General features: G+C 63.9%; 52 protein-coding genes and 1 pseudogene (3 of these 53 only partly in view). 33 read left to right on the top strand and 20 right to left on the bottom strand.

All coding sequences use genetic code 11. The features are described from left to right. The 10 genes from AADV58_RS05185 to AADV58_RS05230 form a co-directional block, all read right to left on the bottom strand. Positions 1-662, bottom strand: partial view of a ZIP family metal transporter gene (locus tag AADV58_RS05185; protein WP_341744239.1) — the 5' portion only. Its footprint begins 214 nt before the window's first position; only the first 662 of its 876 coding nucleotides appear in the window; it begins with the start codon at positions 660-662; its stop codon lies beyond the left edge, outside the window. Between the two features lie 84 nt (positions 663-746). Further along, positions 747-1,238 carry an aminoacyl-tRNA deacylase gene (locus tag AADV58_RS05190; protein WP_341744240.1) on the bottom strand — a complete coding sequence of 164 codons (492 nt, stop codon included), beginning with the start codon at positions 1,236-1,238 and terminating at the stop codon, positions 747-749. A gap of 9 nt (positions 1,239-1,247) precedes the next feature. Then, positions 1,248-2,168 (bottom strand): site-specific tyrosine recombinase XerD, encoded by a 921-nt coding sequence (gene xerD / locus AADV58_RS05195; RefSeq protein ID WP_341744241.1) that lies wholly within the window; start codon positions 2,166-2,168, stop codon positions 1,248-1,250. Continuing rightward, the gene (locus AADV58_RS05200) at positions 2,134-2,619 is read right to left on the bottom strand and encodes a methylated-DNA--[protein]-cysteine S-methyltransferase (protein WP_028995123.1); all 486 of its coding nucleotides are present in this window, start codon (positions 2,617-2,619) and stop codon (positions 2,134-2,136) included. Before AADV58_RS05200 ends, xerD begins: the two co-directional genes overlap by 35 nt. A 6-nt stretch (positions 2,620-2,625) precedes the next feature. Further along, positions 2,626-3,798: an acyl-CoA dehydrogenase gene (locus AADV58_RS05205; RefSeq protein ID WP_028995122.1), complete on the bottom strand. Its 1,173-nt coding sequence runs from the start codon at positions 3,796-3,798 to the stop codon at positions 2,626-2,628. Further along, the gene (locus tag AADV58_RS05210; RefSeq protein ID WP_028995121.1) at positions 3,791-5,047 is read right to left on the bottom strand and encodes a glutamate-5-semialdehyde dehydrogenase; all 1,257 of its coding nucleotides are present in this window, start codon (positions 5,045-5,047) and stop codon (positions 3,791-3,793) included. Before AADV58_RS05210 ends, AADV58_RS05205 begins: the two co-directional genes overlap by 8 nt. Before the next feature lie 344 nt (positions 5,048-5,391). Next, complete coding sequence (holA, locus tag AADV58_RS05215; protein WP_028995119.1) at positions 5,392-6,408, bottom strand: DNA polymerase III subunit delta; 1,017 nt, start codon at positions 6,406-6,408, stop codon at positions 5,392-5,394. Further along, entirely contained in the window at positions 6,408-6,938 is a 531-nt protein-coding gene (gene lptE / locus AADV58_RS05220) for an LPS assembly lipoprotein LptE (RefSeq protein ID WP_028995118.1), read from the bottom strand. Before lptE ends, holA begins: the two co-directional genes overlap by 1 nt. 10 nt (positions 6,939-6,948) lie before the next feature. Further along, the gene (leuS, locus tag AADV58_RS05225) at positions 6,949-9,558 is read right to left on the bottom strand and encodes a leucine--tRNA ligase (RefSeq protein ID WP_028995117.1); all 2,610 of its coding nucleotides are present in this window, start codon (positions 9,556-9,558) and stop codon (positions 6,949-6,951) included. Between the two features lie 197 nt (positions 9,559-9,755). Next, on the bottom strand, positions 9,756-10,106 hold the full coding sequence (locus AADV58_RS05230; RefSeq protein WP_028995116.1) for a hypothetical protein: 351 nt from the start codon (positions 10,104-10,106) through the stop codon (positions 9,756-9,758). 246 nt (positions 10,107-10,352) lie between these two features. On the opposite strand from AADV58_RS05230, the gene AADV58_RS05235 reads away from it, so the two are divergent. The 7 genes from AADV58_RS05235 to ampD all read left to right on the top strand — a co-directional run bounded on the left by AADV58_RS05235 (position 10,353) and on the right by ampD (position 18,264). Further along, positions 10,353-12,491, top strand: a complete 2,139-nt coding sequence (locus AADV58_RS05235) for a UvrD-helicase domain-containing protein (RefSeq protein WP_028995115.1) — start codon at positions 10,353-10,355, stop codon at positions 12,489-12,491. Between the two features lie 88 nt (positions 12,492-12,579). Further along, the gene (locus AADV58_RS05240) at positions 12,580-13,911 is read left to right on the top strand and encodes a TAXI family TRAP transporter solute-binding subunit (protein WP_028995114.1); all 1,332 of its coding nucleotides are present in this window, start codon (positions 12,580-12,582) and stop codon (positions 13,909-13,911) included. Then, a complete protein-coding gene (locus tag AADV58_RS05245; protein WP_028995113.1) occupies positions 13,908-14,537 on the top strand; it encodes a ParA family protein in 630 nt (209 codons plus the stop codon). Before AADV58_RS05240 ends, AADV58_RS05245 begins: the two co-directional genes overlap by 4 nt. A 10-nt stretch (positions 14,538-14,547) precedes the next feature. Further along, positions 14,548-14,778, top strand: a complete 231-nt coding sequence (locus tag AADV58_RS05250) for a PP0621 family protein (protein WP_051295407.1) — start codon at positions 14,548-14,550, stop codon at positions 14,776-14,778. A gap of 2 nt (positions 14,779-14,780) precedes the next feature. Continuing rightward, positions 14,781-16,385: a two-component system sensor histidine kinase NtrB gene (locus tag AADV58_RS05255; RefSeq protein ID WP_245580543.1), complete on the top strand. Its 1,605-nt coding sequence runs from the start codon at positions 14,781-14,783 to the stop codon at positions 16,383-16,385. Continuing rightward, positions 16,343-17,701, top strand: a complete 1,359-nt coding sequence (locus tag AADV58_RS05260; RefSeq protein WP_028995111.1) for a sigma-54-dependent transcriptional regulator — start codon at positions 16,343-16,345, stop codon at positions 17,699-17,701. Before AADV58_RS05255 ends, AADV58_RS05260 begins: the two co-directional genes overlap by 43 nt. Continuing rightward, positions 17,698-18,264: a 1,6-anhydro-N-acetylmuramyl-L-alanine amidase AmpD gene (gene ampD, locus AADV58_RS05265; protein ID WP_028995110.1), complete on the top strand. Its 567-nt coding sequence runs from the start codon at positions 17,698-17,700 to the stop codon at positions 18,262-18,264. The genes AADV58_RS05260 and ampD overlap by 4 nt, the downstream gene beginning before the upstream one ends. Here the strand turns inward: ampD and AADV58_RS05270 are convergent. Continuing rightward, positions 18,241-19,401: a pyridoxal phosphate-dependent aminotransferase gene (locus AADV58_RS05270; protein WP_341744242.1), complete on the bottom strand. Its 1,161-nt coding sequence runs from the start codon at positions 19,399-19,401 to the stop codon at positions 18,241-18,243. The genes ampD and AADV58_RS05270 overlap by 24 nt on opposite strands. 61 nt (positions 19,402-19,462) lie before the next feature. Then, positions 19,463-21,307, bottom strand: coding sequence for a phosphoenolpyruvate carboxykinase (GTP) (locus tag AADV58_RS05275; RefSeq protein ID WP_028995108.1), 1,845 nt, complete (start codon positions 21,305-21,307; stop codon positions 19,463-19,465). Positions 21,308-21,550: 243 nt separating this feature from the next. Here AADV58_RS05275 and AADV58_RS05280 point away from each other — a divergent pair, with 243 nt between their 5' ends. Then, positions 21,551-23,830: an NADP-dependent malic enzyme gene (locus AADV58_RS05280; protein WP_028995107.1), complete on the top strand. Its 2,280-nt coding sequence runs from the start codon at positions 21,551-21,553 to the stop codon at positions 23,828-23,830. Positions 23,831-23,934: 104 nt separating this feature from the next. Beyond that, the gene (gene pbpG / locus AADV58_RS05285) at positions 23,935-24,915 is read left to right on the top strand and encodes a D-alanyl-D-alanine endopeptidase (RefSeq protein WP_043421361.1); all 981 of its coding nucleotides are present in this window, start codon (positions 23,935-23,937) and stop codon (positions 24,913-24,915) included. 21 nt (positions 24,916-24,936) lie between these two features. Here the strand turns inward: pbpG and AADV58_RS05290 are convergent, their stop codons facing one another. Further along, positions 24,937-25,665 carry an IclR family transcriptional regulator gene (locus AADV58_RS05290; RefSeq protein ID WP_081700195.1) on the bottom strand — a complete coding sequence of 243 codons (729 nt, stop codon included), beginning with the start codon at positions 25,663-25,665 and terminating at the stop codon, positions 24,937-24,939. A 130-nt stretch (positions 25,666-25,795) separates the two neighbouring features. Here AADV58_RS05290 and AADV58_RS05295 point away from each other — a divergent pair, with 130 nt between their 5' ends. Genes AADV58_RS05295 through AADV58_RS05320 form a run of 6 tightly spaced genes read left to right on the top strand, consistent with a single transcriptional unit; the run spans position 25,796 to position 30,485 of the window. Continuing rightward, positions 25,796-26,527, top strand: a complete 732-nt coding sequence (locus tag AADV58_RS05295) for a (Fe-S)-binding protein (RefSeq protein ID WP_281983523.1) — start codon at positions 25,796-25,798, stop codon at positions 26,525-26,527. After that, positions 26,524-27,972, top strand: coding sequence for a lactate utilization protein B (locus AADV58_RS05300; protein WP_341744243.1), 1,449 nt, complete (start codon positions 26,524-26,526; stop codon positions 27,970-27,972). The genes AADV58_RS05295 and AADV58_RS05300 overlap by 4 nt, the downstream gene beginning before the upstream one ends. Positions 27,973-27,974: 2 nt before the next feature. Further along, a complete protein-coding gene (locus AADV58_RS05305) occupies positions 27,975-28,670 on the top strand; it encodes an aldehyde dehydrogenase family protein (RefSeq protein WP_028995102.1) in 696 nt (231 codons plus the stop codon). Beyond that, positions 28,670-29,626 (top strand): D-2-hydroxyacid dehydrogenase, encoded by a 957-nt coding sequence (locus AADV58_RS05310; protein ID WP_341744244.1) that lies wholly within the window; start codon positions 28,670-28,672, stop codon positions 29,624-29,626. The genes AADV58_RS05305 and AADV58_RS05310 overlap by 1 nt, the downstream gene beginning before the upstream one ends. Next, positions 29,623-30,273 (top strand): lactate utilization protein, encoded by a 651-nt coding sequence (locus AADV58_RS05315; protein WP_341744245.1) that lies wholly within the window; start codon positions 29,623-29,625, stop codon positions 30,271-30,273. The genes AADV58_RS05310 and AADV58_RS05315 overlap by 4 nt, the downstream gene beginning before the upstream one ends. Beyond that, positions 30,270-30,485 (top strand): RNA-binding S4 domain-containing protein, encoded by a 216-nt coding sequence (locus tag AADV58_RS05320; protein ID WP_341744246.1) that lies wholly within the window; start codon positions 30,270-30,272, stop codon positions 30,483-30,485. Before AADV58_RS05315 ends, AADV58_RS05320 begins: the two co-directional genes overlap by 4 nt. Before the next feature lie 7 nt (positions 30,486-30,492). Here AADV58_RS05320 and AADV58_RS05325 read toward each other — a convergent pair whose 3' ends face one another. Genes AADV58_RS05325 through AADV58_RS05335 form a run of 3 tightly spaced genes read right to left on the bottom strand, consistent with a single transcriptional unit; the run spans position 30,493 to position 32,742 of the window. Beyond that, positions 30,493-31,050, bottom strand: coding sequence for a 1-acyl-sn-glycerol-3-phosphate acyltransferase (locus AADV58_RS05325; protein WP_341744247.1), 558 nt, complete (start codon positions 31,048-31,050; stop codon positions 30,493-30,495). Between the two features lie 4 nt (positions 31,051-31,054). Beyond that, positions 31,055-31,702 (bottom strand): DUF47 domain-containing protein, encoded by a 648-nt coding sequence (locus tag AADV58_RS05330; protein ID WP_028995097.1) that lies wholly within the window; start codon positions 31,700-31,702, stop codon positions 31,055-31,057. Then, positions 31,699-32,742, bottom strand: coding sequence for an inorganic phosphate transporter (locus tag AADV58_RS05335; RefSeq protein WP_341744248.1), 1,044 nt, complete (start codon positions 32,740-32,742; stop codon positions 31,699-31,701). The genes AADV58_RS05330 and AADV58_RS05335 overlap by 4 nt, the downstream gene beginning before the upstream one ends. A 133-nt stretch (positions 32,743-32,875) precedes the next feature. Here AADV58_RS05335 and AADV58_RS05340 point away from each other — a divergent pair, with 133 nt between their 5' ends. Then, on the top strand, positions 32,876-33,916 hold the full coding sequence (locus tag AADV58_RS05340; protein WP_028995095.1) for a C4-dicarboxylate ABC transporter: 1,041 nt from the start codon (positions 32,876-32,878) through the stop codon (positions 33,914-33,916). Continuing rightward, positions 33,913-34,782, top strand: coding sequence for an alpha/beta hydrolase (locus tag AADV58_RS05345; RefSeq protein ID WP_051295405.1), 870 nt, complete (start codon positions 33,913-33,915; stop codon positions 34,780-34,782). Before AADV58_RS05340 ends, AADV58_RS05345 begins: the two co-directional genes overlap by 4 nt. A gap of 33 nt (positions 34,783-34,815) precedes the next feature. Here AADV58_RS05345 and ccoG read toward each other — a convergent pair whose 3' ends face one another. Continuing rightward, on the bottom strand, positions 34,816-36,222 hold the full coding sequence (gene ccoG, locus AADV58_RS05350) for a cytochrome c oxidase accessory protein CcoG (RefSeq protein ID WP_028995094.1): 1,407 nt from the start codon (positions 36,220-36,222) through the stop codon (positions 34,816-34,818). Positions 36,223-36,391: 169 nt separating this feature from the next. Here ccoG and AADV58_RS05355 point away from each other — a divergent pair, with 169 nt between their 5' ends. After that, the gene (locus AADV58_RS05355; protein WP_424243834.1) at positions 36,392-37,876 is read left to right on the top strand and encodes a sigma-54 interaction domain-containing protein; all 1,485 of its coding nucleotides are present in this window, start codon (positions 36,392-36,394) and stop codon (positions 37,874-37,876) included. Between the two features lie 305 nt (positions 37,877-38,181). Then, complete coding sequence (locus tag AADV58_RS05360) at positions 38,182-39,975, top strand: TolC family outer membrane protein (protein WP_341744249.1); 1,794 nt, start codon at positions 38,182-38,184, stop codon at positions 39,973-39,975. 77 nt (positions 39,976-40,052) lie between these two features. Here AADV58_RS05360 and AADV58_RS05365 read toward each other — a convergent pair whose 3' ends face one another. Continuing rightward, positions 40,053-40,763: a response regulator transcription factor gene (locus tag AADV58_RS05365; protein WP_043420508.1), complete on the bottom strand. Its 711-nt coding sequence runs from the start codon at positions 40,761-40,763 to the stop codon at positions 40,053-40,055. 357 nt (positions 40,764-41,120) lie between these two features. On the opposite strand from AADV58_RS05365, the pseudogene AADV58_RS05370 reads away from it, so the two are divergent. The 9 genes and pseudogenes from AADV58_RS05370 to hflX all read left to right on the top strand — a co-directional run. Beyond that, positions 41,121-41,336 (top strand): annotated as a pseudogene (locus AADV58_RS05370) (Hpt domain-containing protein); the annotation flags it as partial. Then, entirely contained in the window at positions 41,333-43,702 is a 2,370-nt protein-coding gene (locus tag AADV58_RS05375) for an ATP-binding protein (protein ID WP_281984791.1), read from the top strand. The pseudogene AADV58_RS05370 and the gene AADV58_RS05375, both read left to right, overlap by 4 nt. Beyond that, positions 43,699-44,067 (top strand): response regulator, encoded by a 369-nt coding sequence (locus AADV58_RS05380; RefSeq protein WP_081700045.1) that lies wholly within the window; start codon positions 43,699-43,701, stop codon positions 44,065-44,067. The genes AADV58_RS05375 and AADV58_RS05380 overlap by 4 nt, the downstream gene beginning before the upstream one ends. Before the next feature lie 84 nt (positions 44,068-44,151). Further along, on the top strand, positions 44,152-44,451 hold the full coding sequence (locus tag AADV58_RS05385) for a c-type cytochrome (protein ID WP_281984794.1): 300 nt from the start codon (positions 44,152-44,154) through the stop codon (positions 44,449-44,451). Positions 44,452-44,519: 68 nt separating this feature from the next. Then, a complete protein-coding gene (locus AADV58_RS05390; protein ID WP_341744251.1) occupies positions 44,520-45,797 on the top strand; it encodes an MFS transporter in 1,278 nt (425 codons plus the stop codon). 83 nt (positions 45,798-45,880) lie between these two features. Further along, positions 45,881-46,867 carry an efflux RND transporter periplasmic adaptor subunit gene (locus AADV58_RS05395; protein ID WP_341744252.1) on the top strand — a complete coding sequence of 329 codons (987 nt, stop codon included), beginning with the start codon at positions 45,881-45,883 and terminating at the stop codon, positions 46,865-46,867. Between the two features lie 3 nt (positions 46,868-46,870). Continuing rightward, positions 46,871-50,077 (top strand): efflux RND transporter permease subunit, encoded by a 3,207-nt coding sequence (locus AADV58_RS05400; RefSeq protein ID WP_341744253.1) that lies wholly within the window; start codon positions 46,871-46,873, stop codon positions 50,075-50,077. Further along, positions 50,074-50,298: a YgaP family membrane protein gene (locus tag AADV58_RS05405; protein ID WP_028993553.1), complete on the top strand. Its 225-nt coding sequence runs from the start codon at positions 50,074-50,076 to the stop codon at positions 50,296-50,298. The genes AADV58_RS05400 and AADV58_RS05405 overlap by 4 nt, the downstream gene beginning before the upstream one ends. 76 nt (positions 50,299-50,374) lie before the next feature. Continuing rightward, positions 50,375-51,682: a GTPase HflX gene (gene hflX / locus AADV58_RS05410; protein ID WP_341744254.1), complete on the top strand. Its 1,308-nt coding sequence runs from the start codon at positions 50,375-50,377 to the stop codon at positions 51,680-51,682. A 2-nt stretch (positions 51,683-51,684) separates the two neighbouring features. On the opposite strand, the gene fliD is transcribed toward hflX, so the two are convergent. Continuing rightward, the gene (fliD, locus tag AADV58_RS05415) at positions 51,685-52,599 is read right to left on the bottom strand and encodes a flagellar filament capping protein FliD (protein ID WP_341744255.1); all 915 of its coding nucleotides are present in this window, start codon (positions 52,597-52,599) and stop codon (positions 51,685-51,687) included. Between the two features lie 241 nt (positions 52,600-52,840). Between fliD and AADV58_RS05420 the strand changes: the two genes are divergently transcribed. Together AADV58_RS05420 and AADV58_RS05425 are read left to right on the top strand one after the other, a co-directional pair. Beyond that, on the top strand, positions 52,841-53,707 hold the full coding sequence (locus AADV58_RS05420) for an NAD(P)-dependent oxidoreductase (protein ID WP_341744256.1): 867 nt from the start codon (positions 52,841-52,843) through the stop codon (positions 53,705-53,707). Then, positions 53,704-54,585: an NAD(P)-dependent oxidoreductase gene (locus AADV58_RS05425; protein WP_341744257.1), complete on the top strand. Its 882-nt coding sequence runs from the start codon at positions 53,704-53,706 to the stop codon at positions 54,583-54,585. Before AADV58_RS05420 ends, AADV58_RS05425 begins: the two co-directional genes overlap by 4 nt. Here AADV58_RS05425 and AADV58_RS05430 read toward each other — a convergent pair. Continuing rightward, a complete protein-coding gene (locus AADV58_RS05430; protein ID WP_028993548.1) occupies positions 54,551-55,003 on the bottom strand; it encodes a Fur family transcriptional regulator in 453 nt (150 codons plus the stop codon). The two genes, AADV58_RS05425 and AADV58_RS05430, sit on opposite strands and share 35 nt — an antisense overlap. A gap of 81 nt (positions 55,004-55,084) precedes the next feature. Between AADV58_RS05430 and dksA the strand changes: the two genes are divergently transcribed. Further along, positions 55,085-55,507, top strand: coding sequence for an RNA polymerase-binding protein DksA (gene dksA / locus AADV58_RS05435; RefSeq protein WP_028993547.1), 423 nt, complete (start codon positions 55,085-55,087; stop codon positions 55,505-55,507). 4 nt (positions 55,508-55,511) lie between these two features. Beyond that, on the top strand, positions 55,512-56,575 hold the 5' portion of the coding sequence (locus AADV58_RS05440) for a GTP-binding protein (RefSeq protein ID WP_341744258.1). Its footprint extends 4 nt past the window's final position; only the first 1,064 of its 1,068 coding nucleotides appear in the window; the start codon lies at positions 55,512-55,514; the stop codon falls past the right edge of the window. Next, positions 56,573-56,575, top strand: partial view of a 6-pyruvoyl trahydropterin synthase family protein gene (locus AADV58_RS05445; RefSeq protein WP_341744259.1) — the beginning only. It continues 579 nt past the right edge of the window; the window shows 3 of its 582 coding nt (coding positions 1-3); it begins with the start codon at positions 56,573-56,575; the stop codon falls past the right edge of the window. Before AADV58_RS05440 ends, AADV58_RS05445 begins: the two co-directional genes overlap by 7 nt.

Consider the following 56,575-nt stretch of genomic DNA (forward strand, 5'->3'; position numbering starts at 1 on the left):
AGTCCGGTGGCCAAGGCCATCAAGGCGGCGCGCAGCGGGCCGGCACCGAGGGCGATCATGGCGCTGGCGACGATCCAGCCTTCGGGTACGTTCTGGATGGCGATGCCGAGCGTCATTCCGTGATCGACGCCGGAAGCCGCAGCAACACCCACCGCCAAACCTTCCGGGACGTTGTGCAGGGCGATGGCGGCGACCACCAGGCCGACCTGCGGCAGCGCCCGGCGGCTGTCGACCGATTCGACGTGGCTGTGTTCGGTCCGCTGGTCCATCCAGTGCATCATCGCCGCGCCGCCGAGCAGGGCCAGCGCGGTGGCGATGCCGAGGCCGAGCGGGGCGCTGCTGGTGGCGACCGTCTGCACGGCCGGGACGAGCAATGAGAACAGGCTGGCGGCGAGCATCATGCCGCCGGCGAGGCCGAGCATCGGCGCCATCAGGCGTTCGGTCGGGCGGCGCATGAAGAGTACGGGGATGGCGCCAAGACCCGTGGCCAGGCCGGCGAACAGACTGGCCTGGAGGCCGGTGAGGGCCATCGGGTGGGCGGCAAACCATTGTCCGGCCTGGTCAATGCCGAAGGCCAGGGCGACGACGGCCATGGCGATACCGGTCCACAAATGCTTGCGGGCGGCGGGGCGGGCGTAGTGGCGGGCAACGATCTGGGTCATGGCTTTCTCCTCGTGATGGAGGAACTTTATGCCGTAACCGTCGATTGATCTAATCGATTGATTAAATTCTAGTGATAGCTTGTTTTAATTTGGTAGAGCGGCGTCGACCGGTTTCGCCTTGAGCACGCTGCTCAGGATGGCCGGGTCGATACCGACCAGAAAGCCGCGCTTACCGCCGTTGATATAGATCAGCGGCAATTCGAGGATGCTGCGCTCGACGAAAACCGGCATCGCCTTCTTCGTGCCGAACGGACTGGTGCCGCCGACCAGGAAACCGGTGTGGCGATTGGCGACTTCCGGTTTGCACGGCTCGACCTTCTTGCACGGAATCTGCCGCGCCAGTTCCTTGGTCGATACCTTGCAATCGCCGTGCATCAGCACGATCAGCGGCTTGGCGTTCTCGTCTTCGAAGACCAGTGTCTTGACCACGGCATGTTCGTCGACGCCGAGTTCGCGCGCCGAGACGCGGGTGCCGCCGTGTTCTTCATAGGCGTAGAGATGCGGGGTGAAACTGACCTTGTTCGCTTTCAGGAACTTGGTCGCCGGGGTTTCGGGGGCGTGTTCTGGCTTGCTCATGGAGGCATTTTAACCGCGCGGATGATGCATCGCATGCAGCGACTTCAGCCGTTCGCGGGCAACGTGGGTGTAGATCTGCGTGGTTGAGATGTCGGCGTGGCCGAGCAGTAGCTGGACGACGCGCAGGTCGGCGCCGTGGTTGAGCAGATGCGTGGCGAAGGCGTGGCGCAGCACGTGCGGCGACAGCTTGGCCGGGTCGATGCCGGCCACCAGCGCGTAGCGCTTGACCAGGTGCCAGAAGGCATGACGGGTCATGGCGCCGCCGCGGGCAGTGACAAACAGGGCGTCGCTGATCTGGTCGTGCAGGATGGCGGCGCGCGCTGTCTTCAGGTAGTCGGCAATCCAGTCGATGGCCTGCTCGCCCAGCGGCACCAGCCGCTCCTTGCTGCCCTTGCCGAAGGCGCGCAGGACGCCGTCGATCAGGCTGACTTCGTGCAGCTTCAGGTTCACCAGTTCGGAAACGCGCAGTCCGGTGGCGTACAGGGTTTCGAGCATGGCCCGGTCGCGCCGGCCGAGCGGTGTGTCGAGATCGGGGGCGGCGAGCAGGTTGGCGACCTGCTGTTCCGACATGACCTTGGGCAGGCGCGACGGCAGGCTGGGGTTGGAGAGTTTCAGCGTCGGATCGCTGACGATGCGACCGCGCCCGACCTGCCAGCGGAAGAAGCGGCGCAATGTGGACAGATAGCGCGCCTGCGAGCTGGCGCGCGTGCTACGCGACAGGTGGGCGACGAAGGCGGTCAGCGTCGTTTCGCGCAGGTCGAGCAGCGGCTCATGAGCGTGTTCGGCGAGCCAGCCGGCCAGCCGGCCGAGGTCGGAACGGTAGCTGTCGAGCGTTGCCTTGGCCAGGCCGTCTTCCAGCCAGAGTGCGTCGCAGAACTGGTCGATCTCGGCGAGGTCAGTGGGTCTTGATGGCAAGTTCGGCGTTTTCATGCTGCAGCAGCCAGCGCTTGACCTCAAGCAGGAAGCCGCCGCGTTCGCGGGCGAAACCGCCCAGCCCGCCGTGGCTGGCGACCACCCGGTGGCAGGGAACGACCACCGGGTAGGGATTGGCGCCGCAGGCCTGGCCGATAGCACGCGGCGCGTTGTGCAGGGCTTTGGCCAGTTGGCCGTAGGTTTCGGTCCGGCCGCCGGGAATGGCTGCAATCTGTTCCCAGACGCGGCGCTGGAAGCTTGTCCCGGCGGGTTTGAGCGGCAGGCTGAACGGACTGGCCGGGTCGCGCAGGTAGGCCTGCAACTGGCGGGCGGCTTCGGCAGCGAGCGGGGTGGTCGGTGCCAGGGCGGGACGGGGCTCAAGGAAGTCGATGCCGGTGATTTCATCGGCGTCGCAGCAGATGCCGAGGCAGAAACCCGGGGCGACGACGATGGCCTGGTAGTCCGTCATGGTCGTTCAGAAAGCGGAAATGCCGGTTTGTGCCCGGCCGAGGATCAGCGCATGGATGTCGTGCGTGCCCTCGTAGGTATTGACCACTTCCAGATTGACGACATGGCGGATGACGCTGTATTCGTCGGAAATGCCGTTGCCGCCGAGCATGTCGCGTGCCGTACGGGCGATGTCGAGCGCCTTGCCGCAGGAGTTGCGCTTCATCAGCGAAACGATTTCCGGCGTCGCGCTGCCGTCGTCCATCATCCGGCCCAGGCGCAGCGCGCCCTGGATGCCGAGGGTGATTTCGGTCTGCATGTCGGCGAGTTTCTTCTGCACCAATTGGTTCGCTGCCAGCGGCCGGTCGAACTGCTTCCTGTCCAGCGTGTATTGCCGCGCCGTATGCCAGCAGGCTTCGGCGGCACCCAGCGCGCCCCAGGCGATGCCGTAACGGGCGGCATTCAGGCAGGTGAACGGACCTTTCAGGCCGGCGACGTCGAGGCGGTTTTCCGTCGGGACGAAGACCTCGTCCATGACGATCTCGCCGGTGATCGAGGCGCGCAGGCCGACCTTGCCGTGGATCGCCGGCGCACTCAGGCCGGGCATGCCTTTGTCGAGGATGAAGCCGCGAATGACATTTTCGTCGTCCTTGGCCCAGACGACGAAAACGTCGGCCAGCGGTGCATTGGTGATCCACATCTTGCTGCCGGACAATTTCCAGCCGCCGGGCACGGCGCGGGCGCGGGTGGCCAGGCTGCCGGGGTCGGAGCCGGAATCCGGCTCGGTCAGCCCGAAGCAGCCGATCAGCTCGCCGCGACCGAGGCCGGGCAGGTATTTCTGTTTCTGCGCCTCGCTGCCGAAGGCGAAGATCGGCAGCATGACCAGCGAGGACTGCACGCTGAGCATCGAGCGGTAGCCGGAATCGACGTATTCCACCTCGCGGGCAATCAGCCCGTAGGAAACGTAATTCAGCCCGGCGCCGCCGTACTGTGGCGGCAGCGTGGCGCCGAGCAACCCCATTTCGCCCATCTCGCGGAAGATCGCCGGGTCGGTGTGCTCGTTGCGAAAGGCGTCGCGTACCCGAGGTGCCAGCGCCTTCTGCGCGAAGGTCCGCGCCGCGTTGCGCACCTGGCGTTCGTCCGCCGCCAACTGTGAATCCAGTAGCAGCGGGTCTTCCCAGTTGAAGCTGGGCTTAGCCACGGACGTGCCCGTCGCCGAGGACGATCCATTTCTGGCTGGTCAGGCCTTCCAGACCCACCGGGCCACGGGCGTGGATCTTGTCGGTCGAGATGCCGATTTCGGCGCCCAGGCCGTATTCGAAGCCGTCGGCGAAGCGCGTCGAGGCATTGATCATGACCGAGGCCGAATCGACTTCGCGCAGGAAGCGCATGGCCTTCGGGTGGTTGTCGGTGACGATGCTTTCGGTGTGCTTGGACGAATACTGGTTGATGTGGGCGATGGCCTCATCAATGTCGGCCACGACCTTGACCGAGATGATCGGCGCCAGGAATTCGGTGTAGTAGTCCTCTTCCGTGGCCGCGACGGCGTTCGGGACGATGGCGCAGGTCTCCGCACAGCCACGGATCTCGACGCCCTTGGCGGTCAGCATGTGGGCGATCGGCGGCAGCAGCATGGTGGCCACCGCGCGGTCGACGAGCAGCGATTCGGCGGTGTTGCAGGTGCCGTAGCGCTGGGTCTTGGCGTTCTCGACGATCTTCAGCGCCTTGTTCGGGTCGGCTTCCTCTTCGAGGTAGACGTGGCAGTTGCCGTCCAGGTGCTGGATCATCGGCACCCGGGATTCGGCCAGGAGCCGCGCGATCAGGCCCTTGCCGCCGCGCGGCACGATGACGTCGACGAACTCGCGCATGGTGATCAGTTCGCCGACGGCAGCACGGTCGGTGGTGTCGACGACCTGGACGCAGTCGGCCGGTAGGCCGGCGGTGCGCAGGCCTTCCTGGACCAGGGCGGCGATGGCGCGGTTGCAGCGGATCGCTTCCGAGCCGCCGCGCAGTATGGCGGCGTTGCCGGATTTCAGGCACAGGGCGGCGGCGTCGGCGGTGACGTTCGGGCGGGCTTCATAGATGATGCCGATGACACCGAGCGGCACGCGCATCTTGCCGACCTGGATGCCGGACGGGCGGAACTTGAATTCGCCCATTTCGCCGATCGGATCGGGCAGTTTGGCGACTTGTTCGACGCCTTCGGCCATGTTGTCCACGCCCTTGTCGGTCAGCGTCAGGCGGTCGAGCATGGCCGGCTCCAGACCGGCGGCGCGGGCGGCGGCGACATCCTCGGCGTTGGCGGCGAGCAGCGCCGCTTTTTCACGGCGGATGGCGTCGGCAATCGCCTGCAGGGCGGCGTTCTTTTCGGCGGTCGTGGCCGTGGCTAGGCGGCGCGACGCGGCGCGGGCCTGGCGGCCGATCGTCTGCATGTAGTCCTTGATGTCCATGGTGTTCTTTGTTTTGGGCAAAAGAACATTATAGCCAGACAAATTACAGGGAACTTCCGGAAGCAGGTAAACTCTTATCCGCAACGACAACAGGGCTTTCCGTCGAGGACAAGATGGCCGAAAAACTGATATTGCCGACCGAGGTCAAGGTCTGCGCAACCTGCAGCTACTGGGATGGCGACCGCCAGGTGGATGCTGAAATGAAACTGGTCGTGGTTTCCGAGGAGTGCCAAGGCGAGTGCCTGGTGCAGGAAACCAGCAAACCCGGGCTGCACGACGTGCGCCGGGAGTGCGACTGCCTGGGAAGATCTCGATCCGGACGAACCGTCCGCGCCGCCGGCCGCTTAAGCCGGCCGCGAACTCCTGCACAGCGAGATGCCCAGTTGCAGGAACTCATCCCACAGATTGCCGCGGCCGATCCCCTTGATCAAGGCATCGATCCGCCCCGCATGCTTGAGTGCCGCTTCCAGTCGGGGCTGGCTGAGACGCTGCAAGGCCCGTTTGACCTGAACCTGACGAGGCCCCCAGACTTTGGCATCCTTCAACAGCAGGTCGAGCGGGCGACCGCTGTCCAGCCCGCCGCGGATCGTTGCCAGGGCACGGATTTCCTCGCACATGGCCCACAGTACCAGCGGCGGCGCTTCGCCTTCCTGCATCAATCCATCGAGCGTGCGGGCCAGGCGGGCAACGTCGCCGACCAGCAGGGCTTCGCGTAACCCCTCGATATCGTAGCGGGCGACATTGAGCACGGCGTCGCGGATCTGCTCGTGCGACAGCTTGCCGGCTGGGTAAAGCAGGGCCAGTTTCTGGATTTCCTGATGGGCGGCGAGCAGATTGCCTTCAACGCGCTCGGCGATGAACTTCAGGCTTTCCGGATCGGCGCTTTGCTGCTGGCGGCGCAGACGGCCGGCGATCCAGCCGGGCAGTTCGGCCAGTGGCGGTGCATTCAGCTTGATGACGACGCCGGCATTGGCCAGCGTGGTGAACCAGGCTGCCTTTTCCTCGCGCCAGTCGAGTTCGGGCAGGGTGATCAGCAGCAGATTGTCGGACGACAGGTTCTGGCACCACTGCTGCAAGGCTGCGCTGCCTTCCTTGCCCGGTTTGCCGCCGGGAATGCGCAGGTCGATCAGCTTGCGGTCGCCGAACAGCGACAGGTTGCCGCCGGCGGCGAGTAATTGTCCCCAGTCGAATTGCGCCAGCACGGTCAGCACTTCGCGTTCGTTGTAACCGGCGCTACGCGCGCGGGCACGGATCGCATCGGCCGCTTCCAGCACCAGCAACGGCTCGTCGCCGTAGAGTACGTAGAGCGGGCGCAGCTCGCGTTCGAGGTGCGTCGCCAGTTGCTCGGCCTTGAGCAGCATCAGTCTTCGGCCGCCGTCGAGGGATCCTTGGGTTTGATCAGGCTCAGGCGGCGCATGATCTGGTTGACCAGGTCATTGTTCATGTCGCGCCAGAGCAGATTTTCCTCGATGTCCTTGGCCAGTACCTGTGAGTCATTGAAGCTGATGTCACGGGTCATGACGATATCGACTGGACTGACGATTTCCCGGCCTTCGGCATTGACCAGGCGGAAACTGTAGTTCAACTGCAGGCGATATTCACGAACGCGGCCCTGAGCATTGACGCTGAGGATGCTCTTTTGCCTGTTGTCGTCCAGCTGAACGAAAACCGCCTCGGCCGCTTTCGGGTCGGTGAGCAGGCGCGTACTGGCGCTGCTGCCCTGAATGTAGCGTTCCAGCCAGATGCGCACCTCGGATGTCTCAGGCAGAGCGATATGCAGGGTCCGGTAGGGTAGTGTGCTGCTGCCGTTCGCTCCGCGCAACTGGAAGCCGCAGCCGGCGACCAGAAGGGCGAGCAGCAGGGCGAACAGGGCGCGGAGCGGGTAGGGCATGCGAGTTTCCTCAGACGACGATATTGACCAGGCGGCCCGGAACGACGATGACCTTCTTCGCCGGCTTGCCTTCCATGAATTTCTGGGCGTCGGGATTGGCCAGCGCGGCGGCTTCGATGCTCGCCTTGTCGGCTTCGGCGGCGACGCGGATGGCACCGCGCAGTTTGCCGTTGACCTGGACGACCAGCTCGATTTCATCCTGCTTCAAGGCAGCCGGGTCGGCCTTCGGGAAGGCGGCGAGGCCGGCATCCGAGCCCGGCTTCAGCTCGGCGTAGAGCGCCTGGCCGATGTGCGGGACGATGGGGAAGAGCAGCAGCGCGGCGCTTTCCAGAACTTCCTGGGCGAGCGCGCGGCCGGCGGCATCGGCGAGGTCGCACTTGTCGTAGGCGTTGAGCAGCTCCATGACGGCGGCGATGGCGGTGTTGAACTGCTTGCGCCGGCCGTAGTCGTCGGCGACTTTGCCCATGGTCTGGTGCAGCTTGCGGCGCAGGTCGGCCTGGGCCGAGCTCAAACCGTCGTTGCTCGCGCAGGCGGCGACCAGGCCACCCTGAACGTGGTCGTAAGTCGTTTTCCACAGGCGGCGCAGGAAACGGAAAGCGCCTTCGACGCCGGCATCCGACCATTCCAGCGACTGGTCCGGCGGCGAGGCGAACATGATGAACAGACGGGCGGTGTCGGCGCCGTACTGGTCGATCAAGGCTTGCGGGTCGACGCCGTTGTTTTTCGACTTCGACATCTTCTCGGTACCGCCGATGACCACCGGCAGGCCGTCGGCACGCAAGGTGGCGCCGGTCGGGCGACCGCGCTCGTCGGTGACGACGTCCACGTCGGCCGGGTTGATCCACTGCTTCTTGCCGCCGTCGAGTTCGCGGTAGAAAGTCGGCGCAACGACCATGCCCTGGGTCAGCAGGTTGGCGAAGGGCTCGCCCAAATCGCCGATCAGGCCGACATCGCGCATCAGCTTGGTGAAGAAGCGCGAATATAGGAGGTGAAGGATGGCGTGCTCGATGCCGCCGATGTACTGGTCGATGCCGCCTTTACACCAGTACTGGACGCGCTCGTCGACCATGGCCGTGGTGTTGTCCGGGCAGGCGTAGCGCAGGAAGTACCAGGACGACTCGAAGAAGGTGTCCATGGTGTCGGTTTCACGGCGTGCGTCGCCACCGCACTTCGGACACTTGCACTCATAGAACTCGGGCATTTTCGCCAGCGGCGAACCGGCGCCGGTGATCTCGACGTTTTCCGGCAGGACGACCGGCAACTGCTCGTCCGGCACCGGCACGTCGCCGCAGCTGGGGCAGTGGATGATCGGGATCGGGCAGCCCCAGTAACGCTGGCGGCTGATACCCCAGTCGCGCAGGCGGAACTGGGTTTTCTTCTCGCCCAGGCCCTTGGCGGCGAGGTCGGCGGCGATGGCGTCGACGGCGGCTTCATAACCGAGGCCGTCGTACTTGCCGGAATTGACCAGCTTGCCCTTGACCTTGTCAGCGTAGGACTCGGCCCAGGCCTGGTCGCTGAAGGATTCACCGTCGACGGCGACGACCTGCTTGATCGGCAAGTTGTACTTCAGCGCAAAGGCGAAATCGCGTTCGTCGTGCGCCGGCACGGCCATCACGGCGCCGTCGCCGTAGCTCATCAGCACGTAGTTGCCGACCCAGACTTCAACTTTTTCTCCGGTCAGCGGGTGGCTGACGTAGATGCCGGTCGGCATGCCCTTCTTTTCCATCGTCGCAATGTCGGCTTCGGCAACGCCGCCCTTCTTGCATTCCTCGATGAAGGCGGCAAGTTCCGGATTGTTGGCGGCCGCGCGGGTGGCCAGCGGGTGTTCGGCGGCGACAGCGACGAAGGTGACGCCCATGATGGTGTCGGCGCGGGTGGTGAATACCCACAGCTTTTCATCGGCGTTGTCGGCCAGCGGGAAGGCGAAGCGCACGCCGGTGCTCTTGCCGATCCAGTTCTTCTGCATCAGGCGGACCTGCTCGGGCCAGCCCGGCAGGTTGTCGAGCTCGCTCAGCAGTTCCTCGGCGTAAGCGGTGATCTTCATGTAGTACATGGGGATCTCGCGCTTTTCGATCAGCGCGCCGGAACGCCAGCCGCGACCGTCGATGACCTGCTCGTTGGCGAGCACGGTATGGTCGACCGGGTCCCAGTTCACGGTGCCGAGCTTCTTGTACACCAGGCCCTTTTCGTAGAGGCGGGTGAACAGCCACTGCTCCCAGCGGTAGTACTCGGGCGTGCAGGTGGCGAATTCGCGCTGCCAGTCGATGGCGAAACCGAGCGACTTGAGCTGTTGCTTCATGTACTCGATGTTCGAGTAGGTCCAGCCGGCCGGCGCCACGTTGTTGGCCAATGCAGCGTTTTCGGCCGGCATGCCGAAGGCGTCCCAGCCCATCGGCTGCAGCACGTTGTAGCCCTGCATCTTGTGGAAGCGCGAGAGCACGTCGCCGATGGTGTAGTTGCGCACGTGGCCCATGTGCAGCTTGCCCGACGGATACGGGAACATCGACAGGCAGTAGTACTTGGGTTTGCTGGCGTCTTCGACGGCGCGGGCGGCACCGGTTTCGTCCCAGTGTTGCTGGGCGGCGCGTTCGAGGTCGGCCGGGGTGTATTTTTCCTGCATGGGCATGGGGAGCGTTCTTGCTGAAAGGCGTCGATCAAACCGCGAATTATAGCGGTTGCGCGGCCCGGTTTCTCCCCGGTTTTCAGCGCGTCCTGCGCTCGCCGGCAGGAAGGGGGTGTTTGCCCCGGATTTTCATCACGGTTCCCCGGGGCGGCGTCGGTACGCGGCGCCCCGGGCCGGACATCAATGACGCCCGGTCAGGCGGCTTTTTTTTGGCCGACCATGTCGTTCCAGGTGCTCTGCCAGCAACGGTAGGCGTTCTGAGCCGCCATCAGCGACAGCAGCGACATGCGGGTCTGGTGACGCCACATCCAGGTCAATTGCGGGGCCGGGTTGAGCTTGCTGGTGGACAGCGTGCCGGCTTCGTCTTCGACGATGGACAGGAAACGCTCGATGGCCAGGCCGAAGAATTCGGAACCGTCCGATTTTCCGGTCAGGTACTCGGCTTCGCCGACGGCGCGACGCCACAGCTTGAGCGCCAGTTCTTCACTGATGCCGGCCTTCTTGGCGATCCAAGGGAGGATTTTCGGTGACTTCATGCTGTTCATGGTGCTGCTCCTTCTACGATCGTGGCGGTGACCACTTCTGTATCGACTGCCTTGTGGGCAAAAAGTTTTGTGCACTGCAATATTTATTTGTTGCCAGTATACGTTCGCGTGCCCTAAGGGTCATTAGTGGATAACCCTTAAATGATTGCTGCGTTGCACAAATGCAACAAATTGGTCCGACCATTTGTCCTTCATTGGCGGCGGGCATTGTACACTGGCGGACTGTTTATGTGACCAGTCCAAACCATGTCCGACCTGCTCGCCAACCTCAATCCTCCCCAACTGCAGGCCGTGACGCTGCCGCCTGTGCATGCGCTGATCCTCGCCGGCGCCGGCAGCGGCAAGACGCGGGTCCTGACGACACGGATCGCCTGGCTGATCTCGACCGGCCAGGTCGGGCCGCATGGTGTGATGGCGGTGACTTTCACCAATAAGGCGGCCAAGGAGATGACCGCGCGCTTGTCGGCGCTGGTGCCGATCAACGTGCGCGGGATGTGGATCGGTACTTTCCACGGCCTGTGCAACCGGCTGCTGCGCGCGCACTACCGCGAGGCCGGCCTGCCGCAGACCTTCCAGATCCTCGATTCGGCCGACCAGCTGGCGATGGTCAAGCGCCTGCTGAAGAACCTCAACATCGACGACGAGAAGTACCCGCCGCGCGAGCTGTGCCATTTCATCAACGCGCACAAGGAGCAGGGCGTGCGTGCCGGCCAGGCCGAGGTGTACGACCACTACACGCAGAAACGTGTCGAGATTTACGCCGAGTACGAGGCCCAGTGCAACCGCGAGGGCGTCTGCGATTTCGCCGAGCTGCTGTTGCGCTGCTTCGAGCTGCTGCAGCGCAACGAGCCGCTGCGCACGCATTACCAGCAGCGTTTCCGGCACATCCTGGTCGACGAGTTCCAGGATACCAACAAGCTGCAGTACGCCTGGCTGCAACTGCTCGCCGGCGGCGGCGCCAGGCTCTTTGCGGTCGGCGACGACGACCAGTCGATCTACCGCTTCCGCGGCGCCGAGGTCGGCAACATGCGCGACTTCGAGCGCGACTACTGCGCCGACAACATCATCCGCCTCGAGCAGAACTACCGCTCGCACGGCAACATCCTGGCCGCCGCCAACGCCATCATCAAGTACAACCGCGAGCGCCTGGGCAAGAACCTGTGGACCGACGCCGGCGACGGCGAGCCGATCCGCGCTTTCGAAGCCTATTCGGACATCGACGAGGCGCGCTTCATCGTCGACGAGATCCGCGAACTGGTCCGTGACGGCGTGCCGGCGACGCAATGCGCCATCCTCTACCGCTCGAATGCCCAGTCGCGCGTGCTCGAACACGAGCTGTTCACCAAGGGCGTGCCCTACAAGGTCTATGGTGGCCTGCGCTTCTTCGAGCGCCAGGAAGTCAAGCACGCGCTCGCCTATCTGCGCCTGCTGGGCAACCCCGACGACGACACCGCGTTTCTGCGCGTGGTCAATTTCCCGACGCGCGGGATCGGCGCCCGTTCGCTGGAAAACCTGCAGGCCGCCGCGCACCAGATGAATTCCAGCCTCTACAACGCCGCCGCCTCGCTGACCGGCAAGGCTGGCCAGACCGTCGGCGCCTTCATCCGGCTGGTCGAGACGCTGCGTCAGGAGACCGAAAAGCTGCCGCTGCCCGAGATCATCGAGCATGTCGTCGAGAAGTCCGGCCTCGCCCAGCATTACCGGCTGGAAAAGGAAGGTCAGGAACGCCTGGAGAACCTTGACGAACTGATCAACGCCGCCGCCACCTTTGTCGACGACGAAGGCGCGATCGGCGAAGGCGGTGCACTGGCGTCCTTCCTCGCTCACGCCTCGCTCGAATCCGGCGAGCACCAGGCCGGCGAAGGCCAGGAAGCGGTCCAGCTGATGTCGGTGCACGCGGCGAAGGGCCTGGAATTTGACATCGTCTTCATCAGCGGCCTGGAGCAGGGGCTGTTCCCGCACGAGAACGCGGTCAGCGAGGGGCGCGACGGCCTGGAGGAAGAGCGCCGGCTGATGTACGTCGCGGTCACCCGTGCCCGCCAGCGGCTCTACCTGTCCTGCGCGCAGACGCGGATGCTGCACGGGCAGACGCGTTATTGCACGGCCTCGTCCTTCTTCGACGAGATACCGGAGGAGCTGTTGCTCAAGCTCAACAAGAAGGCTGCGGCCCCGGCGCCGACCTGGGGCGGTTACGCCGCCGCCAGCAGCGAGCCGGTGGCTGGCGGGCTGCGCGTCGGTCAGAGCGTTGAGCACGCCAAGTTCGGTCTCGGCGTCATCGTCGCCACCGAGGGGCGCGGCGCCGATGCGCGGGTGCAGGTCAATTTCGGCGGCGGTGCCGGCATGAAATGGCTGGCGCTGGAGTACGCCAAGCTGACGCCGGTGTGATTTCCCGCCGGCTGCGGTAGATTGGCAGGCGGCTCGGTGATACCCTCGGCATTTTGAAGCTGACCGGAACGTTTTCCGCGACCAAGGCATGATGGCGAAAATCAAGGCTGGACTCGTTTCCCTGCGCGACCTCGTGGCGACGGCGTGGTGGATATTCCTGATCGCCGGGCTCGGTTTCGTCGTTGCCTACCAGTTCGTCGAGCCGGCGCCACCGAAGCATGTGGTCATGACTGCCGGCGGCGAGAGTGGCGCGTATTACCAGTTCGCCAAACGCTACGCGGCGATCCTGGCGCGCGACGGGATCACCCTGGAGGTTCTGCCTTCGGAAGGTTCCCTGCAGAACCTGGAACGCCTGAAGAATGGCGAAGCGCAGATCGGCTTCGTCCAGGGGGGCGTCATCGAACCGTCGCCGGAGGCCGAGATCGACCAGGAGCCCGAGAGTCACGGCCTGCTTTCGCTGGGCAGCATGTTCTACGAGCCGGTCTGGGTCTTCTACCGCGGCAAGACCATCGACCGCCTGACCGATCTGCAGGGCAAGCGCATCGCCATCGGTCAGGAAGGTTCCGGCATCCGCCATCTGGCGCAACGTCTGCTCGACGACAACGAGGTCGATTTCCGCAGCAACACGGTACCGATTTCCGGCCTGGATGCCGCCGAGGAATTACAGCAGGGGCGTATCGACGCCGCCTTCATCATCGCCGCCGAGCATGCGCCGGTGGTCCAGGTGCTGCTGCGCTCGCCCGACGTCAAGCTGATGAGTTTCTCGCAGTCCTTTGCCTACGAGCGCCGCTATCCCTTCCTGACCCGGTTGACCATGCCCAAGGGCGTCGCCGACCTGGTCCGCGATTTCCCGCCCGAGGATACGCGAGTGCTGGCGCCGACGGCCAGTCTGGTGGTCAGCGAGGACCTGCATCCGGCACTGCAGAACCTGCTGTTGCAGGCAGCGCGTCAGGTCCATGGCAAACCCGGCTTCTTCCAGACCGCCAACGAGTTTCCGGCCTACATGGACGGCATGCTGCCGCTGTCGTCGGAAGCCGAGCGTTTCTTCAAGTCGGGCCCGCCCTTCCTGCAGCGCTACCTGCCGTTCTGGCTGGCGGTGCTGGTCGATCGCCTGTTCGTCCTGCTATTACCGGTGATCGCCCTGCTGATTCCGCTGATGCGGGTGGCGCCGGCACTGTATAGCTGGCGGGTGCGTTCCAAGGTGTTCCGTTGCTACGGCGAGCTGAAATTTCTCGAGGACGACCTGAAAAACCATTTCGACCGCGAGCGCCTGCCGGAATACCGCAGCCGGCTCGATGCGCTCGACGAAGAGGCGGCCGAGTTGCATGTGCCGCTGGGCTTCACCGATCTGGTCTACACCTTGCGCGAGCACGTCAATCTGGTGCGGCGCATTCTCGACAAGAAGGAGCGCGGTGCATGAAGGGCTTTCTCGTTGCCAATCCCAAGGGCGGTTCCGGCAAGAGCACGCTGGCGACCAATCTGGCCGGTTACTTTGCCAGTCGCGGCCACGAGGTGATGCTGGGCGACATCGACCGCCAGCTTTCGTCGCGCGAATGGCTGGCGACCCGGCCCTTTGAGTTGCCGACCATCGATACCTGGGCGATCGGGCCGGACAACATCGCCCGCCCGCCCAAGGGCACCTCGCACGTCGTGCTCGATACGCCGGCCGGACTGAACGGCAAGCTGCTCGACAAGGTGCTCAAGCTGTCGACCCGGGTCATCGTTCCGGTGCAGCCGTCGATGTTCGACATGCGCGCAACCCGCCATTTCCTCGAGGCCCTGCTCGACGAGAAGGCCGTGCGCAAAGGCCGCGCCGACGTCGCCGTGATCGGCATGCGGGTCGATGCGCGGACGCGTGCGGCAGCCGAACTGGAACGTTTCTTTGCCGGCTTCGATCTGCCGGTGCTCGCCTACCTGCGCGACACCCAGGTCTATGTCCAGGCCGCAGCGGCCGGCATGACCCTGTTCGACCTGCCGCGCTCGCGCGCCGAGCGGGACATCGAGCAGTGGCAGGCGATCATCGAATGGGTCGAGCGCCCACTGTGACGAGACGCACATGCTGAAATATCTCCTCTTGCTGGTCCTGCTGCTGATCGTCTGGTGGGCGTGGAAAAAGCGCACCGGGGATGACAGCGGCGGCAATGACGCGCCACCGCGGACACCGGAACGGATGGTGCGTTGCGCCCATTGCGGCGTGCATCTGCCGGAGAGCGACGCTGTCGTCGACGGTGATGTGCACTTCTGCAACGAGGCGCACCGCCGGGCCGGGCGCCACAGCGGCGACTGATCGTGCAGGGCTGGCTGACCACCACCTGGGAGCCCAACTGGCGCTCCTTCCGCTACTTCGTGCTGTATCGCCTGTTGCTCGGCGGCCTGTGCCTGCTCGGCCTGGTGTTTCCGGGCGAATGGAACGTCCGTCTCAACCTGTTGCCTTCGGTCTTGCTGTATACGCTGGTCGGGGCCTATTTCGCCGCCATGGTTTCCGGGTATTTCCTGGCCCGCTTCTGGCAGCAGCATTTCAATTTCCAGCTATCGTTCCAGGTCCTCGCCGACGTCCTGGTGATCAGCGTCCTGATGTTCATCGCCGGCGGCGTCAGCAGCGGGCTTGGACTGGTCCTGCTGATCTCGCTGGCGGCGGCCAGCCTGGTCGGCCAGGGGCGGCTGGTGCTCTTCTACGCGGCGTTGGCGACCTTGGCGGCGCTGATGTCGCAGAGTTTCGGCATCCTCTATCGCGGCTTCGACCCGGGTAGCATCGTCCAGGCCGGCTTCCTGTCGGCGGGGTACTTCGCGACCGCCATCCTGGCCCGCCTGCTCGGCCAGCGCATCATGATCAACGAGGATCTGGCGCGTCGCCGCGGCATCGCGCTGGACAACCAGATCCGCATCAATCAGCGGGTGGTCGAACGCATGCAGGATGGGGTGCTGATCGTCGCACCCGATGGCCAGGTCGTTCGCTACAACCCGATGGCTGCGCGCCTGCTCGGCTTGCCGTCGGTGGCCGGGCAACTGGTCGACAATGCGCCGACGCTGGCCGCCGGGCTAGCGCACTGGCTGGCCGGCGGTGATGATAGCGTGCTGTTTTTCGGCGCCGGCAACAGCGAGCTGGGGGCGCGCTTCGAGTCCACCGCCAGTTCCGACGGCGATGTCCTGATCTTTGTCGAGGATGTCGGCCGGATCAAGGAGCAGGCCAAACAATTGAAGCTAGCCGCGCTCGGGCGATTGACGGCGAGCATTGCGCACGAAATCCGTAATCCGCTGTCGGCCATCAGCCATGCCTCGGAATTGTTGCAGGAAGAGCGGCGCGGCGAGATTTTCGAGCGGCTGCTGCGCATCATTGGCGACAACACGGCCCGGTTGGACCGGATCGTCAGCGACGTGCTCGAACTTGGCCGGCAGAATCAAGCCCAGGTGGAAATCATCGCCCTGCGCGAGTTTCTCGGCAATTTTGCCGTCGAACTGCTGGCCAACGAGAACCTGCCGGCATCCACCATAGCGCTGGATGTTCCGCCGGGCAAGATGATCTGCTTTGACCGCTCGCATCTGCACCAGGTGCTCTGGAACCTGGTCGGCAATGCCTTGCGGCATGCCTCGCGCGGGCCGGGGTCGGTCCGGATCGTGTTTGCCGGGGAAGACGTGCCGGGGCGGGTAGAATTGCATGTGATCGACGACGGCCCCGGGGTCCCCGAAGCCTTGCGCGACCAGATTTTTGAGCCGTTCTTCACCACCCATACGCTCGGTACCGGGCTCGGCCTGTTCATCGCGCGCGAATTGTGCGTGGCCAACGGCGGTGCGCTGGTCCTCAGGGCGGGGGGCGGGGGTGGCCATTTCATTGTTTCCGGGAGAAGCGATACGTGTCAGTCAGCCGTAGCGAACGACGCCCTCGCGGCGAGTTGAACCGTGTCCTCGTCATTGACGACGAGGCCGACATCCGCGAATTGATCGACCTGACCCTGGCCCGCATGGGGCTGGCGGCGGAATGCGCCGGCTCGGTTGCCGAGGCCAAGGCATTGCTGGCAGCGTCCTCCTTCCAGTTGTGCCTGACCGACATGCGCCTGCCGGACGGCGAGGGGCTGGAGATTGTCCGTTACATCGGCGAGCATCATCCCAGCCTGCCGGTGGCGGTGATCACCGCCTGGGGCAGCGCCGAAAATGCCGTCGCCGCACTCAAGGCCGGTGCCTTCGATTACCTGGCCAAGCCGGTCGGCCTGGAGCAGTTGCGGGCCCTGGTCCGCTCGGCTTTGCGGCTGCCCAGCGAAAGCGGTCAGAGCGACGAATTGCGGGCGCTGACCGGCGATTCGCCGAGCATGCAGCAGGTCCGCGAGATGATCGAGAAAATGGCGCGTAGCCAGGCGCCGATCTATATTTCTGGCGAGTCCGGCTCCGGCAAGGAACTGGCGGCGCGCCTGATCCACGCCCGCAGTGCGCGCAGCAGCGGACCCTTTGTCCCGGTCAACTGCGGGGCGATTCCCGAAAACCTGATGGAGAGCGAGTTCTTCGGTTACCGCAAGGGTGCCTTTACCGGTGCCGACGGCGATCGCGACGGCTTTTTCCAGGCGGCCAACGGCGGCACCCTGTTCCTCGACGAAGTCGCCGACCTGCCGCTGGCGATGCAGGTCAAGCTGCTGCGTGCCATTCAGGAGAAGCGTGTGCGCAAGGTCGGCAACGTCACCGAAGAGCCGGTCGATCTGCGCATCATCTGCGCCACCCATCGCAATCTGCGCGAATGCGTCGACCAGGGCAAGTTCCGCCAGGATCTCTACTACCGGCTCAACGTCATCGAATTGCGCATGCCACCCTTGCGTGAGCGGATGGAAGATATCGCGCCACTGGTCGACAGCATTCTCAACAAGCTGTGCGGCGCAGCGCATCCGCGGCTGTCAGCATCGGCGATCAAGGCGCTGCAGTTGTATTCCTTCCCCGGCAACGTGCGCGAACTGGAGAACATTCTTGAGCGGGCGACGGCGCTCTGCGGCGGCGACGAAATCGGTCCCGAGGACCTGCACCTCGAACCCGAGGAGGTTGGCGGAGGCGGGGGCGATGGTCAGGGACGCGGCAGCGAAAGCCTGGACGAATACCTGAACCGCCTGGAGCGCCACGCCATCCTGGAAGCCCTGCAGCAAACCGAGGGCAACCGCACGGCGGCGGCGCGCTTGCTCGGCGTGACTTTTCGCTCCCTGCGTTATCGGCTGGAACGGCTGGGTATCGAATGAGCTGGTGCGACGGCGGCTGGTGGCTTGCGGCTGAACGGCTGGACTCGCCCAACTTTGGCGAGCGGCCACCGGCCGCTGAAGTCTCGCTGGTCGTCGTCCATAACATCAGCCTGCCGCCCGGCGAATTTGGCGGCAACTGGGTCGAGGATTTCTTCCTCAACCGCCTTGATGCCGGCGCCCATCCTTACTTTGCCGAGATTGCCGGGCTGCAGGTATCGGCGCATTTCTATGTCCGCCGCGACGGTCGTGTCGTCCAGTTCGTCGGCTGCGACCAGCGTGCCTGGCACGCCGGCCGCTCGGCCTGGTGCGGACGGGACAACTGCAACGACTACTCGGTCGGTATCGAACTGGAAGGTTGCGACGAACTGCCGTTCACCGATGCCCAGTACGCCGCCTTGTGGCCCTTGCTCGATGCCTTGCGCCAGCGTTATCCGATTGCCGCCGTCGCCGGTCACAGCGATATCGCGCCGGGACGCAAGAGCGATCCCGGGCCGCATTTCGACTGGGCGGCGCTGGCCGCCCGTCATCCCGACCTCGACTTACCGCCCGAAGTAACGGCGTAGGCGCTCGACCGCCTCGGCCAGTCGGTCAACGCCGGTGGTGTAGGCGAAGCGGATGTGTTTCTCCGGCGCGTTGGCGCCGAAATCCAGCCCCGGTGTGGCGGCGACGCCGGTTTTTTCCAGCAGGTCGCGAGCCAGCGCAAAACTGTCGGCGGCCAGCGCCGAGCTGTCGCAATACAGGTAGAAAGCGCCTTCCGGGCGGGCGGTGATGCGAAAGCCAAGTGCTTCCAGCGCCGGTGCCAGGAAATCGCGGCGACGGCGGAATTCGGCCCGACGTTCTTCCAGGATGGCGATGGTTTCCGGCCGGAAAGCCGCCAGTGCGGCGTGCTGTGCCGGCGTCGACGGGCACAGGACCAGGTTCTGCGCCAGCTTCTCGACGTCGCGCAGGTAGGGCTCGGGAATCACCATCCAGCCCAGGCGCCAGCCGGTCATCTGGAAATACTTGGAGAAGCTGTTGATCACCCAGATGTCGTCGCCGGCGGTGCAGGCGGTCGGCGCGTCGGTCTCGTAGGTGAGGCCGTGGTAGATCTCGTCGACCATGAAGTGGCCCTTGCGGGCGCGGCAGACCTCGGCCAGCGCGGCGATTTCGGGCAGCGTCAGCAGCGTGCCGGTCGGGTTGGCCGGCGAGGCAACGAGTAGACCGGTGGTTTTCTCGCTCCAGGCGGCGCCGACTTGTGCCGGGGTCGGCTGGAAGTTGCTCTGCGGGCCGACAGCAATGGCTTGCGGCCGACCTTCGTAAGTGCGCACGATATGGCGGTTACACGGGTAGCCGGGGTCGGCCAGCAGCCATTCATCGCCGGGGTTGGTCAGGCAGGCGAAGGCCAGGTTGAGCGCGCCGGAGGCGCCGTTGGTCACGGCGATGCGGCGGGCCGGTACGTCGACGCCGTAACGTTGGCGGTAGAAATCGCTGATTGCCTGGCGCAGCTCGGGTAGGCCGAAGGCTTGCGTGTACATCGTCTTGCCGCTGGCGATGGCAGCCATGGCTGCATGGGCGATCGGTTCCGGCGTCGGAAAATCGGGCTCGCCAACTTCCATGTGAATGATGTCGCGGCCCTCGGCCTGCAGTTGATGGGCGCGGGTGAACAGTTCGACGACGTGGAAGGGTTCGATATCGGCGAGACGGGCGGCAGGACGGTACATGGGCTCTCCAAAGAAAAACGGCCACCCGCGGGTGGCCGTTCGATTATCGCTCAGACGATATTCAAGCAGCGTCCTTGAAGATGCCCATTTCGAACAGTTCGCGCTTGAGCACGAGTTCGCGCGGCATCTTCTCGCCCATCTTGTCGAACCACTCCTTGTGGCCGGCCAGTTCCGCCTTCCAGGCGTCGGCGTCGATGGTGGTCAGGGCCTCGAAATCATCCTTGTTGATGTCCAGGCCGGTCCAGTCGATGTCTTCGAACTTCGGCATCCAGCCGAGCACGGTTTCCTTGGCGGCAACCTTGCCCTTGCAGCGGTCGACGATCCACTTCAGCACGCGCATGTTGTCGCCGAAGCCCGGCCACATGAACTCGCCCTTCTCGTTCATGCGGAACCAGTTCACGCAGAAGATCTTCGGCGTGGCATCGACGGTCTTGCCCATCTTCAGCCAGTGGTTGAAGTAGTCACCCATGTGGTAACCGCAGAACGGCAGCATGGCGAACGGGTCGCGGCGGACGACACCTTGCTGGCCGAAGGCGGCAGCGGTGGTTTCGGAGCCGAGGGTGGCCGCCATGTAGACGCCGTAGTTCCAGTTGAAAGCCTGGTACACCAGCGGCACGGTGGTGGCGCGGCGGCCGCCGAAGATGAAGGCCGAGATCGGCACCCCGGCGGGGTCTTCCCAGGCGGCGTCGACCGAGGGACACTGGTTGGCCGGTGCAGTGAAGCGCGAGTTGGCGTGGGCTGCCTTGCGGCCGGCCTTGCCGTCTTCCGGCGTCCAGTCCTTGCCCTGCCAGTCGATCAGGTGGGCCGGGGCTTCCTTGGTCAGGCCTTCCCACCACACGTCGCCATCGTCGGTCAGCGCGACGTTGGTGAAAATGATGTTTTCCTTGAGCGTGGCCAGGGCGTTGTAGTTGGTCTTGGCCGAGGTGCCCGGGGCAACGCCGAAGAAGCCGGCTTCCGGGTTGATCGCGTAGAAACGGGTGACGCCATCTGCATCGAGACGCGGCTTGATCCAGGCGATGTCGTCGCCGATGGTGGTGATCTTCCAGCCGTTCATCGGCTCGGGCGGGATCAGCATGGCGAAGTTGGTCTTGCCGCAGGCCGACGGGAAGGCGGCAGCGACGTAGGTCTTTTCACCTTCCGGCGATTCGACGCCGAGGATGAGCATGTGTTCGGCCAGCCAGCCCTGGTCGCGGGCCATGTTGGAGGCGATGCGCAGCGCGAAGCACTTCTTGCCGAGCAGGGCGTTGCCGCCGTAGCCGGAGCCGTAGGACCAGATTTCACGGGTTTCCGGGTAGTGCACGATGTACTTGACGGTCGGGTTGCACGGCCAGGCGACATCCTTCTGACCGGCTTCGAGCGGGGCGCCGACGGTATGCACGCAGGGGACGAATTCGCCGTTGGTGCCGAGCACGTCAAACACCTTGGCGCCCATGCGGGTCATCGTGCGCATGTTGGTGACGACGTAGGCCGAATCGGTGATTTCCACGCCGATGTGGGCGATCGGCGAACCGAGCGGGCCCATCGAGAACGGGATGACGTACATCGTGCGGCCCTTCATGCAGCCCTTGAACAGGCCGTTCAGGGTTTCGCGCATCTTGGCCGGTTCTTCCCAGTTGTTGGTCGGGCCGGCGTCTTCCTTGTTGGCGGAGCAGATGTAGGTGCGGTCTTCGACGCGGGCAACGTCGGACGGGTCGGAGAAGGCCAGGTAGGAGTTCGGGCGCTTTTCCGGGTTCAGCTTGATCAGGGTGCCGGCTTCAACCATTTCCGCACACAGACGGTCATACTCTGCCTGCGAACCATCGGCCCAGTAGATGCTGTCGGGCTGGGTCAGCGCAGCAATCTCGGCGACCCATTGTTTCAGGCCTTCGTGTTTGACGTAATCTGGTGCATTCAGCGGTGCGGTCATGGCGATGTCTCTCTCTAAGTTACTGAAATAGCTAGGTTTCACGCCAGTCGCCGGGAGCTGCCACCAAGACTGCGAGCGGCTGGAGGCCGTCGGCTGGGAAGCCCGTAATTATGCATCAAGTCAGGGTAAATAGCTACTTGACTTTTCGTGTCTAAGTGATGTCCGAAATGAATAAAATTCGTCAAGCTGCTATAATTTATCGCATCACAAAACCGTATTTCACGATATAAAACGGAGGAAGACATGGATCCCAGGCAACTGCGCGAAGCCGCGCTTTACTATCACCGTCATCCTAAGCCGGGCAAGATTGCGGTCACGCCGATCAAGCAGCTGACCAATCAGTACGATCTGTCGATGGCTTATTCGCCGGGCGTCGCCTTCGCCTGCGAAGAAATCGTCGCCGATCCGGCCGAAGCCAGCACCCTGACCGCCCGCGCCAATCTGGTTGGTGTCATCACCAACGGCACCGCCGTCCTCGGCCTCGGCCCGATCGGCCCGCTCGCCGCCAAGCCGGTGATGGAAGGCAAGGGCGTACTGTTCAAGAAATTCGCCAACATCGACGTTTTCGACCTTGAAATCGACGAGCGCGATCCGGACAAGCTGATCGAGACCATTGCCTCGCTGGAGCCGACCTTCGGTGGCATCAACCTTGAGGACATCAAGGCGCCCGAGTGTTTCTATATCGAGAAAAAGCTGCGCGAGCGGATGAAGATTCCGGTCTTTCACGACGACCAGCACGGTACGGCGATCGTCGTCGGCGCGGCCATCCTCAACGGCTTGCACCTGATCGGCAAGGACCTGTCCAAGGTCAAGATCGTCACGTCCGGTGCCGGCGCTGCGGCGCTCGCCTGTCTTGACCTGTTGGTCATGCTGGGGGCGCCGGTCGAGAACATCTGGGTCACCGACATCAAGGGCGTGGTCTACGAAGGTCGCGTCGAGGAAATGGATGAGATCAAGGCGCGCTACGCCAAGAAGACCGACGCCCGGTCGCTGGGTGAGGTGATCGCTGACGCCGACGTCTTCCTCGGTCTGTCGGCCGGCGGCGTGCTCAAGCCGGAAATGGTCGCGAAAATGGCACCCCGGCCGGTGATCATGGCGCTCGCCAACCCGACGCCGGAAATCCTGCCCGAGCAGGTCAAGGCCGTGCGCGACGACGCGATCATGTGTACCGGCCGGTCGGACTACCCGAACCAGGTCAATAACGTCCTCTGCTTCCCGTTCATTTTCCGCGGTGCGCTCGACGTCGGTGCGACGACGATCACCGAGGAAATGAAGATGGCGGCGGTCAAGGCCATCGCCGAACTGGCCCGTGCCGAGCAGTCGGATGTGGTCGCTTCGGCCTACGGCGAGAAGATTTCCGGCTTCGGCCCGGAATACCTGATTCCCAAGCCCTTCGACCCGCGTCTGATCGTCAAGATCGCGCCGGCCGTGGCTCAGGCCGGCATGGACTCGGGCGTGGCGACGCGGCCGATCCAGGATTGGGACGCTTACCTGCAGGGCTTGAACGAATTCGTCTATCACTCCGGTCTGATCATGAAGCCGGTGTTCGCCCAGGCCCGCCTGGCGCCCAAGCGCATCGTCTTTGCCGAGGGCGAGGACGAGCGCGTGCTGCGCGCGATCCAGGTCATCCGTGACGAGGGAATCGCCCGTCCGGTGCTGATCGGCCGTCCGGCCGAAATCCTGCGGCGGATCGAGGCTGCCGGCCTGCGCATCCGCGAAGGCGAGGATTTCGAGATCATCCACTCGGAGAACAATGCCTTCTTCGACGCCCACTTCGACGAGTTCTGGCAGACCTACTACGGCATCATGCAGCGCAAGGGCGTCTCGCCCGACTACGCGCGCCGGGAAGTGCGCCGCCGCAACACGCTCTACGGCGCCTTGATGGTCCGCCTTGGTTACGCCGATGGCCTGATCTGCGGTACTTTCGGTCGTCACGACACGCATCGCGAATATGTCGAGAATGTCATCGGCACCCGCGCCGAGCACGATCGCTACTACACGATGAACCTGCTGCTGCTGCCCGGTCGTACCGTGTTCATTGCCGATACCTATGTGAATTACGATCCGAATGCCGAGCAACTGGTCGATATGACCTTGATGGCGGCCGAGGAAATCCGCAATTTCGGTATCGTTCCCAAGGTGGCACTGTTGTCGCATTCCTCTTTCGGTACCGAGAACACGCCGACTGCGGTGAAGATGCGCGAAGTGCTGGGCGAGCTCAATCGTCGGGCGCCGGAACTCGAAGTCGAAGGCGAAATGCACGGCGATGCTGCACTCGACGAGCAGATCCGTCAGGTGACCTTCCCCAATTCGCGCCTCAAGGGGCAGGCCAATCTGCTGGTGATGCCGACGCTGGACGCGGCGAACATCTCGTTCAACCTGCTCAAGGTGGCGGCCGGCGACAACCTGACCGTCGGGCCCATCCTGCTCGGGGCAGCACGGCCGGTAAACATCCTGACGCCGACGGCCACCGTCCGCCGCATCGTCAACATGACGGCGTTGACCGTGGTTGACGCCTCCTGAGTAAGTGCCTCAGTTTTCGCCGCTATCTCGATGGTTTGATTGAAATTTTGTTCCGTGCGCTTAAACTCGGATAAAATCGCAGCCAAATCTTGGAGAGTTTTTACATGCGGCGAAAACTGTGGCTTCTGCTGACATCCCTGGCGCTGGTTCTGGCGCCATTGCCGGTTATCGTGGGCAAAGCTGAAGCTCAGACGAACAAGCCCAAGCAGTCGGCTGCCAAGAAAGCACCGGCGGCCGCCAAGCAAGCCAAGAAAACGAACAAGAAAACCGTCGCCAAGCATCAAGGTGCGGTGCGCCACGTTGCGGTCAGCGACGATCCGACCCGCCTGGCCATCCAGTCATCGGCTGCCCTGGTTCTGGATCAGAGCAGCGGTCGGGTGCTGGTCGAGAAGCATCCGGATGCGGTGGTGCCCATCGCCTCGATCACCAAGCTGATGACGGCGATGGTCGTGCTCGATGCCGGTCTCGACATGGAAGAAGTGATTTCCATCAGCAATGCCGACATCGACGATCTCAAGGGTACCCGCTCGCGTCTGCCGGTCGGTACGACGATGACGCGCGAAACGGCGATGCTGCTGGCGCTGATGTCGTCGGAAAATCGCGCGGCCAATGCGCTCGGCCGCCACTATCCCGGCGGTTTGCGGGCTTTCGTTGACGCCATGAACCGCAAGTCGCGCTCGCTGGGCATGTTCGACACGCGCTTCGAGGAACCGACCGGCCTCTCCAGCAATAACGTGTCTACCGCTCACGATCTGGCGCGCATGGTGGCCGCCGCCGCGCGCTACCCGCACATCCGCATGTATTCGACCACGGCCGAGGCCAAGCTGGAACTGAGCGGGCGCATCCAGACCTTCGGCAATACCAATGCGCTGGTCCGCAGCGACAATTGGCAGATCGGCCTGTCGAAGACCGGTTACATCTCCGAAGCCGGACGTTGCCTGGTGATGCAGGCCTGGGTCGCCGACAAGCCAGTGGTCATCGTGCTGCTCGATTCGCAGGGCAAGATGACCCGCGTTGGCGACGCCAACCGGATCAAGCGCTGGATGGAAAGTGCCGGCCTGAAGCCGGTCGCCACGCCGGCCTGACCCGCCTGCCGGTGGCAGGCATCAATTGCGGTGGTGTACGTAGCCCAGGGCTTGTGAGACGGCGTTGGCCGTTTCCTGAACCTGGCGCGCCCATTCCGGGTTGTGACGATCGGCAGGGGCCGATACCGACAGCGCGGCAACGACCTGGCCTTCATCGTCGTGGATCGGTGCGGCAACGCACTTGAGGCCCAGTTCGGCCTCTTCGTCGTCGTAGGCGATGCCGTGGCGGCGGACCTTGTCCAGTTCCTTTTCCAGCGCTTCGAGCGTGGTCAGCGAATGCGGCGTCTTGCCCGGCAGGCCGGTGCGGCGGGCGTAGTCACGGACCTTCTGGGTGCCGTCGGCAGCCAGGAAAAGCTTGCCCAGCGAAGTCAGGTGCAGCGGCGCACGACCACCGACCAGATAAACGACACGCACCAGCGAACGTCCCGACGAGGTGCGTTCGAGATAGACGATCTCGTCGTCGTGACGGGCGCCGAGGTTGATTGCCTCGCCGATTTTTTCATGCAGTTCCTGCATGAAGGGCAGGGCGACTTCGCGGACGTTGATCCGCGATTTGACGATGTTACCGAGCTCGAGCAGGCGAATGCCCAGGCGGTAGGTGCCGGCATCCTGGCGTTCGACGAAACGGGCGTTGCACATCGCCGCGAGGATGCGGTGGGCGGTCGACGGATGGAGTTCGGTGGCGGTTGCCAGTTGCTTGAGGCTGGCCGCATCCTGCACCTGGGCAAGCGCGTCGAGCAGCGACATCATGCGCTCGATGACCTGGATAGAACCTGGCGTTCTGGTGGCGCCGTCGGCAACTTCTGACAACTGGATTCCTTTATTCGCGGGGTTTGAGTAGCATTAGCCACTTTGCCTTCTTGTGCGGCGCAATATTAGCATGCGGATTGCCTTATACGTTACCTGTCTCGTTGACCTGATGCGCCCCGCAGTGGGCTTTGCCGCCCTGCGTTTGCTGGCGGCGACGGGTAATGACGTGGTTGTGCCGCCAGCGCAGACTTGCTGCGGTCAACCGGCCTGGAGCGCCGGCAACCGGCCGCTGGCCGAAACCCTGGCGCAGAAGGCGATTGCCGAGCTGGAAGATTACGATGCGGTGGTCGTTCCTTCCGGTTCCTGTGCCGAGCAGATTCGCCTGACCTATCCCAAGCTGTTCGCCGACGATGCCGTCTGGGGGCCGCGCGCCCGGGCGCTGGCAGCGCGCACTCAGGAACTGAGCGAGTTTCTCGCCAGCCTGGGCGAGCCGCTTGAGCCGCCCGGCGAATTCGCCGGCAGCGTCACCTACCACGATTCCTGCAAGGGCCTGCGCGGTCTCGGCATCAAGGCGCAGCCGCGTGCCTTGCTCGGCCGCGTACGCGGGCTGAGCCTGAAGGAAATGGCCGACTGCGAGGAATGTTGCGGCTTCGGTGGTGCCTTCGCCGAGAACTATGCCGATGTCTCGGCGCGCATCGTCGACCGCAAGTGCGAGTCGGTTGCCGCTGCCGGGGCTGACGCCGTCGTTGGCGGCGATCTCGGTTGCCTGCTCAACATCGAGGGGCGCTTGCGCCGGCGCGGCGACGGGACGACGCGGGTGCTGCACTTTGCCGAAGTGCTGGCCGGGGAAACCAAGCCATGAACGCCAACGCGCGTCACTCGCAGGCGATGCATTTCACCGCCCGCGCTGCCGACAAGGTGCGCAACCCGGTGCTGCAGCAAGCGCTGCAGAAAGCCAAGCCGCTGTTTTCCGGCAAGCGTGCCAAGGCCATGGCGGCGCTCCCCGACGACGGCCTGGATTTCGAAGCCTTGCGCGAGGCCTGCGCCGGCATCCGCGACCGGGCGCTCAACGACCTCGACGTGTGGCTGGAAATCTTCGAGGAAAACGCCCGCGCGCGCGGTGCCGACGTGCTGTGGGCGCGTGACGGCAGCGAAATCTGCGATCTGGTGATCGACGTCGCCCGCCGTCATGGCGTCAAGAAAGTGACCAAGTCGAAGTCGATGCTGTCCGAAGAGGCGCATCTCAACGACGCGCTGGCCGCTGCCGGCATCGAGCCAGTCGAGACCGACCTCGGCGAATACATCATCCAGCTGGCCGGCGAAGCGCCGTCGCACATCATCGCGCCCGCGGTGCACAAGACCTTGCAGGAAGTCGAGGCGCTGTTCGCCGAGAAGCACGGCCGACCGCAAGCGGCGCGGACTTCCGCCGACATCCCGGCGCTGACTCGCGAGGCGCGTGGTGTCCTGCGCCAGCACTTCCTGTCGGCCGACATGGGGATTTCCGGTGCCAATTTCCTGATCGCCGAGACCGGAACCGCGGCGCTGGTCACCAACGAAGGCAACGGCCGCATGGTGACGACGCTGCCGCGTGTGCATGTGGTGATCACCGGCATCGAAAAGGTGGTGCCGACGCTGCAGGATTTCGCCACGCTGATGCGACTGTTGCCGCGTTCGGCGACCGGCCAGACGATCTCCAACTACGTCTCGCTGCTGACCGGCACCCGCGCTGACGACGAAAGCGAAGGACCGACCAAGACCGTCTTCATCCTGGTCGATAACGGCCGCGCCGACGTCGTCGGGTCGCACTACCAGGACATCCTGCGCTGCATCCGTTGCGGCGCCTGCATGAATCACTGCCCGGTGTATTTCTCGCTCGGCGGTCACGCCTACGGCTGGGTCTATCCCGGGCCGATGGGTTCGGTGCTGACGCCGCTGTACACCGGCATCGAGAACGCACTCGACCTGCCGCATGCGTCGACCGGCTGTCGCCAGTGTTCCAGCGTCTGCCCGGTGCGCATTCCGCTGCCCGAGCTGATGCACGGCCTGCGCCAGGAGCAGCAGCGGCGCGGTCTGCGCCCCTGGGGCGAGCGTTTTGGCCTGCGTGCCTGGGCCTGGATCGCCGGCCGGCCGACGCTGTATCGGGCGCTGACCCGGATCGCCGCCCGCTACCTGAACTGGCTGGCCGACGGAGAGGGTCGCATCCGCCTCTTCGGTTTCGCGCCGGGTTGGACGACGGCGCGCGATCTGCCGGTCGCCGGCGGTGGCAAGACCTTTTTCGAACAATACGCAGCAAGCAAGAGAGACTGACAATGGAATTCGCACCCGAAGGCCCGATGGCCATTCCCCTCTGGATCAACGGCCGCCCCTATCTCACGGTAGGCGACAGTTTCTTCGACGTGATCAATCCGGCGACCGGGCAGGCCCGCCACCGGGTGCCGATGTGCGGTGCCGACGAAGCGGCGCAGGCCGTCGCCGCCGCCCGCGATGCCCAGGGCGCCTGGGCGGACATGGGGCCGTCGGCGCGCCAGCTCTGCCTTGGCCGATTGGCCGATGCCCTGGAGCGCTACGCCGGTCATTTCGCCAAAATGCTCAGTCAGGAAAGCGGTCGTGCCGAAGAAATGGCGAGTGCCGAAGTGACGGCTGCCGTCGCCGGTTTGCGCGCGATGTCGGTGGGTGAGACCGGGGTGGCGGCGTTGGTCGTCGACGACAGCCAGCCGCTCGCCGGTCTGGTCGCCGCCGCCGTGCCGGCCCTGCTGGCTGGTGCGACTCTGGTCGTCAAACCGAGCCCGAAAGCCCCGTCGGCGGCTTTCGCCCTGTGCGAACTGGCGACCCGCAATGACTGGCCGGCCGGCGTGCTCAACCTTGTCCACGGCGACGGCCCGGCCATCGAAGGCTTGTGCGCGGCCGGCGTCGATTACCTGGTGTTCGCCGGCGCCGAGGCGCTGGGCGCCCAGGTCGGCGAACTGGCGGCACAGCACGGAACGGCGTTTGCCACGGTCGGCTGATGGAACGCATCGTCTATCTCGAACAGGAATCGATGATCGCCACTGTCCGGCGACCGGCGTTCGCCCATGCGTGGGTCGAGTACCCGGCGACGACCGCCGATCAGGTGGCCGAGCGCCTGCGCGGGGCGAGTATCGCCATCGTCAACAAGGCGCCGCTGCCGGGCGCAGTGATCGACACCCTGCCCGACCTGAAGATGGTTGCGGTGGCGGCGACCGGTACCAATGTCGTCGATCTCGACGCCTGTCGTCGGCGCGGCATCGTCGTCAGCAACATCCGCGGCTACGCCGAACAGACCGTGCCCGAGCATGTCTTCGCGCTGCTGCTGGGGCTGTCGCGCAATCTGTTCGCCTGGCGCGAAACGGTGCAGGCCGGGCGCTGGCAACAGGCGACGCAATTCTGTCTGTTCGATCACCCGATCCGCGACCTGCACGGGGCGACGCTCGGTGTGGTCGGCGCCGGCAGCCTCGGCAACGGCGTCGTCCGGCTTGGCGAAGCCTTCGGCATGCGCGTGCTGCGCGCCGAACGCAAGGGGGCGGCTAGCGTCCGTCCCGGCTATACCGCTTTCGCCGAGGTGCTGGCTCAGGCCGACGCGCTCAGCCTGCACTGCCCGCTGAGCGAGGCGACCCGCCACCTGATCGGCGAGCCGGAACTGCGCGTGATGAAGCGCTCGGCCCTGTTGGTTAACACCGCGCGCGGTGGCATCGTCGACGAAGCGGCGCTGATCCGGGCGCTGCACGAAGGCTGGATCGCCGGTGCCGGTTTCGACGTGGTCAGCGCCGAACCGCCGCCGGTCGGTCACCCCATGCTCGATCCGGCCTTGCTCGCCTTGCCCAACTTCATCCTCACCCCGCACGTCGCCTGGGCCAGCCGGCCGGCGATGCAGGCGCTGGCCGATCAGTTGATCGATAACATCGAGGCTTTCGTCGCCGGTCAGCCGAGGAACGTGGTCACATGAGCGCGCGCGACGACATCCTCGCCCGCGTTCGCGCCGGCGTCGGCAAGGGCGATGCCGACGCGCGTCGCGCCGCTGCCCTGGCACGCCTGCAGGCCGGACAGTCGGGGCCGCAGCCGACCCTGACCGGCGATCTGGTCGAGCGCTTCTGTGCCAAGGCGGAATCGCTGGCCAGTACGGTTGCCCGCGTCGACGGCTACGCCGCCGTGCCGGCGCATGTCGCCGAGTGGCTGTCCGCCCGGCAACTGCCCCTGCAGGCGGTGACCGCGCTCGATGTCGCCGGGCTCGACTGGGCCGAGGCGGGCCTCTCCTGTCACAGCGGTGTGGCGGTCGATGCCGACCCGGTCGGTATTTCCGGCTGTTTTTGCGCCATCGCCGAAACCGGTACCTTGATGCTGCTGTCCGGCCCAGCGACGCCGGCCTCGGTCAGCCTGCTGCCGGAAACCCATATCGCGCTGGTGCCGGCGGCGCGCGTCGTCGCCACCATGGAAGACGCGTTTGCCCTGCTCAAGGCCGAACGCGGTGCCTTGCCGCGCGCCGTCAACTTCGTTTCCGGGCCGTCGCGCACCGGCGACATCGAACAAACCATCGTCCTCGGCGCCCATGGGCCGTGCCGGGTCCATCTGATCGTGATCGGGGAAAATTCATGAGTATTCAATTTGCCGTGCGCGGCGACCACATCCAGCTCGACCAGCTGCTCAAGGCTACCGGTCTGTGCGAATCCGGCGGTGCCGCGCATGCGGCGATCGCCGATGGTCAGGTGACGGTCGACGGCCAGGTCGACACCCGCAAGCGGGCCAAGCTGCGGCCCGGTCAGCGCGTCGTTTTTACCGGCGAGGAAGTCGAGCTGCTGGCCGAGTAGCCCAGCTTCAATCCAGCCAGCGGATCGGCGAGGCGAGTTCGGGGTGCTTGCCGCAGTGCTCGCGGTAATGCCCGGCTATCGTCGCCATGTCCTGCGCCGGATCGCCACTCAGGGTGATGTAGGCGAGGATGCCGACCCGGCGCCTGGTGTAATCGATGAAACCCAGCCCGACCGGCACCTGCGACGCCAGGGCGATGCGGTAGAAACCGCTCTTCCAGCCGGCGGTCAGGCTGCGTGTACCTTCCGGCGCCAGCACCAGCATGAAGCGCTGGCGGCGGGCGAATTCGGCGGCCATCTGGTCGACAAAACCGGTGCGCTGGCGCCGGTTCACCGCGACCCCGCCGAGGCGGCGCAGCAGGCCACCGAAAGGCCAGCGGAAAAGAACGTCCTTGGCTGCCCAGTGCGCTTCCAGTGCCAGCCCCTGGCGCGCCAGCAGCGCGTAGAGCGCGTCCCAGTTCGAGGTGTGCGGATAGGCAATCAGTACCGTCCGGGGTGGGCGTTCCGGCGGTTCGACCAGAGTCCAGCCGAGACGTTTCACCAGCCAGCGGGCAAGGGTCTGCATCATCGGTTCAGCACATCTTGACCACGATGTCGTGCAGGGTGTTGGCGCAGTGCGCCATGCGGTCGGCAGCGTTGGCCAGGTGGCGGTAGATTTCGCGCTGCTTGAACATGTGGATGTAGTTGTCGCCCTGGAATAGATCGGCGATGGCGCGCCGGTAGGCTTTTTCCACCCGGCGTTCGGCTTTGCGTGCGGCGTCGGCGTCGTTGGCCGCTTCCGCCGGGGCCGTCGCCAGGCGGCTGAAGCCCTGTAACAGCGCGTCGGTGCCGAGTTTGATGTGCATCGCCATCTCCAGGCAGTGCTTGTCGGGCTGCAGGCCGAGCACCTCCATTTCGCTGACCGTCGTCTTGCAGTAATTGACCACCTCGTCGAGGTCCATGATCGCGCGGTAGAGATCCTCGCGATCGATCGGCGTCGAGAAGGCCTCGTTCAGCGTATGCAGGTTGTGGATCTTGACCCGGTCGGCTTCATGCTCATCCTTGCGGATCTGCTTGCCGATGTCGTGATCGGCGTTTTCCATGAACTCGACCAGCAGCCCGGTGGTCTTGCCGACCTGCCGGCATTGCTCGACGAGCATGCCGAAGAAGTCGGGCATTTTCGGGAAAAATCGGCCGAGCAGGCGGGACAGCAGCGAGGGCGAGGCGGTAGCGTTGCTCATGGCTTGGCTCCGAGGAAAAGATTGACCAGCGCATAGGCCAGGATGGCTACCAGGGCGGCGCCGGGAATGGTGATCAGCCAGGTGGTGGCGATGTCCTTGGCCTTGGCCCAGCGTACTGCACGCGGGCGTTCGGAGGCGCCGATACCCATGATCGAGGTGGCGACGATGTGCGTCGTCGAGACCGGTGCGCCACCCAGCGAGGCACTCATGATCACCAGGCCCGAGGTCAGTTGTGAGCCGAGGGCATGGATCGGGCGGACCCGGTAGATGGCGAAACCCAGCGTGCGCACGATGCGCCAGCCGCCGGAGAGGATGCCCAGGGTCATCGCCGTGGCGCAGGCGAGCATGACCCAGAACGGCACGGCAAAGTGCGAGATGAAACCGCCGAGCAGCAGCACCAGGGTCAGGATGCCCATGCTTTTCTGCGCATCGTTGGCGCCGTGGGCGAAGGCCAGTCCGGCGGCGGTGAAGAACTGGGCAAAACGCAGGTGACGGTTGGCTGCCGGCGTGGCTGCCCGGAGCAGGACGCTGAGGATGCGGTGAATGGCGAAACCGACCCAGAAACCGATCAGCGGCGACAGGATCAGGGCCGCCAGTACTTTCACGATGCCGGTCAGCCGGCCGCTGGCCAGTTCGTGAAAGCCCCAGACGACATGATCGACGCCGACACCGACGACGACCGCGCCAATCAGGCCGCCGACCAGGGCGTGCGACGACGACGAGGGTATGCCGAAATACCAGGTGCCGAGATTCCACACGATGGCGCCGATCAGGCCGCACAGCAGCATGGCCAGTGACAGCAGCGGCAGGATGCCGCCGAGTTCGACGAACTTGCCGATGGTGTTGGCCACCGCCGTGCCGCCGAGCAGGGGGCCGAGGAATTCGAAGACGCCGACAACGATGACCGCCTGGACCGGCGTCATCGCCCGTGAGGCAATGACCGTGGCGACGATGTTGGCGGCGTCGTGGAAGCCGTTGGTGTAGTCGAACACCAGGACGACGATGACGGTCGCCAGCGCGAGCAGGAACAGGGTGTCCATGCGTGTTGCCCGGTATCGGGTCCCCCTCCGGATTGGTATATGTTGTTTTGGCCAGTATAGCGCGCGCTCTTGCTGGTGTGTGTCGGGTTAAAATAAGTGAACTCTAATAATCTGGCGCATGCCGGGAACAGCCATGTCCTACCCCCATTTTTCCTCGATTTCCCGCAGTTTTGCCCCCGGCTGGTTCGCCGCCGTCATGGGCACCGGTGTGCTGTCCATGAGCACCCTGGCCCTGTCGGCCAGGTGGCCGCTGCTGGCCGGTCCGGCGGAAGTGCTGCACTGGTTCAACGTGCTCCTTTTCGCGCTGCTCGCCGTGCCCTGGCTGACCCGCTGGCTGCGTTTCCCGCAGGCGGCGATGCAGACCCTGCAGCATCCGGTGCAGGCCAATTTCTATCCGACCTTTTCGATTGCCCTGCTGGTACTGGCAGCGCAGTGGGTGCAGTTCGGTCCCTATGTCGGTGCGGCGCTCTTCTTCTGGTGGGCAGGAGTCATTCTGCATTTCGTGTTCAGCTTTGCCGTGCTCTTCTTCATGTTTCGCGGCGAGCATGTGGCGCTCGATCACGTGACGCCGGCCAAATTCATCCCGGCGGTCGGTCTGGTGGTCATGCCGCTGGCCGGTGGTCCGTTGCTCGCGCACATGGACGGGGCGCTACGCGAATGGGCCTTGACGGCCAATATTGTCGGGCTCGGCGCGGGCAGCATGATGTACCTCGGTCTGCTCGGCCTGACCCTGCAGCGCAAGTACCTGCACAAGCCGGCGCAGGGCATCCTGACGCCAACGGTGTGGATTCATCTGGCGCCGATTGGCGTCATCCCGGTCAGTTTCATGAATTTGGCCGAACATTTTCCCTTCCCGGTTGTGCGCGAGATCGCGGCGGTGCTGATGGCGCTGGTCTGGGGCTTTGGTGTCTGGTGGCTGGTGATGGCCAGCCTGTTGACCTGGTCGGCCAAGGCTGCGGGGCAATTGCCGTTTGCGCTTTCCTGGTGGGGGTTCACCTTCCCGCTGGGCGCGTTTGCCGTGGAGAGCCTGCGGTTGTACAAGATTTTCGGCTGGAACAGCATGCTGGTGATCGGCGTGCTGGCCTGGCTGATGTTGTGTGGTTTCTGGTCGCTGACTCTGTGGCGAACCGCGCGCGGGGTGCTGAGCGGCGGTATCTTTCAGCCGCACCCGTGACGGCCTGGGGCTGGCTGGCGCTGCCGCCAGTGCTGATCTGGCTGCTCAATCGCGGCATCCGGCATGGCTTGCGGGCGCCGCGTCTGCCCCGCCAGGAAACGCCCGAAGGTCTGCCCTGGCAGGCCGTTGCCATCGCCAGCCAGAATGGCAAGATGCTGCGCGCCTGGTATATCCCGGGCGGCAGACGGGCGCTGTTGCTGATGCACGGCTGGGGCGGCAACGCAGCCACCCTGCTGCCACTGGCCAAGCATCTGCACCTGGCCGGCTACAGCCTGCTGCTGCCCGATGCGCGCTGTCATGGCGAGAGTGACGATGACAGTTTCGCCTCGCTGCCGCGTTTTGCCGAAGATATCGAATCCTGTCTGGACTGGTTGGCGAAGCAAACCGAGGTCGATCCCCAAGCCATCGGTCTGGTCGGCCACTCGGTCGGCGCCGGCGCGGCCCTGCTGGTCGCCAGTCGGCGTTGCGATATCCGGGGGGTGCTGAGTATTTCCGCATTCGCTCACCCGGCGGCAATGATGCGTCGCTGGCTGAGCACCATGCACATTCCCTACTGGCCGCTGGGGGCCTACATCCTGTGGTACGTGCAGCGGGTGATTGGGCATCGGTTCGACGATATCGCGCCTTGCCGGACGATTGCGCAGATTGCGTGTCCGGTCTTGCTGGTGCACGGCTGCGCCGACCTTACCGTGCCGCTTGAGGAGGCCCGCCAGATAGCGGCGGCCTCGTCTGCCGCACAGTTGCTTGAGGTGCCTGGGTGCCACGAGGACTTTGGCGATATCGAGGCGCATTTGCCCAAGGTGCTCGACTTCCTCGATGGCGCCTTTGGCTCCCGACATCAAGACGAAAAAAAGGCGGGCGACTAGCGCCCGCCCAAGCGGAGTCTGCCCTGTTTGGCGTCAGGGCAGGAGGAAAGAGGCTTTCTCCCGCAGGGTGATGTCGGCATTGCCCTCGGCGGTGATGGTGAAGTGGATCGGGTTGGAGCCGCGCTTGCCGGATTCCGGCGGCGCCGCAACCACGACGTTGAACGAAGTCAGGCCGGCAGCCTTGGCGTCGACCGTGTCTTCGCCGCTGATCTTGAGACCGTCGAGGCCATCGACCGCCAGTTTGTAGCGCTGCGGCAATTCGGTGGTGTTCATGATCTGCAGCATGAAGACGTTCTCGATGCTGCCATCGTCGGCCTCGCGGGCCAGGGTCGAGCGGTCGCGGATGATGTCCATCTTCAGCGGAATGCGGTTGACCAGGAAGTAGCCGGCGATGATCGTGATCAGGATCAGGATGGCGGTATAGACCAGTACCCGGGGACGAACCATGTGGCTGAGGATATCGGCGCTCGATTCCTGCTTGGCCATGGCGTTTTCGGTCGAGTAACGGACCAGACCGCGCGGCAGGCCGACCTTGTCCATGACCTGATCGCAGACGTCGACGCAGGCAGCGCAACCGATGCATTCATATTGCAGACCGTTGCGGATGTCGATGCCGGTCGGACAGACCACTACGCACTGGCCGCAATCCACACAGTCGCCCAGCTTGCTGATGTCGGCGCCTTTCTTGCGGATGCCGCGCGGCTCGCCACGAGCCGGATCGTAGGTGATGATCAACGTATCCGGGTCGAACATCACGCTCTGGAAACGGGCATACGGGCACATGTACTTGCATACCTGTTCGCGCATGAAGCCGGCGAACAGGAAGGTGAAGCCGCCGTAAAGGAAGATCCACAGGGTTTCCCAGGGGCCGAGACTGTTGGTCACGACATTGTTGATCAACTCGTCCATCGGGGTGAAATAACCGACCAGCGTGAACCCGGTCCATAGCGACAGGATGCCCCAGAGCAGGAACTTGGTGCCCTTGATGCGTAGCTTGCGTGCATCAAGTGGTGCCTTGTCCAGTTTCATCCGGGCATTGCGGTCACCCTCGACCCAGTTTTCGATCCACATGAACAGCTGGGTATAGACGGTCTGTGGGCAGGCGTAGCCACAGAACAGCCGCCCGGCGACGGCGGTGACCAGGAACAGCGCGTAGGCCGAAATGATCAGCAGGACGGCGAGATAGATGACGTCCTGCGGCCAGAAGACGAGGCCAAACAGATAGAACTTGCGCTCGACCAGATGGAACAGGATCGCCTGTCGGTCATTCCAGACCAGCCAGGGCGTACCGTAGAAAATGACCTGGGTCAGCAGAACCAGGATGATGCGCCAGTTATCGAAGAAACCGCGTACCCGCTTGGCGTAGATTTTCTTGCGTTTTTCGTAGAGTGAAACTTCGGCTACCGGTTCCTGCTTGTTCTGATTGTCCGCTTGAGTCATTTTTTTTGTGTGCCCGTTGATTGTTATGGTCGGAAACCGGGGGAATGGCATGTCTGCCGACTAATCGCATGAAGCAAGCCTGCGGGGCGAACTAAGGGGGATATGCGACCAGCCGACCGGCACACCAGAAGCTCTAGAACTCCAAGGAAAGCGCATTGAGCAGTGGGAGGTGTCCCCGGTTTCCGGAGCAACTAATATCAAGTTGCGTGCCAGCTTTGTGTTGTTGTTTGGTTTCTTTAAAATCAATGACTTGCTTTTTATTTTGCGTGGCTTGCCTCTGTTTTTTCGAATGCTGTGTCAGAATCGACAGCATCGATTGACCGAGGTGCCAGTTTTGACATCGCATTTTCTGAGTGAGCTGATTTCCTTTCTTGATGGCCTGCCCGAGCCGCGTATCGTAATGAGCGCCGATTACCGGATCATTGCCGCCAATGCCGCCTATACGCGCGAATTTGGCGGTGGGCGCGAGTTGGCCGGTCGGGCCTGCTACGAGGTCTCGCATCGCTTCAATGTGCCGTGCGACCAGGCCGGCGAATCCTGTCCGCTCAAGCTCAGTCTGGAAGCGGGCGAGCCGCAACGGGTCCTGCATCTGCATCACACGCCCCGGGGCGAAGAGCATGTGCTGGTCGAAACCTCGCCGATCCGCGATGAGACCGGCGAAATTGCCTATTTCGTCGAAACCATGCGCTTGGTGCGCCAGGCCAGCAGTCGTGTCGCCACGAGTGGGCTGGTCGGTCGCTCGGCGGCGTTCAGCAGCATGCTGGAAAAGATGATGCGGGTCGCCCCTTCCGATGCGGCCGTGCTGTTGCTGGGCGAGACGGGGACCGGTAAGGAACTGGTGGCGCATGCCATTCACGAGGCCAGCGCCCGGGAAGAAGGGCCGTTTGTTGCGGTCGACTGCGCGGGAATGACGGAAACCCTGTTCGAGGCCGAATTGTTCGGTTACGAAAAAGGGGCCTTTACCGGCGCCACCCACCGCAAGCAGGGCCTGGTCGAAGCGGCTTCGGGCGGCACCCTGTTTCTGGATGAAATCGGCGAACTGCCGCTCTCGCTACAGGTCAAGCTGCTGCGCCTGCTGGAAACCGGGACCTATCGCCGGGTCGGTGGTCTTGACTGGTTGCCGGCCGATTTCCGGCTGATCACCGCGACGCACCGCGATCTTGCGGCCATGGTGGCGGCTGAAAGCTTTCGTCGTGACCTGTATTTCCGCATCAATACCTTTCCCATCCGGACGCCGGCATTGCACGAGCGTAGTTCAGACATTCCCCTGCTGGCTGAATCGCTACTGGCCCGGGTTGACCGCAAGCCTGGTCGACACTTCACGGCGGCTGCGCTCGGCTGGCTTGCCGCCCAGCGTTTCAGCGGCAACATCCGCGAATTGCGCAATCTGATCGAGCGCGCCTCCCTGCTTGCAGACGGCGATGCCATCGATGTGACGCATCTTCTCGAGATGACCGATCCGCCGCTTTATCTTCCTGTTGAGCCGGGCGGGGCGGCTGGCTTTCAGGTGGATGCCCTGATCGATCTGGAAACACTGGAAAGGCGCTATCTCAAGTGGTCCAGGCAGATACACGGTGGCGATATGGAGGCGTTGGCCAGGCAACTTGGTATCAGTACCCGGACGCTGTATCGAAAACTGGAGCGAGTGAATTGAAAACCAAATTCACGATTGCGATCCGGTTATGACAATGATATATTCCGTCAGGTTTTTGGTATGGCTGATTCCCTGTCTTTACCAAGTCTTACATTCCCGAATGATTGTTAAACTAGAATCGAGAAAAGCGGTTTTATTTCCAATAGAGGGTCCGTTCGGTCAGAGTGCGCCACAGTGCGTGCGACTGAATGGGTGACGAAGGTTCTTTGCGAGTGATAAATATGAAAATCAGGACTATCCCCTTTTTGCTGGCAGTTGCGGTTTTCCCCGCATCTGTTCTTGCCCAGAATGCTTCTTCCCCGGAGGTGCAACAGGCTCTGCGCGAGATTGCCCAGCAAGCGGTGCTGAAGAGCCCGGAAGTGACGACCAAGTGGCGTAACTACAAGGCGGCCGACGAGGAAATCGGGGTGGCACGCGGTGGCTATTTTCCGCGGGTAGACCTGACTGCGGGCGCTGGCCGCGAGAGTCTGAAGACGCCGCCGACGAATACCAAGGACAACTACACCCGCCAGGGCTACGCGCTGACCCTGAACCAGATGGTGTTCGACGGGTTTGCCACGCGCAGCGAGGTTCGCAAACTCGACAAGGCGCGTCTGGTCCGTTACTACGAATTGCTCGAAGCCTCCGAGAACGTCGCCCTGGAAGCCAGCCGCGCCTATCTCGATGTGCTGCGCTACCGTTTCCTGGTCGATCTCGCCGAAGACAACTACATCCGCCACAAGGCCACGCACGAGCAACTGAAGGTGCGTACGGCATCGGGCGTCGGGCGTCGCGTCGATCTGGAGCAAGCCGGCAGCCGTCTGGCCCTGGCCGAAGTCAATCTGACCACCGAAACCGCCAACCTGCACGACGTGTCGGCACGCTATCAGCGTCTGGTCGGCAACATGCCGCCCGACGTGATCGTTCCGCCCAGCCTGGTCGGCAGCGCCCTGCCGGCCAGCCCGAAGGCGGCACTGGACATCCTGCACCGGCGTAACCCGACGCTGCACGCGGCGATCGAGAATATCGAAGCCGCCCAGCACGACATCGCCGCCAAGCGTTCGGCTTACTCGCCCCGCGTCGATCTGCGGGCGCGCACCGAGAGCACCAACAACTATCAGGGCGTCAGCGGCGACCGCGATTACAACGTGGCCGAGGTGGTGTTCAGCTGGAATCTGTTCAACGGCGGTTCGGACCGGGCACGTGAGCGTCAGTACATGGAGCGCAAGCACCTGGCGGTGGAAATGCGCGAAAAGGCCTGCCGCGATACGCGTCAGACGCTGCTGATCGCCTATAACGACGTACTGCGCTTGAAAGAACAGGCCAGCTATCTGGCAATTCAGGTGGCCTTGCTGGAAAAGACGCGCGACGCTTATCGCGACCAGTTCAACGTCGGTCAGCGCACGCTGCTCGACTTGCTGGATACCGAGAACGAATTGCTGTCGGCGCGGCGCGCCTCGGTCAACGCCGATACCGACCTGACGCTGGCCTACCTGCGTACCTACGCCGGCATGGGTTCGCTGCTGGAATTCATGGGGCTGCAGAAACTGGACACCCATACGCCGACCGCTGCCGAACTGGCCGAAGTCGATGCGGCCTCGCTGTGCCCGGCCGATGCCGTCACCCAGCAAGCCTCGGCGCGTGAGGCGCTCGATGCCAAGGCGCGGGAGATGATGGTCGCGCCACGTTCGCCGGTCGTCGCGCAGGCGCCGCAGGAATCTTTGGCGCCGCAGACGGCCATCGGCGACATCGAAACGCAAGTACGTTCCTGGGCGGAGGCATGGTCGGCCAAGGATTACTCGGCATACAGCGGTTTCTATGCACCGACCTTCACGCCGGACGGTGGCCTGTCCCGCGAGGACTGGGACCAGTTGCGTCGCGCCCGGATTTCGCCGCGTGAGCGTATCTCGGTCACAGTCGATAAGCTGCGCGTGCGGATGGATGGCGAGGACCGTGCTTTTGCCGAGTTCGAGCAGACCTATCGCTCGAACATCTTCAATGATCGTGTCCTGAAGACGCTGGAAATGATCAAGGTCAACGGCAAGTGGCTGATCAATCGCGAAAGCTCTACGCCGTGTGTCGGTAACACCGTTGGTGGTTGTAATCGCCTGTCACGCTGAGGATTAGCCGGGGTTGCGACCTCGTGCTGAATAAAAAAACCCCCGGGGATTTGTCCCCGGGGGTTTTTTATCGGGTGTCAGGCGAGGTCGACCTGAGAGACAAAAACATAGCCTTGCGAGCGCAGGGTCTTGATGAAACTGCTGCCATCGGCCTGTTTGCCAAGAATGCGTCGGATCTGGCTGACATGGACGTCGATGATCCGGTCGTAAGGGATGTATTCGCGTTTGAGAACGCGGGAGAGGCTTTCTCTGGACAGAGGCTCGAACGGGTGCTCGAGGAAGGCCATCAGCAGCGAAAATCCGGAAACGCCGATTGATACCGGTTCGCCGTCGCCATTCAGCAATTCCCGGGCAGCGGTATCCAGCGTCCAGTGTCCGAAGCGCAAGCGTTTGAAATCAGCACGCGAAACCGTCGTCTGGCTGCGTAGCTGGCTGCGTCGGAGCAGGGCACGGGTGCGGGCAAGCAATTCGCGCATGTTGCACGGTTTGGGCAGGAAATCGTCGGCGCCGATCTCGATGCCGATGATGCGCTCGATTTCGTCGGAACGCGTCGAGTGAATCAGAACCGGGATTTCCGATTGCTGGCGCAACTGCCTGAGCAGTTCCAGTCCGTCTGCATCGGGGAGGCTCAGATCAAGGATGACCACGTCGGGCTGTTGGTCGAGCTGTCGCCACATGGCCGCACCGTTTTCGGCGAAAATGCTGCTGATGCCCACTGTGCCAAGGGTGGTGCTGACAACATGGCGGGTGCCGGGGTCATCTTCTACGATCAGTGCTGTCTGATTCATGAGAGGGGTAAAGATGCTCGATGGAAACGATTGTAATGCATTGTAAAGGATATGCGCAGGCTGTCTTGCAACGGGCATGGTGCGGCGAGCGGAGGCCGCAGGGCGTTTTACCTTTCTTCAACCAAGTTTCCAGCTGAAGCGGGACAATGGCAGTCTCTTCAACGGCAGGCGGTGCTAATCCATGATGCTGATACCTCAGGAGCTGGAGGGCTTCGATGTCCGTGACGCTGTTGCGCGCATGCTGGATCGTCCCGAGTTGTGGTGGCAGGCCGTCGGTTTCTTTGTGCATCATTTTTCAGGTTGGGAAGCCGACTGGCTTGAAGTGCGTGTAACGATCAAGCCGAGCGTCGCTGTGTACATGCGATTCGCAGTGCAGCGGCAAATGTCGGTGCGATGCGTCTTGCGGCCCTGGCTGAGCGCCTGGAAAATATCCTGTTGCGGCGGATCGCCGGCGAGGATGTGAATATTCCTGTCGATTTGCGTGCTGAGCTTGCGGCCGCCTTTGGCCTGGCATGGAAAAGCGCTGAAGTAGCCTGGCGCGAAGCGGGTTGTGAGTTACCGGGGCAGTCGTGACAACGCAGTTTGAGCCGGCGCCGCTAGGGCGATACCTTGCCCGGGTCAATCTGCAGGTCTTGTTGCCGGCCTTCCTTGTCCTGTCGGTCATCATTCTCCTCACTGCCGGTGGCATGGACCTGCGTGACCGCATCGAGGAGGGGCGGGCGCGGACCGCGCTGCTTGAAGAAATGTTGACCAACAGCCTGCTGGTCGAAGATCCGGTACGGGTGTCCGTATTCAGGAAAATGCTTTCCTCGCTCCCCGATCTGCGCTCGCTTACCCTTTACCGTGACGATCAGAGCATTAAATTCGAATATTTACGCCCTGATGGCTATGCTGTTCCGGGATGGAAACCCCCGGTATTCGAGGAGGGTTATCGCTTGCAGCCGGGCTCGATCGACTTTCTGGTCGGTGGCAAGGTTGCAGGCAAGGGCTGGATGCTGGTCAGTTTTGATCTGGGGCGCCTGCACCGGCAGATGCTGGGTTACGCCTTGTTGATCCTGATCGAGTTTGCGCTGGCCCTGTGGGTCATCCTGCGGCTGCAGCACCGGCAGGTCGAGCGCGCGATGCGCCCGCTCGGCATGTTGAACGAAAACATGGCCGAGATTTCGCTTGGACGCCTGGATACCCGGGCGGCACATTCGGATATTGCCGAGTTCGAGCGGCTGAGCGAAGGTTTCAACCAGATGGTCGAGCAGATTCGCGAGCGGGATCACTGGCTGGCCTCGCATCTCGGAAATCTGGAACAGATCGTCGAGCAACGGACACGCGAGTTGCGCCAGGCCAAGGAGGTCGCCGAAGCGGGGAGCCTGGCCAAGAGCGAGTTCCTGGCAACCATGAGCCATGAAATCCGGACCCCGATGAACGGGGTGCTGGGGATGACGGAATTGTTGCTGAACACGGGCCTGACGCCGACGCAGCGGCAGTTCGTCGAAGCGGTTGATCGTTCAGGGCGGCACCTGCTGGCGATCATCAACGATGTGCTTGATTTCTCCAAGATCGAATCCGGGCATTTCGAACTTGAAGAAGAAGATTTTGATCTTGTCTGCTTGCTCAACGAGTCGGTCGAGCTGTTTTCGCAACCCGCCCACAAGAAAGGCCTGGCGTTGCTGATCGAGGTGCAGGGTGGCCAGTCCCTGCATTTGCGCGGGGATGCCTTGCGCTTGCGCCAGGTGGTCGCCAATCTGCTGAACAACGCAGTCAAATTTACCGATCAGGGAGAGATCGTTCTTGGTCTGACTTTGCAGCCGTCCGAGCCAGGCAAGCAGTGTCTGGAATTGCGGGTCAGGGATACCGGCGTCGGTATTCCGGCAGAGGCTCGCGAGCGGATTTTTGAACACTTTGCCCAGGCCGATGGCTCGACCAGTCGGCGTTTTGGCGGTACCGGCCTGGGTTTGGCGATCTGCCGGCGCCTGGTTGACATGATGGGCGGCGAGATCACTGTGGACAGCGTTCTTGGGGTTGGTACGTGCTTTACCGTCAGTTTGTGTCTGCCGGTGGTCGAACGGGCAGCATCGGACGATTTGGCAGATAGCGGCGGCGTGACTTCGCGCCGGGTCGAACTGCCGATGGATACGGATTCGGCGAGCCCCATCCTGCGTGGCCGGGTTTTGTTGGCGGAAGACAATGAAAGTAACCAGATTGTCGCGCGTACCCATCTGGAGCGCCTGGGTTTGCAGGTGGTCGTGGTCAATGATGGTCAGCAGGCCATTGATCTGCTGGCCCGCGAGCCTTTCGATCTGGTCCTGATGGATTGCCAGATGCCGGTGGTCGATGGCTTCTCGGCCTGCGCCGAATTGCGCCGCCGGGAAGCTCGGGACGATCTTCCGCACCTGCCGGTGGTGGCGTTGACAGCCAACGCCATGCGTGATGACCGGGCCCGTTGTCTGGCGGCCGGCATGGACGACTACCTGGCCAAACCATACCGGGGTGAGGAAATTCTCACCGTACTCGAGCGTTGGCTGCCCCGGGAGCGTCGCAAACCGACTGCAGTGCCGACGGTGGTCCAGGCCGTCTCGGGAAATGCCGCACTGGATCCGGGGGTCTTCGAACAGCTGCGCACCCTGGCGCCGAGCGGTGCCAATGCCTTGATACGGCAACTGATCGAAGCCTACCTGCGGGGTGTCGAAAGCTTGTGGGGCGATTACGAGGGCGCCTTGTCTGCCGGCGATGCATTGGCCATGGCGCGCGCCTGTCACGCCATGAAGTCGAGCAGTTACAACGTCGGGGCGCTGCGGTTTGCGGGTTTGTGCCGGGAAATCGAGGCCCTGTGTCAGGAGGGGAAGCAGGAGGAAGTCATGGCCTTGCACCCCGGTTTCGTCGCCGAGCAACTGGCGGTGCGCATGGCTTTGGACGAGATGCTGGAAAAGGGACTGTCGTCATGAGAGAACGGGTATGTCGGGTACTGGCGGCGGATGATGATCCGACCATGGGGTTGATGTTCGGCGTCGTGCTTGCTGCGCCGGCATTCGCCCTGCGCTTCGTGCCGGATGGCGTGGCAGCGCTGGCAGCCTATGGCTCCGGTGGGGATTTCGATATTGTCGTGCTCGATGTCGAAATGCCCGGCCTTGATGGCCTGAGTGTTGCCGGGACGATCCGGCGATGCGAATCCGATCTGCCCATCGTGTTGTTGAGCGGGCGCGCAGACGCAGGTTTTTTCGACGCGGCGTCGACGCTGGGTGCCCATCATCTGCCCAAGCCGGTCGACTGGGCTGCCCTGGCTGGCCGGCTGCGGGCCTGGCTCGACTGATCCGCCGGCGCTTGTCTGTTTGAGCCGCTCTCGGGTTAGACTGGCGGTATCGCACAAGAATTTTTGCAAGCGGAGGAAACACACATGAAAAAACTGATCCCTGTCATCCTGGGTTTGCTGATTGCCGCGCCGACCATGGCTTCGGAAGAACTGGCCAAGGCCAAGAACTGTACGACCTGCCACGGCATGGCCAAAAAGATTGTCGGTCCCGGCTACCAGGAAATTGCCGCCAAACGGGCCGGTGAAAAGGGGGCGGAAGTTGCGCTGGCTGCCAAGATCAAGAACGGTAGCAAGGACGAGTGGGGCAAGGTGCCGATGCCGGCCAATGCAGTCACCGATGCCGAGGCACTGGCGCTGGCCAAGTGGGTGCTGTCGTTCAAGTAAGAACTGTCAGGCGGTAGCAGGAAGGCGCCCGCAGAGGCGCCTGATATAACAATCACCCGGAGACTGTCATGGGGCCGTTGACTCCCGAACAGCGTCGGCGGCGCTGGCTGGCGCTGGCCGTTGTCGCGCTGGCGTACATCCTTTCCTTTTTCCAGCGCTTTGCGCCGGCCGGTATCGCCCAGGATCTGGCTGCCGCCTTCCAGACCTCGGCGGCCTCGCTCGGCGTGCTCGCCGCGACCTATTTCTACATCTACACGGTGATGCAGATCCCCACGGGGATTCTGGCCGATACCCTGGGGCCGCGCCGGATACTGGCGCTGGGGGCGTTGGTCGGTGGTGTCGGTAGTCTGCTGTTCGGCTTCGCGCCGTCGCTCGAATTCGCATTGGCCGGCAGAACCCTGGTCGGGCTCGGTGTTTCGGTCACCTTCATCGCCATGCTCAAGCTGGTGGCCGTGTGGTTCGAGGAGAACCGTTTTGCAACCATCGTCGGCATCTGCATGCTGGTCGGCAATCTCGGTTCGGTGCTGGCCGGGGCACCCCTGTCGGCGATGGCCCAGGCGACCGGCTGGCGCGGGGTGTTCATCGGCGTCGGCGCCGTCTCGCTGGTGCTCGGGGCGCTGTGCTGGCTGATCGTTCGCGATGCGCCGACCGCTTCGGGCGAAGCATCGCGGCCGCGTTTCGACCGGACGGTGGTGCTTTCCAGCCTGCTGGCGGTGATCCGCAACCGTGCCACCTGGCCGGCGGCGCTGGTCAATACCGGCATGTCCGGTGCCTTCTTCACCTTTGCCGGGCTGTGGGCGACGCCTTACCTGATGCAGGTGCACGGCATGGCGCGCGCGACCGCTGCCAATCACCTGTCCTTGTGGTTCGGCGGTTTTGCCGTCGGTTGCCTGTTCATCGGCGGTCTGTCCGACCGCCTGGGGCGGCGCAAACCGGTGATGATTGCCGTCTCGCATGTGTACGTGGCGATCTGGCTGATCCTGCTGTCCTGCGTGGCGATGCCGCTCAGCCTGTCGTACCTGCTTTTTGCCCTGCTCGGTTTGTCGACCGCCGGGTTCAGCCTGACCTGGGCGTGCGCCAAGGAGGTCAATCCGCCGCTGCTGTCGGGGATGTCGACCAGCGTTGCCAACATGGGCGGTTTCCTCTGTGCCGCGATCATGCAGCCGGTCGTCGGCTGGATCATGGATCTCGGCTGGCATGGCGAAATGGTCGCCGGTGCCCGCGTCTACGACGTCGCCACCTGGCAGAACGGCGTGTTGGCAGTGACCTTGTGCGCCACGCTGGGCGCTGCCGCCCGCTGGCGTATCCGCGAGACACGCTGTCGCAATATCTGGCAGGCGGCCTGATAATTGTTTTGCGCATGACATGAAGTCGTAGAATCAAGCTTCTGTCTTGCTACGGGGATGCAAATTAGCGTATGCTTATATTCATGAAATCCATCGCTCGCTCCCTGATTTTCGCTCTTGCTCTGGTGTCGACCGCAATCATGGCGGCAGATGCCTTGCCGGTCATCATCGTCAAACCACATCCGGTCGACCTGACTATCCCGGCTGAATCAGTTGTCGAGGCCGTGCAGCAGACGACGGTTGGTGCCCAGGTGGCAGGCCGGGTACTGGAAGTGCGCGCCGATAGTGGCCAGCGGGTGACCAAGGGCGATCTGCTGATGCGCATCGACGCGCGTGAGGCTGGTGAAGCAGCCCGTGCGGCCGAAGCGCAATACAAGGTGGCGAAACTCAATTACGAACGCCACCAGCAGTTGAAGGAACAGAAGTTTGTCAGTCAGGCGGCGGTCGACAAGGCCAGGGCCGATTTCGATGCGGCGGCGGCCAATCGCAGTGCTGCCGGTGCCAGCCAGAGTCACGCGAGCATCGTCGCGCCGATGACCGGCATCGTCGCCCGCCGGCATGTTGAAGCCGGCGACATGGCGATGCCGGGAACGCCGTTGTTCACCATTTACCAACCGGGCAGCCTGCGCGTCACCGCCAGCATTCCCCAGCATCGCCTGCCGGCCATGCGCGGCGTCAGCAGTGCCCGCGTTGAGTTCCCGGAACTCGGCAAATGGGTCGATGCGAGCGCCATCCAGGTGCTGCCCACGGTCGATGCGGCGACCCATGTCGCGCAGGTGCGTGTCAGTCTGCCGGGACTGGCGGAAGCCGTTCCCGGCATGTTCGCCCGGGTCCATTTCGTTACCGGCCGCGCCGACAAGCTGACCGTACCGGCCGGCGCGATACTGCGCCGCGGCGAAGTTGCCGCCGTCTATGTGCAGACCGCCGATCAACGTCTCGTCCTGCGCCAGTTGCGCCTCGGCGAAGCCGTCGGTCAGGGCGAGATCGAGGTGCTGGCCGGGCTGGCTGCAGGTGACAAGGTGGTCACCGATCCGGTCAAGGCGGCCATTCAAGTTCAGTCGGGCAAGTAGGCCATGGCCGCCGAAAAGACCTCGCTCGGCATTTCCGGGCGTATTGCCGCCGCCTTCCAGGATTCGCGGATCACCCCGCTGCTCGCGCTGGTCGCCTTCCTGATGGGCGTTTTCGCGACCCTGGTCACGCCGCGCGAGGAAGAGCCGCAGATCGACGTGACCATGGCCGACGTGCTGGTCGCCTGGCCGGGCGCTTCGGCCAAGGATGTCGAGAACCTGGTGGCGACGCCGGGCGAGCAGGTGTTGTCGCGCATGCATGGTGTCGAGCACGTCTATTCGATGTCGCGCCCGGGCATGGCGGTGATCACCGTGCAGTTCGAGGTCGGCGTCAAGTACAACGACGCGGTACTGCGCCTGCACGACACGGTGATGGCGCATCGCGACTGGCTGCCGGCCAATCTCGGCGTGTCCGAGCCGGTGATCAAGCCGCGCGGCATCGACGACGTGCCCATCGTTGCGCTGACCTTCCACACCGCCGATCCGGCACGTTCGGCCTACGAACTGCAGCAGGTGGCGCGCGCCGTCGAGATCGAACTCAAGCGCATCAAGGGCACGCGCGACATCTCGACGCTCGGCGGCCCGGACCACGCAGTGCGCGTGCTGCTCGACGCCGAGCGGATGAACGCCTACGGCGTCACGCCGCAGGACATTGCCGGTGCGCTGACGGTGTCCAATGCGCTGCAGACCTCCGGCAGCCTGGTCGCCGGCAATCGCGAAATCCTCGTGCAGACCGGCACCTACCTCGAGTCGGCGGCGGATGTGAAGCGCCTGGTCGTTGCAGTTCGCGAGCGCAAGCCGATCTACCTGAGCGACGTCGCCACGGTCGAGGACGGCCCCGACCAGCCGCAGCGCTACGCCTGGTTCGGCACCCAGGCCGGCGAGTTCCCGGCGGTCACCATCCAGATTTCCAAGCAGCCCGGGGTCAATGCCGCCGACGTGGCGAATGCTGCGGTCGACCGTATTGAAAGCCTGAAAAATATCGTCATTCCCGACGGCGTCGAGGTCACGGTCACCCGCAACTACGGCGAGACGGCGACCGAAAAAGCACAGAAGCTGATCGGCAAGCTGGTTTTCGCCACCGCATTCGTCGTCTTGCTGGTCTTCTTTGCGCTGGGCAAGCGCGAAGCGGTGATCGTCGGTATCGCCGTGACCCTGACCCTGGCGGCGACGCTGTTCGCCTCCTGGGCCTGGGGCTTCACGCTCAACAGGGTGTCGCTGTTCGCGCTGATCTTCTCGATCGGCATCCTGGTCGACGACGCGATTGTGGTGGTTGAAAACATCCACCGCTGGCAGGGTCTGTATCCGGAAAAGACGCTGCTCGAAATCATCCCCGGCGCGGTGGATGAAGTCGGTGGGCCGACCATCCTGGCGACGCTGACCGTTATCGCCGCGCTCTTGCCGATGGCCTTCGTTTCCGGGCTGATGGGCCCGTACATGAGCCCGATCCCGATCAACTCGTCGATGGGCATGGCGCTGTCGCTGGCCATCGCCTTCGTCGTCACGCCCTGGCTGGCGGTACGGCTGATGAAGTCGCACGGTGCCGGTCATGGTGCGCCGGCGGCGTCGAAGCTGGATGCCAAGCTCGACAGCACTTTCCGCAAGCTGCTGACGCCCTTCCTTGATCCGCTGACGGGCGCCGCCGCGCGCGTCAAGCTGGCCATCGCCGTCGTTGTGCTGATCCTCGGTTCGGTGTCGCTGGCTTACTTCCAGCTCGTCGTGCTGAAGATGCTGCCCTTCGACAACAAGAGCGAGTTCCAGATCATCGTCGACATGCCGGCCGGCACCCCGGTCGAGGAAACGGCGCGGGTGCTGCAGGAAATCGGTGCCGAGCTGGCCAAAGTCGAGGAGGTGACGAACTACCAGGCCTACGCCGGCACCGCCAGCCCGATCAACTTCAACGGTCTGGTCCGCCAGTATTACCTGCGGGCGGCGCCGGAAAAGGGTGACATCCAGGTCAATCTGGTCGACAAGGCCAAGCGTTCGCGGAAAAGTCATGAAATCGCCGCCGGCGTGCGCGCGGCGGTTGAAGCCGTCGGTCAGCGTAACGGCGGCGTCGCCAAAGTCGTCGAAGTGCCGCCGGGGCCGCCGGTGATGTCGCCGATCGTCGCCGAGATCTACGGCCCTGATTACGCCGGCCAGATCGCCGTCGGCAAGCAGGTGCGCCAGGCCTTCAGCGAAACGCCCGACATCGTTGCCATAGATGACTACATCGACGCCGATGCGCGCAAATTCGTGCTCCATGTCCTGCAGGCCAAGGCCGCGCAACTGGGCGTGGCGCAGCGCGACATTGTCGAAGTCGTCGGCATGGGGCTGGCCGGCATGGACGTGACGCCGGTGCGCAATGCCGAATCCAAGTTCGCCGTGCCGGTGCGGATCACGCTGCCGTCAGCGCAGAAGTCGGCGCTCGATACGCTGCTCAAGTTGCGGGTCCGTTCCCGCGATGGCCAACTGGTGCCAGTATCCGAGCTGGTCGAAGTGCGCGACACGGTGCGCGAAAAGACCATCTACCACAAGGACCTGCTGCCGGTCGTCTACGTCGTCGGCGACATGGGCGGCCAGCTTGATTCGCCGCTCTACGGCATGTTCGACATCCGCAGCCGGATCAACGGCATGGAACTCAAGGAAGGCGGCAGGCTCGGCGAATGGTTCATCCGTCAGCCGACCGATCCCTATGCCGGTTACAGCGTCAAATGGGACGGCGAGTGGCAGGTCACCTACGAGACCTTCCGTGATATGGGTCTGGCCTACGCGGTCGGCCTGATATTGATTTATCTGCTAGTGGTCGCTCACTTCGGCAGCTATCTGGTGCCGCTGATCATCATGGCGCCGATCCCGCTGACCATTATCGGTGTCATGCCCGGACATGCCTTGTTCGGCGCGCAATTCACCGCGACTTCGATGATCGGCATGATCGCGCTGGCCGGCATCATCGTCCGCAACTCGATCCTGCTCGTCGATTTCATCAAGCAGCAGGTCGCTGCCGGCATGGATTTCCACGACGCGGTGATCCAGTCGGCGGCGGTGCGTGCCAAGCCGATCGCGCTGACCGCATTGGCCGCCATGCTCGGCGCCATGTTCATCCTCGACGACCCGATCTTCAACGGTCTGGCGCTGGCGCTGATCTTCGGCATCCTGGTGTCCACACTGCTGACCCTGGTCGTCATTCCGGTTCTCTACTACGCAGCCTTCCGCAAGGAGCATCAATCATGACCACCGAACGCATCATCCGCATCATGGCCGGCTTCTTCGTCATGCTCTCGCTGGCCCTCGGCTGGCAGGGCAGCCCGGTCTTCGTTTCGGAATGGTTCCTGGCATTCACCGCCTTCGTCGGCTTCAACCTGTTCCAGAGCGGCTTCACCGGGTTCTGCCCGCCGGAGAAGCTGCTGAAGAAGCTTGGCGTAAAGTCGGGCGGCAGCTCCTGCGGCCTCTGATCCGAAGGTAGTCGCAGCGACGGCCCAGTTGACGGGTACACTCTGCTTCCCGCCGTTGTCGAGAAGCCCTGCCCGAATGTCCGTCGAATTGAGAGAAAAACCCGCCGTCGCCATCGTTGCGGCCGTCCAGCTACCCAGTGTCAGCGATGTCGAATTCGAGTCCTCGCTGGCCGAACTGCGCGAACTGGCCAAGACGCTCGGCTACACGGTGGTCGACACCTTCATCCAGAAGCGCGGCAGTTTCGATACGACGTCCTATGTTGGCGTCGGCAAGTGCGAGGAAATCGCTCATTACGTCGAGCACACGGCCGACCGTGAGATCGATGCCATTCTCGTCGATCATGAAATCTCGCCGTCGCAGGCGCGCAACCTGGAAAAGGCCACCGGTTGCCCGGTGATGGACCGGACCATGGTCATCCTCGAAATCTTCCATAACAACGCCCGTTCGCGTGCCGCCAAGGCGCAGGTCGAAATCGCCCGCCTCGGCTACATGGCGCCGCGACTGCGCGAAGCGGCCAAACTGGCCGGGCCGCAGGGCCGCCAGCGTAGCGGTGTCGGCGGCCGCGGCGCCGGCGAATCGCATACCGAACTGGACCGGCGCAAGATCCGCGACCGCATCGCCGAGCTGCAACTGGAAATTGTTGCCATGGATGCCGAGCGTCAGACCCAGCGCGCGCGCCGCCAGGAACGCCAGAGCCTGGCCAGCGTCGCCCTGGTCGGCTACACCAATGCCGGCAAATCGACGCTGATGCGGGCGCTGACCGGTAGCGAGGTGCTGGTCGCCAACAAACTGTTCGCCACCCTCGACACGACGGTGCGCACGCTGCACCCGGAAAGCGTGCCGCGCGTGCTGGTCAGCGACACCGTCGGCTTCATCAAGAACCTGCCGCACGGCCTGGTCGCCTCGTTCAAGTCGACCCTCGACGAGGCGCTCGATGCCGGCCTGCTGCTGCATGTGATCGATGCCAGTGACCCCGGTTTCGAACGCCAGCTCGAAGTCACCGACCATGTTCTGGCCGAAATCAGCGCCGACACCCTGCCGCGCCTGCGCATCTTCAACAAGATCGACCATGTCGGAAACGAGGCGGCACAAGTCGAATGCACGGCCAGATTGCGTGAACAGTACCCGGATTGCGTGGTGATGAGCGCTGTTCGGCCGGACGATGTGGCGTGTCTGCACCAGATCATCGTCGATTTTTTCCAGGCGGCGCTGGTCGAGGCTGAACTGTTTATTCCCTGGTCGGCCCAGCAGTTGCGCGGTGAACTATTCGCCAACTGTCAGGTACTGGCCGAGCGGGCGGACGAGAACGGCGCCTTTTTCAGCATCCGTGGCGAGCAGGCGGCAATCGACAGCTTGCGCGAGCGTTTGTCGCCGGCTGGCTGAATTCAGACGCTGATGCCGCGCATCGCCTGATAGGCCGCCAGTGCCCGGGCGACTTCGCCGCTTGGGCGGGCGCTGTCGCCAAGACCGAATTCCATTTGCAGCGATGCCTTGTTGGTGTCGATGTAGTCGATGACGCGGCTCAGGTTGTTCATCCGGTTGGGAATGAAATTGTTCTCTGAATTTAGCAATTCCGCGGAGCGGGCAAAGTTGCCGCTGAATTCACGGATTGCGTTCACCGCACCGTTCGGGTTGCTGGCCAGTACACGGTCCAGGCGGGCGGTGTCGAGACTGGCCATGTTGGTGACCGGATCGATCTCCAGTCCGAGCGCGCCCATGCCGCGAACACCGCTGCCGGCACCGTTGAAAATGCTCTCGATGCTCTTTTCCAGTTCCCACTGCGACACGGTTGCGGCATGCGTGCCGGCCAGCAGGCCGCCGTTGGCCAATACCTCGTCGAAGCGGTCGATCCAGCCGTTATAGGCGTCGGCGAAGGCCTGCAGGCGGCTGCGGATTTCGTCGGCGCTGCTGCTCTGGTCGATTGTGCCCAGTTTGCCGGCTTCCTGCTGCATCGCCGCGACGTAATCTCCCATGGCGGTCATTTCGGCGAATTCGGCTTTGTAAACAACCTCTTTACGGTTGATCGTGGTCATCATCGCGTAGGCTGATTCCGGATCGAACAGCGCCGGATTGCGGCCGTTGGCCATCAAGGGGGCATTCGTCAGCAGGGCGTTCATGGCGCCGGTGGTGCTGCCGCCGTTGAGCAGGCTGTCCATGGCCTGGGATTTGAAATCGGCCAGCCGCTCCTGCAGGACGGCCAGGAAGTTGCCGCCCGCTGCCGCAGGATTGCCTTGCCCGCGCTGCATGCCGGAAAGCAGCGAAAAATCGAAAGTCTTGCGGATGATGGCGTTGCTCGACATATTGCCTCCTGGCGGTGGCGACGGCAGATTGCCGTCCAGTTGCCCATGGCTTCCTCTGTGCAACAAGCGTGCCCGGTGCCATGAAATGGTGGCGCGTCCGCCGCTGTCCCGCGCTACCGGCATTTCGCCGATTCCCTGGGGTCGGCGTGGTGGGTCGATTCACGTCCTCCGGCAATTTTCGCCGCCGTCGACTTGCCGGCCGATCGGCTAGAATCCGCCTGACAACATGGAGGAGCGGGACATGAAGATTGGTTTTATCGGCCTGGGCATCATGGGGCGCCCGATGGCGCTCAATCTGTTGAAGGGTGGCCACCAGGTCACCGTCTGGGCGCGCCGCGCCGAATCGATGCAGCCCTTGCTCGATGCCGGCGCCAGCGGCGCTGCGTCGCCGGCTGATGTGGCGCGCGGCCAGGAACTGGTGATTTCCATGGTCGCCGATGCGCCCGACGTCGCCGAAGTCATGCGCGGCGTCGCCAGTGCTGCCGTTCCGGGGCTGGTCGCCGTCGACATGAGCACCATCGCGCCGGCGGCGGCACGCGCGATTCACGCCGACCTGGCGGCGGCTGGCGTCGATTTCGTCGACGCGCCGGTGTCCGGTGGCGAGGTCGGCGCGATTGCCGGCACGCTGTCGATCATGGCCGGCGGCTCAGATGCCGCCTTTGCCCGCGCCCAGCCGGCATTCGAATGCATGGGCAAGAACATCGTCCACGTCGGTGGGCCGGGTGCCGGTCAGGTGACCAAGGCGGCCAACCAGATCGTCACCGGCATGGGCGTGCTGGCGGTTGCTGAAGCGATGGCCTTTGCCTCGAAGAACGGTGTCGACCGCGGCAAGGTGCGCGAGGCGCTGCTCGGCGGCTTCGCCTACTCGAAGATCCTGGAAAACCACGGTCAGCGCATGCTCGACCGCAATTTCAAGCCGGGCTTCAAGAGCTGGATGCATGAAAAGGACCTGAACATCGTCATGCAGACGGCGCACGAACTCGGGCTGTGTCTGCCGGGGTCGGCAGCGACCGCTCAGATGTTCAACGCCATGGTCGGTTCCGGCCTGGGCGAGGAGGATTCGATTGCCGTGCTGAAGCTCCTGGAAAGCCTGTCGGGACAGGCATGAAGGTCGGTTTCATCGGACTGGGCGCAATGGGGCGCCCGATGGCCCTGCATCTGCAGGCGGCCGGCCACGCGTTGCACGTCTGGGCGCGCCGCTCGGCAAGCTGTGCCGGCCTGCCAGCGACGGTTCATGCCTCGCCGGCCGAACTGGGCGCTGCGTGCGAGGTCGTGTTCACCGTCATCACCTCGAGTGCCGATGTTGAAGGCGTGACGCTCGGCGACAACGGCTTGATCCACGGCATGGCGCCGGGCAGCATGCTGGTCGATTGCTCGACCATCGCGCCCGACGTCGCCCGGCGTATCGCCGGCCAGTTGGCGGAGAAAGGCATCCACATGCTCGACGCGCCGGTGTCCGGCGGCGAGCAGGGGGCGAAAGACGCGACATTGGCGATCATGGCTGGTGGCGACGCGGCGGTGCTCGAACGGGTGCGTCCGCTGCTCGAAAAACTCGGCCAGCGCATCGTCCATATCGGCCCCAACGGTGCTGGCCAGGTCGCCAAGGCCTGCAACCAGATGATCATGGTCGCCGCCATCGAGGCGGTCGCCGAAGCAATGCGCCTGGCCGCCGCCGCCGGGGTCGATCCGGCCAAGGTGAAGCAGGCGCTGGCCGGCGGTTCGGCCGGCTCGCGCGTGCTTGAGATCATGGGCCAGCGCATGGTCGACCGCGATTTTTCGGCCGGCATCGAGGCACGCCTGCATCACAAGGATTTCGGGCTGGTACTCGAAGCAGCGCGCCAGAGCGGCGTGCCGGTGGCGCTGACGGCAAGCGTCGCCCAGCAACTCAACGCGCTGATGGCGCTGGGTTTCGGCAAGAACGACACGAGTTCGCTGTTGCGTGTGCTGGAGGCTAATTCCCCGCGCACTGCGGACACACCGCGCTGATCTCGACTTCCGGGCTGTCCAGGCGGTGGCCGGTGGCGGCCAGGCTGGCGCAGAGGGTGGTGGCGACGTTGGCGTCTTCCAGTTCGGTCACCGCATTGCATTTCGGGCAGACCAGGAAGAGGCTCGGTGCCGAATGGTTGCCGTGGCGGCAGGCGACGAACAGGTTCATGCGGCCGATCTTGTGCGCCAGGCCGTGCTCGATCAGGAAGTCGAGGGCGCGGTAGATGGTTGGCGGCGAGGCATTGCCGCGCGACTGCCGCATCTGTTCGAGCAGGTCGTAGGCCTTGATGCCCTTGGGCGTTCGATAGAGCAGGGCCAGGACTTCGCGGCGGATCGCCGTCAGGCTGGCACCCTGTTGTCGACAATGGCTGGCGGCACGTTCCAGCGCCTGGCTTTCGTCGCAGAGTTCGGTATTCATCGAATCGGCTTGGTGGTGGGTATGCGATGTTATAACATTGCCGACTTCCTGCACCAAATCACGACGATCAAGGAACGTTCGATGAGCCGATCCACCAAGCTGCCGACCGAGGCAGAACTTCTCGCCGCTGCCGACGATGAATACATGTCGCCGGCGCAACTGGCCTTCTTCCGTCAGCGCCTGCTTGATGAGGAAGCCGCACTGCGCGGCGCCGCCGAGGAAACCACGCACCATCTGCAGGACAATGCTGCTGAACCCGATCCCAACGATCGCGCCAGCGCCGAGGAAGAGCACACGCTGGAACTGCGCGTGCGCGACCGCGAGCGCAAGCTGCTGAAGAAAATCGGCCAGGCGCTCAAGCGCATCGACGACGGCAGCTACGGCTGGTGCGAAGATACCGGCGAGCCGATCGGCATCGCCCGCCTGCTCGCCCGGCCGACCGCCAGCCTGTGTCTGGAAGCCCAGGAGCGTCACGAGCAGAAGCGGCGCCAGTTCGGCGGTTGATCGCATGATGGCCGACGACGCCGACCGGCGCATTCCGGTCGTCATCCTCACCGGCTTTCTCGGCGCCGGCAAGACGACGCTGCTCAATCACCTGCTGCAACAGCCGGAAATGGCTGAAACCGCCGTGCTCATCAACGAGTTCGGCTCGGTTGCCGTCGACCATCACCTGGTCGAGAAGATCGACGACGACGTGATCCTGCTCGACGCCGGCTGCATCTGCTGTACCGTGCGCGGCGACCTGACGCGCAGCCTGACCGACCTGTTCATGCGCTGCCTGCGCCGCGAGATCAAGCCGATCCGCCGCGTCGTCATCGAAACCACGGGTCTGGCCGACCCGTCGCCGGTGATCTACACGCTGATGGAAGATTTCTTCCTGGCCGAGCGTTACCGCATCGATGGCGTCGTCACCGCAGTCGACGCGACCCACGGCGAGGGCCAGCTGGCGGCGCACGGCGAGGCGATCAAGCAGGTGGCGATGGCCGACCGGCTGCTGCTGACCAAGGCCGACCTGGCAACGCCGGAGCAACTGGCCGCGCTGTCCGCCCGGCTGACCACGATGAACCCGTCGGCGCCGCAACTGCCGATAGCGCGCGGCCAAGTCCCGCCCTCGGCGATCCTCGCCTGCGGCCTCTACGACCCGGCCGCCAAGTCGCCCGATGTGGCCGGCTGGCTGGCCGAGGAAAAGGTCCGCGACGAGCGCCGCAAAGCGCATGGCCACCATCATCGCCACGACGTCGACCGGCACGATGCGCATGTCTACAGCTTCGCCCTGACCTTTGCCGAGCCGCTCGCCTGGCCGAGTTTCGCCGACGCCGTCGGTGTCCTGCTGGAGACCATGGGCGAGCGCATCCTGCGCATCAAGGGCCTGCTCAACGTTGTCGGCGACCACAAGCCGCGCGTCGTCCAGTGCGTCCAGCACGTTCTTTATCCCTACACCCGGCTCGACGACTGGCCGGCGCAAGCGCCGTACAACGACCGCCAGAGCCGGCTCGTCTTCATCGTTCGCGATCTCGACCAGTCGCTGGTCGAGCAGGCCTTCGCGATGTTCTGTGGAGTGCGCGACCAATG

The sequence above is a fragment of the Azonexus hydrophilus genome (genome assembly GCF_038368255.1).
GTDB classification, from domain to species: Bacteria; Pseudomonadota; Gammaproteobacteria; order Burkholderiales; family Rhodocyclaceae; genus Azonexus; species Azonexus hydrophilus.

What these genes read in the sequence shown, in the direction of transcription:
- AADV58_RS05190 (WP_341744240.1), bottom strand. Translation starts at nt 1,238, where the DNA reads ATGAGCAAGCCAGAACACGCCCCCGAAACCCCGGCGACCAAGTTCCTG.
- xerD (WP_341744241.1), bottom strand. Translation starts at nt 2,168, where the DNA reads ATGAAAACGCCGAACTTGCCATCAAGACCCACTGACCTCGCCGAGATC.
- AADV58_RS05200 (WP_028995123.1), bottom strand. Translation starts at nt 2,619, where the DNA reads ATGACGGACTACCAGGCCATCGTCGTCGCCCCGGGTTTCTGCCTCGGC.
- AADV58_RS05210 (WP_028995121.1), bottom strand. Translation starts at nt 5,047, where the DNA reads ATGGACATCAAGGACTACATGCAGACGATCGGCCGCCAGGCCCGCGCC.
- holA (WP_028995119.1), bottom strand. Translation starts at nt 6,408, where the DNA reads ATGCTGCTCAAGGCCGAGCAACTGGCGACGCACCTCGAACGCGAGCTG.
- lptE (WP_028995118.1), bottom strand. Translation starts at nt 6,938, where the DNA reads ATGCCCTACCCGCTCCGCGCCCTGTTCGCCCTGCTGCTCGCCCTTCTG.
- leuS (WP_028995117.1), bottom strand. Translation starts at nt 9,558, where the DNA reads ATGCAGGAAAAATACACCCCGGCCGACCTCGAACGCGCCGCCCAGCAA.
- AADV58_RS05230 (WP_028995116.1), bottom strand. Translation starts at nt 10,106, where the DNA reads ATGAACAGCATGAAGTCACCGAAAATCCTCCCTTGGATCGCCAAGAAG.
- AADV58_RS05235 (WP_028995115.1), top strand. Translation starts at nt 10,353, where the DNA reads ATGTCCGACCTGCTCGCCAACCTCAATCCTCCCCAACTGCAGGCCGTG.
- AADV58_RS05240 (WP_028995114.1), top strand. Translation starts at nt 12,580, where the DNA reads ATGATGGCGAAAATCAAGGCTGGACTCGTTTCCCTGCGCGACCTCGTG.
- AADV58_RS05245 (WP_028995113.1), top strand. Translation starts at nt 13,908, where the DNA reads ATGAAGGGCTTTCTCGTTGCCAATCCCAAGGGCGGTTCCGGCAAGAGC.
- AADV58_RS05250 (WP_051295407.1), top strand. Translation starts at nt 14,548, where the DNA reads ATGCTGAAATATCTCCTCTTGCTGGTCCTGCTGCTGATCGTCTGGTGG.
- ampD (WP_028995110.1), top strand. Translation starts at nt 17,698, where the DNA reads ATGAGCTGGTGCGACGGCGGCTGGTGGCTTGCGGCTGAACGGCTGGAC.
- AADV58_RS05270 (WP_341744242.1), bottom strand. Translation starts at nt 19,401, where the DNA reads ATGTACCGTCCTGCCGCCCGTCTCGCCGATATCGAACCCTTCCACGTC.
- AADV58_RS05275 (WP_028995108.1), bottom strand. Translation starts at nt 21,307, where the DNA reads ATGACCGCACCGCTGAATGCACCAGATTACGTCAAACACGAAGGCCTG.
- AADV58_RS05280 (WP_028995107.1), top strand. Translation starts at nt 21,551, where the DNA reads ATGGATCCCAGGCAACTGCGCGAAGCCGCGCTTTACTATCACCGTCAT.
- pbpG (WP_043421361.1), top strand. Translation starts at nt 23,935, where the DNA reads ATGCGGCGAAAACTGTGGCTTCTGCTGACATCCCTGGCGCTGGTTCTG.
- AADV58_RS05290 (WP_081700195.1), bottom strand. Translation starts at nt 25,665, where the DNA reads ATGATGTCGCTGCTCGACGCGCTTGCCCAGGTGCAGGATGCGGCCAGC.
- AADV58_RS05295 (WP_281983523.1), top strand. Translation starts at nt 25,796, where the DNA reads ATGCGGATTGCCTTATACGTTACCTGTCTCGTTGACCTGATGCGCCCC.
- AADV58_RS05300 (WP_341744243.1), top strand. Translation starts at nt 26,524, where the DNA reads ATGAACGCCAACGCGCGTCACTCGCAGGCGATGCATTTCACCGCCCGC.
- AADV58_RS05305 (WP_028995102.1), top strand. Translation starts at nt 27,975, where the DNA reads ATGGAATTCGCACCCGAAGGCCCGATGGCCATTCCCCTCTGGATCAAC.
- AADV58_RS05310 (WP_341744244.1), top strand. Translation starts at nt 28,670, where the DNA reads ATGGAACGCATCGTCTATCTCGAACAGGAATCGATGATCGCCACTGTC.
- AADV58_RS05315 (WP_341744245.1), top strand. Translation starts at nt 29,623, where the DNA reads ATGAGCGCGCGCGACGACATCCTCGCCCGCGTTCGCGCCGGCGTCGGC.
- AADV58_RS05320 (WP_341744246.1), top strand. Translation starts at nt 30,270, where the DNA reads ATGAGTATTCAATTTGCCGTGCGCGGCGACCACATCCAGCTCGACCAG.
- AADV58_RS05325 (WP_341744247.1), bottom strand. Translation starts at nt 31,050, where the DNA reads ATGATGCAGACCCTTGCCCGCTGGCTGGTGAAACGTCTCGGCTGGACT.
- AADV58_RS05330 (WP_028995097.1), bottom strand. Translation starts at nt 31,702, where the DNA reads ATGAGCAACGCTACCGCCTCGCCCTCGCTGCTGTCCCGCCTGCTCGGC.
- AADV58_RS05335 (WP_341744248.1), bottom strand. Translation starts at nt 32,742, where the DNA reads ATGGACACCCTGTTCCTGCTCGCGCTGGCGACCGTCATCGTCGTCCTG.
- AADV58_RS05340 (WP_028995095.1), top strand. Translation starts at nt 32,876, where the DNA reads ATGTCCTACCCCCATTTTTCCTCGATTTCCCGCAGTTTTGCCCCCGGC.
- ccoG (WP_028995094.1), bottom strand. Translation starts at nt 36,222, where the DNA reads ATGACTCAAGCGGACAATCAGAACAAGCAGGAACCGGTAGCCGAAGTT.
- AADV58_RS05365 (WP_043420508.1), bottom strand. Translation starts at nt 40,763, where the DNA reads ATGAATCAGACAGCACTGATCGTAGAAGATGACCCCGGCACCCGCCAT.
- AADV58_RS05380 (WP_081700045.1), top strand. Translation starts at nt 43,699, where the DNA reads ATGAGAGAACGGGTATGTCGGGTACTGGCGGCGGATGATGATCCGACC.
- AADV58_RS05385 (WP_281984794.1), top strand. Translation starts at nt 44,152, where the DNA reads ATGAAAAAACTGATCCCTGTCATCCTGGGTTTGCTGATTGCCGCGCCG.
- AADV58_RS05390 (WP_341744251.1), top strand. Translation starts at nt 44,520, where the DNA reads ATGGGGCCGTTGACTCCCGAACAGCGTCGGCGGCGCTGGCTGGCGCTG.
- AADV58_RS05395 (WP_341744252.1), top strand. Translation starts at nt 45,881, where the DNA reads ATGAAATCCATCGCTCGCTCCCTGATTTTCGCTCTTGCTCTGGTGTCG.
- AADV58_RS05400 (WP_341744253.1), top strand. Translation starts at nt 46,871, where the DNA reads ATGGCCGCCGAAAAGACCTCGCTCGGCATTTCCGGGCGTATTGCCGCC.
- AADV58_RS05405 (WP_028993553.1), top strand. Translation starts at nt 50,074, where the DNA reads ATGACCACCGAACGCATCATCCGCATCATGGCCGGCTTCTTCGTCATG.
- hflX (WP_341744254.1), top strand. Translation starts at nt 50,375, where the DNA reads ATGTCCGTCGAATTGAGAGAAAAACCCGCCGTCGCCATCGTTGCGGCC.
- fliD (WP_341744255.1), bottom strand. Translation starts at nt 52,599, where the DNA reads ATGTCGAGCAACGCCATCATCCGCAAGACTTTCGATTTTTCGCTGCTT.
- AADV58_RS05420 (WP_341744256.1), top strand. Translation starts at nt 52,841, where the DNA reads ATGAAGATTGGTTTTATCGGCCTGGGCATCATGGGGCGCCCGATGGCG.
- AADV58_RS05425 (WP_341744257.1), top strand. Translation starts at nt 53,704, where the DNA reads ATGAAGGTCGGTTTCATCGGACTGGGCGCAATGGGGCGCCCGATGGCC.
- AADV58_RS05430 (WP_028993548.1), bottom strand. Translation starts at nt 55,003, where the DNA reads ATGAATACCGAACTCTGCGACGAAAGCCAGGCGCTGGAACGTGCCGCC.
- dksA (WP_028993547.1), top strand. Translation starts at nt 55,085, where the DNA reads ATGAGCCGATCCACCAAGCTGCCGACCGAGGCAGAACTTCTCGCCGCT.